47 protein-coding genes and 1 riboswitch are annotated in these 45,830 nt (G+C 24.2%); of the genes, 16 read left to right on the top strand and 31 right to left on the bottom strand.

The genetic code is table 11. The annotated features are described in order from the left end of the window. Positions 1–808: 808 nt before the first annotated feature. From GFJ41_RS15730 to GFJ41_RS15740, 3 genes are all read right to left on the bottom strand, one after another. Positions 809–1,636 carry an ATP-grasp domain-containing protein gene (locus tag GFJ41_RS15730; RefSeq protein ID WP_170075830.1) on the bottom strand — a complete coding sequence of 276 codons (828 nt, stop codon included), beginning with the start codon at positions 1,634–1,636 and terminating at the stop codon, positions 809–811. 434 nt (positions 1,637–2,070) lie between these two features. Continuing rightward, entirely contained in the window at positions 2,071–3,387 is a 1,317-nt protein-coding gene (locus GFJ41_RS15735; RefSeq protein ID WP_170075831.1) for a sensor histidine kinase, read from the bottom strand. Next, entirely contained in the window at positions 3,381–4,091 is a 711-nt protein-coding gene (locus tag GFJ41_RS15740; protein WP_170075832.1) for a LytR/AlgR family response regulator transcription factor, read from the bottom strand. The genes GFJ41_RS15735 and GFJ41_RS15740 overlap by 7 nt, the downstream gene beginning before the upstream one ends. A gap of 511 nt (positions 4,092–4,602) precedes the next feature. On the opposite strand from GFJ41_RS15740, the gene GFJ41_RS15745 reads away from it, so the two are divergent. The 3 genes from GFJ41_RS15745 to GFJ41_RS15755 all read left to right on the top strand — a co-directional run bounded on the left by GFJ41_RS15745 (position 4,603) and on the right by GFJ41_RS15755 (position 7,573). After that, positions 4,603–5,163 (top strand): hypothetical protein, encoded by a 561-nt coding sequence (locus GFJ41_RS15745; RefSeq protein WP_170075833.1) that lies wholly within the window; start codon positions 4,603–4,605, stop codon positions 5,161–5,163. Between the two features lie 1,135 nt (positions 5,164–6,298). Then, a complete protein-coding gene (locus GFJ41_RS15750; RefSeq protein WP_170075834.1) occupies positions 6,299–7,147 on the top strand; it encodes a ParA family protein in 849 nt (282 codons plus the stop codon). 72 nt (positions 7,148–7,219) lie between these two features. Continuing rightward, positions 7,220–7,573, top strand: coding sequence for a hypothetical protein (locus GFJ41_RS15755; protein ID WP_021430852.1), 354 nt, complete (start codon positions 7,220–7,222; stop codon positions 7,571–7,573). Between the two features lie 52 nt (positions 7,574–7,625). Here the strand turns inward: GFJ41_RS15755 and GFJ41_RS15760 are convergent, their stop codons facing one another. The 7 genes from GFJ41_RS15760 to GFJ41_RS15790 form a co-directional block, all read right to left on the bottom strand. Continuing rightward, the gene (locus tag GFJ41_RS15760) at positions 7,626–8,258 is read right to left on the bottom strand and encodes a DUF3267 domain-containing protein (RefSeq protein ID WP_170075835.1); all 633 of its coding nucleotides are present in this window, start codon (positions 8,256–8,258) and stop codon (positions 7,626–7,628) included. Between the two features lie 43 nt (positions 8,259–8,301). Beyond that, complete coding sequence (locus GFJ41_RS15765; protein WP_170075836.1) at positions 8,302–8,874, bottom strand: thioredoxin domain-containing protein; 573 nt, start codon at positions 8,872–8,874, stop codon at positions 8,302–8,304. After that, positions 8,867–9,151 (bottom strand): hypothetical protein, encoded by a 285-nt coding sequence (locus tag GFJ41_RS15770; RefSeq protein ID WP_170075837.1) that lies wholly within the window; start codon positions 9,149–9,151, stop codon positions 8,867–8,869. The genes GFJ41_RS15765 and GFJ41_RS15770 overlap by 8 nt, the downstream gene beginning before the upstream one ends. Continuing rightward, the gene (locus GFJ41_RS15775; protein WP_170075838.1) at positions 9,148–10,041 is read right to left on the bottom strand and encodes a PqqD family protein; all 894 of its coding nucleotides are present in this window, start codon (positions 10,039–10,041) and stop codon (positions 9,148–9,150) included. The genes GFJ41_RS15770 and GFJ41_RS15775 overlap by 4 nt, the downstream gene beginning before the upstream one ends. Before the next feature lie 45 nt (positions 10,042–10,086). Beyond that, entirely contained in the window at positions 10,087–11,550 is a 1,464-nt protein-coding gene (locus GFJ41_RS15780) for a hypothetical protein (protein WP_170075839.1), read from the bottom strand. Next, positions 11,507–12,262 carry an ABC transporter ATP-binding protein gene (locus GFJ41_RS15785; RefSeq protein ID WP_170075840.1) on the bottom strand — a complete coding sequence of 252 codons (756 nt, stop codon included), beginning with the start codon at positions 12,260–12,262 and terminating at the stop codon, positions 11,507–11,509. The genes GFJ41_RS15780 and GFJ41_RS15785 overlap by 44 nt, the downstream gene beginning before the upstream one ends. A gap of 122 nt (positions 12,263–12,384) precedes the next feature. Further along, entirely contained in the window at positions 12,385–12,603 is a 219-nt protein-coding gene (locus tag GFJ41_RS15790; RefSeq protein WP_021430845.1) for a hypothetical protein, read from the bottom strand. A gap of 847 nt (positions 12,604–13,450) precedes the next feature. On the opposite strand from GFJ41_RS15790, the gene GFJ41_RS15795 reads away from it, so the two are divergent. Together GFJ41_RS15795 and GFJ41_RS15800 are read left to right on the top strand one after the other, a co-directional pair. Continuing rightward, complete coding sequence (locus tag GFJ41_RS15795; protein ID WP_021430843.1) at positions 13,451–13,660, top strand: zinc ribbon domain-containing protein; 210 nt, start codon at positions 13,451–13,453, stop codon at positions 13,658–13,660. 748 nt (positions 13,661–14,408) lie between these two features. Further along, positions 14,409–15,515 (top strand): replication initiation protein, encoded by a 1,107-nt coding sequence (locus GFJ41_RS15800; RefSeq protein WP_170075841.1) that lies wholly within the window; start codon positions 14,409–14,411, stop codon positions 15,513–15,515. 308 nt (positions 15,516–15,823) lie between these two features. On the opposite strand, the gene GFJ41_RS15805 is transcribed toward GFJ41_RS15800, so the two are convergent. The 5 genes from GFJ41_RS15805 to GFJ41_RS15825 all read right to left on the bottom strand — a co-directional run bounded on the left by GFJ41_RS15805 (position 15,824) and on the right by GFJ41_RS15825 (position 17,957). Beyond that, the gene (locus GFJ41_RS15805; RefSeq protein WP_021430841.1) at positions 15,824–16,045 is read right to left on the bottom strand and encodes a helix-turn-helix domain-containing protein; all 222 of its coding nucleotides are present in this window, start codon (positions 16,043–16,045) and stop codon (positions 15,824–15,826) included. Between the two features lie 9 nt (positions 16,046–16,054). Then, the gene (locus GFJ41_RS15810) at positions 16,055–16,543 is read right to left on the bottom strand and encodes a DUF2975 domain-containing protein (RefSeq protein WP_170075842.1); all 489 of its coding nucleotides are present in this window, start codon (positions 16,541–16,543) and stop codon (positions 16,055–16,057) included. Between the two features lie 20 nt (positions 16,544–16,563). Beyond that, on the bottom strand, positions 16,564–17,040 hold the full coding sequence (locus GFJ41_RS19830) for a DUF2975 domain-containing protein (protein WP_170075843.1): 477 nt from the start codon (positions 17,038–17,040) through the stop codon (positions 16,564–16,566). Positions 17,041–17,067: 27 nt separating this feature from the next. Further along, the gene (locus GFJ41_RS15820; protein ID WP_170075844.1) at positions 17,068–17,283 is read right to left on the bottom strand and encodes a DUF3955 domain-containing protein; all 216 of its coding nucleotides are present in this window, start codon (positions 17,281–17,283) and stop codon (positions 17,068–17,070) included. 305 nt (positions 17,284–17,588) lie between these two features. Then, positions 17,589–17,957 carry a hypothetical protein gene (locus GFJ41_RS15825; RefSeq protein WP_052169335.1) on the bottom strand — a complete coding sequence of 123 codons (369 nt, stop codon included), beginning with the start codon at positions 17,955–17,957 and terminating at the stop codon, positions 17,589–17,591. Between the two features lie 284 nt (positions 17,958–18,241). Here GFJ41_RS15825 and GFJ41_RS15830 point away from each other — a divergent pair, with 284 nt between their 5' ends. Continuing rightward, complete coding sequence (locus tag GFJ41_RS15830; protein ID WP_170075845.1) at positions 18,242–18,619, top strand: hypothetical protein; 378 nt, start codon at positions 18,242–18,244, stop codon at positions 18,617–18,619. A gap of 60 nt (positions 18,620–18,679) precedes the next feature. Here the strand turns inward: GFJ41_RS15830 and GFJ41_RS15835 are convergent, their stop codons facing one another. From GFJ41_RS15835 to GFJ41_RS15865, 7 genes are all read right to left on the bottom strand, one after another. Further along, positions 18,680–18,940, bottom strand: coding sequence for a hypothetical protein (locus GFJ41_RS15835; RefSeq protein ID WP_035118958.1), 261 nt, complete (start codon positions 18,938–18,940; stop codon positions 18,680–18,682). A gap of 190 nt (positions 18,941–19,130) precedes the next feature. Next, positions 19,131–19,592, bottom strand: a complete 462-nt coding sequence (locus GFJ41_RS15840) for a MarR family winged helix-turn-helix transcriptional regulator (protein WP_170075846.1) — start codon at positions 19,590–19,592, stop codon at positions 19,131–19,133. 165 nt (positions 19,593–19,757) lie between these two features. Then, positions 19,758–21,389, bottom strand: a complete 1,632-nt coding sequence (locus tag GFJ41_RS15845; RefSeq protein WP_052169334.1) for an amidase family protein — start codon at positions 21,387–21,389, stop codon at positions 19,758–19,760. A gap of 387 nt (positions 21,390–21,776) precedes the next feature. Then, entirely contained in the window at positions 21,777–22,109 is a 333-nt protein-coding gene (locus GFJ41_RS15850) for a hypothetical protein (RefSeq protein WP_152333298.1), read from the bottom strand. A gap of 470 nt (positions 22,110–22,579) precedes the next feature. Beyond that, positions 22,580–23,698, bottom strand: coding sequence for a sensor histidine kinase (locus GFJ41_RS15855; protein WP_035118955.1), 1,119 nt, complete (start codon positions 23,696–23,698; stop codon positions 22,580–22,582). After that, a complete protein-coding gene (locus GFJ41_RS15860) occupies positions 23,688–24,377 on the bottom strand; it encodes a response regulator transcription factor (RefSeq protein WP_035118954.1) in 690 nt (229 codons plus the stop codon). The genes GFJ41_RS15855 and GFJ41_RS15860 overlap by 11 nt, the downstream gene beginning before the upstream one ends. Positions 24,378–24,401: 24 nt before the next feature. Then, positions 24,402–25,073 carry a M15 family metallopeptidase gene (locus GFJ41_RS15865; protein WP_035118953.1) on the bottom strand — a complete coding sequence of 224 codons (672 nt, stop codon included), beginning with the start codon at positions 25,071–25,073 and terminating at the stop codon, positions 24,402–24,404. Positions 25,074–25,895: 822 nt separating this feature from the next. On the opposite strand from GFJ41_RS15865, the gene GFJ41_RS15870 reads away from it, so the two are divergent. Then, on the top strand, positions 25,896–26,309 hold the full coding sequence (locus GFJ41_RS15870) for a universal stress protein (RefSeq protein WP_035118952.1): 414 nt from the start codon (positions 25,896–25,898) through the stop codon (positions 26,307–26,309). Positions 26,310–26,421: 112 nt separating this feature from the next. Here GFJ41_RS15870 and GFJ41_RS15875 read toward each other — a convergent pair whose 3' ends face one another. The 5 genes from GFJ41_RS15875 to GFJ41_RS18500 form a co-directional block, all read right to left on the bottom strand. Continuing rightward, the gene (locus GFJ41_RS15875; protein WP_206001578.1) at positions 26,422–27,807 is read right to left on the bottom strand and encodes a peptide MFS transporter; all 1,386 of its coding nucleotides are present in this window, start codon (positions 27,805–27,807) and stop codon (positions 26,422–26,424) included. A 397-nt stretch (positions 27,808–28,204) separates the two neighbouring features. After that, positions 28,205–28,474, bottom strand: a complete 270-nt coding sequence (locus GFJ41_RS15880; protein ID WP_021430612.1) for an AbrB/MazE/SpoVT family DNA-binding domain-containing protein — start codon at positions 28,472–28,474, stop codon at positions 28,205–28,207. Positions 28,475–29,129: 655 nt separating this feature from the next. Next, positions 29,130–31,097, bottom strand: coding sequence for a sensor histidine kinase (locus tag GFJ41_RS15885; RefSeq protein ID WP_170075847.1), 1,968 nt, complete (start codon positions 31,095–31,097; stop codon positions 29,130–29,132). A gap of 363 nt (positions 31,098–31,460) precedes the next feature. Then, positions 31,461–32,024, bottom strand: coding sequence for a hypothetical protein (locus GFJ41_RS15890; protein WP_168932729.1), 564 nt, complete (start codon positions 32,022–32,024; stop codon positions 31,461–31,463). A 297-nt stretch (positions 32,025–32,321) separates the two neighbouring features. Next, positions 32,322–32,726: a heavy metal-binding domain-containing protein gene (locus tag GFJ41_RS18500; protein ID WP_206001579.1), complete on the bottom strand. Its 405-nt coding sequence runs from the start codon at positions 32,724–32,726 to the stop codon at positions 32,322–32,324. 175 nt (positions 32,727–32,901) lie between these two features. Between GFJ41_RS18500 and GFJ41_RS15900 the strand changes: the two genes are divergently transcribed. Together GFJ41_RS15900 and GFJ41_RS15905 are read left to right on the top strand one after the other, a co-directional pair. Continuing rightward, positions 32,902–33,384, top strand: coding sequence for a flavodoxin family protein (locus GFJ41_RS15900; protein ID WP_170075848.1), 483 nt, complete (start codon positions 32,902–32,904; stop codon positions 33,382–33,384). Positions 33,385–33,584: 200 nt separating this feature from the next. After that, positions 33,585–33,848 (top strand): hypothetical protein, encoded by a 264-nt coding sequence (locus tag GFJ41_RS15905; RefSeq protein WP_170075849.1) that lies wholly within the window; start codon positions 33,585–33,587, stop codon positions 33,846–33,848. Between the two features lie 151 nt (positions 33,849–33,999). On the opposite strand, the gene GFJ41_RS15910 is transcribed toward GFJ41_RS15905, so the two are convergent. After that, positions 34,000–34,518 (bottom strand): GNAT family N-acetyltransferase, encoded by a 519-nt coding sequence (locus tag GFJ41_RS15910; RefSeq protein WP_170075850.1) that lies wholly within the window; start codon positions 34,516–34,518, stop codon positions 34,000–34,002. A 368-nt stretch (positions 34,519–34,886) separates the two neighbouring features. Then, the gene (locus tag GFJ41_RS15915) at positions 34,887–36,113 is read right to left on the bottom strand and encodes a chloride channel protein (RefSeq protein ID WP_021430604.1); all 1,227 of its coding nucleotides are present in this window, start codon (positions 36,111–36,113) and stop codon (positions 34,887–34,889) included. A gap of 57 nt (positions 36,114–36,170) precedes the next feature. Beyond that, positions 36,171–36,232: riboswitch (Fluoride riboswitch) on the bottom strand. Between the two features lie 133 nt (positions 36,233–36,365). Here GFJ41_RS15915 and GFJ41_RS15920 point away from each other — a divergent pair. Then, complete coding sequence (locus GFJ41_RS15920) at positions 36,366–36,659, top strand: hypothetical protein (protein WP_142730645.1); 294 nt, start codon at positions 36,366–36,368, stop codon at positions 36,657–36,659. Positions 36,660–36,701: 42 nt separating this feature from the next. Here GFJ41_RS15920 and GFJ41_RS15925 read toward each other — a convergent pair whose 3' ends face one another. After that, complete coding sequence (locus GFJ41_RS15925; RefSeq protein WP_170075851.1) at positions 36,702–37,322, bottom strand: flavodoxin family protein; 621 nt, start codon at positions 37,320–37,322, stop codon at positions 36,702–36,704. Positions 37,323–37,631: 309 nt separating this feature from the next. After that, the gene (locus GFJ41_RS15930; RefSeq protein ID WP_021430601.1) at positions 37,632–37,787 is read right to left on the bottom strand and encodes a hypothetical protein; all 156 of its coding nucleotides are present in this window, start codon (positions 37,785–37,787) and stop codon (positions 37,632–37,634) included. A 588-nt stretch (positions 37,788–38,375) separates the two neighbouring features. Between GFJ41_RS15930 and GFJ41_RS15935 the strand changes: the two genes are divergently transcribed. From GFJ41_RS15935 to GFJ41_RS15960, 6 genes are all read left to right on the top strand, one after another. Continuing rightward, positions 38,376–39,368 carry a leucine-rich repeat domain-containing protein gene (locus tag GFJ41_RS15935; protein ID WP_052169343.1) on the top strand — a complete coding sequence of 331 codons (993 nt, stop codon included), beginning with the start codon at positions 38,376–38,378 and terminating at the stop codon, positions 39,366–39,368. 157 nt (positions 39,369–39,525) lie between these two features. After that, entirely contained in the window at positions 39,526–40,080 is a 555-nt protein-coding gene (locus GFJ41_RS15940; protein ID WP_021430599.1) for a hypothetical protein, read from the top strand. Positions 40,081–40,499: 419 nt separating this feature from the next. After that, positions 40,500–41,864 (top strand): RNA polymerase sigma factor, encoded by a 1,365-nt coding sequence (locus GFJ41_RS15945; protein ID WP_035119058.1) that lies wholly within the window; start codon positions 40,500–40,502, stop codon positions 41,862–41,864. Positions 41,865–41,906: 42 nt separating this feature from the next. Next, on the top strand, positions 41,907–42,608 hold the full coding sequence (gene srtB / locus GFJ41_RS15950; protein WP_035119057.1) for a class B sortase: 702 nt from the start codon (positions 41,907–41,909) through the stop codon (positions 42,606–42,608). Positions 42,609–43,339: 731 nt separating this feature from the next. After that, positions 43,340–44,038, top strand: coding sequence for a ferric reductase-like transmembrane domain-containing protein (locus GFJ41_RS15955; RefSeq protein WP_170075852.1), 699 nt, complete (start codon positions 43,340–43,342; stop codon positions 44,036–44,038). Positions 44,039–44,771: 733 nt separating this feature from the next. Beyond that, entirely contained in the window at positions 44,772–45,077 is a 306-nt protein-coding gene (locus GFJ41_RS15960) for a helix-turn-helix domain-containing protein (RefSeq protein WP_170075853.1), read from the top strand. Positions 45,078–45,830: the final 753 nt, after the last annotated feature.

Raw genomic sequence — 45,830 nt, forward strand, 5'->3', positions numbered from 1 at the left:
TATGTCTTAAATTTTCAATTTACATTATTGATTTGCTATTTCTAATTCATTGCTTACTAGCCCTGCTCCTACTGCTAGTATAAATGGAACTATCATTAAACTCCCTATTATTGTTGTCATCTTATTATTCCTTCCTCATTTTTTATTCTAAATACTTTAATATTCTATTGTTGATTAGCTGCATCTAGCTCATTACTTAATAGTCCTGCCCCTACTGCTAATATAAATGGTGCCATCACTACGCTTCCTATTACTATCATGTATAATCTCTCCTTCATTTTTTATATTTATTCTATACACTTAAGTTCATTTTAAGGTTTATTGATTTGCTATTTCTAGTTCATTGCTTACTAGCCCTGCTCCTACTGCTAATATAAATGGAACTATCATTAAACTACCTATTACTATTGCCATCTTATTTTTCCTCCTTTATTTTTTAGATTATATTCTTATATTACATCTATACTCTTAACTTATCTTTATCTTAATCTTAAACATTTCTTAAATATTTTAAACGTCTATTGTTGGTTAGCTAATTCTAATTCACTACTTACTAGCCCCGCTCCTACTGCTAATATAAATGGAACTATCATTAAAACCCCTATTATTGTCATGTATAATTCCTCCTTTGTTTTATTCGTTAACTCTATTATACATTTACATCCTTAAAATAGCCTTGCATCAACCTTAAAGATTTCTTACATTTTTGATATATTAAATTTATTATTATAATAAGTCTAAAAACAACAAAAACAGATATATAAAAAGGAGCATCATTAATGATGCTCCTTTTTATATATCTGTTTTTTTAGTTACAGTTTAAAACATTTTCAATTGATTTTTTAAGTGATTCAATAAATTTATTTTGAAGTTGATTTGATAATTCTAATACAGATAGATACGGGTTTAAATCTTCTAATTCAACAAGTAAAAGATTGCCTTCTTCATCTCTGCATGCATCAATCCTCTGGATACCATGATCTATATTATTCCATTCAACAAACTTCATCGCAAACTCTAAGTCAGATGTAGTTGCATCATATTCTTTTAATTCCCATCTCTTGCTTTTGTCTGGTGCATAAAGAGCATATTGAAACTCTTTATCTATATAGTAAAAAGACACTTCATATTCAAAGTTTATCGCTGGCTGAATTAATGTATTAAAATCACCCTCTGGAACTTTTTCATATAATTCTTCTTTTGTTACAAATTCCATTCCTATTGAATCTGCCCCATCTTTTGGCTTTATAACATATTTATCTATTTTAGGTAGTTTATTAATATCGCTAATTGAATCTACAGTACTGATTACAGGATATCCTAAATTAGTTAATTCGATCAGATAGTCCTTTCCATTCATATCTCCCTTTCCATCAAATGAGTTATATGTCTTTAAATTATTTCTTTTTATTTTTTCTCTAAAGTCATTATACTCTTTTGGAAAATTTGCAACAGGACCTGCATTTCTAAATATAGTTAAGTCAAAATTGTCATTAAACTTATTCATATCTTTTGGATTACAAATAACTAGATTAAATTTATCTACTAATTTAGATGTTATAAAAAGGTCTTCTTCATAGTAATTTCTTCCGTTCGCTTTATAATATAAATCTGTTACGAATAATATTTTTTTCATAATAGCGCACTCCTTTTTAATACATTCTATCAGATTGAAAAATATTTACAAGAAATTTTTAAAATTCAGAATTTTCATTTCATAAATAATAGACACTTCTTATATTTTCACTTTTCACCCAAGTTCTTGTTTATTTTAAATTTAAAAGGTCAAAATAATTCCAATTTTTTTGACCTTTTAAACTTAAATAATGTATATGTTATAGTATTTTAAATATATACATCGTTTAATTCAATTATATTTTTTATATTTCTATTAATTTTAACTATTAATAAATAATCCACTTATAAAATAATATAATGTTGTATTTGAAAAATTAATAAATTAAGAGTTAAACTGTTTTTTTAATGGGTAATATAAACATAAGCACCTTCTAATTTAACATAATAAAAAAGCACACAAAATATAGACTCTATATTTTGTGTGCTTTTTTATTATGACCGTATAGGTATCATTATCTTCAAAATAAATTCAGTCTCAGAGAAATTCACAGCAACTTCTCCATCATACTTATCTACAGTTCTTTTTATACTTGCTAATCCTATACCATGTTCATATTTATTATATTTACTTGTTTGTATTCCCTTTTTGGTAAAGTTAATTTTATTTTGTTTAGTGTTTATAATTTTTATTATGCAAAACTGCTTAATATAGGTTACTTTTACCTCTATTTTCCTATCTATCACACAATCTATTAATTTACATGCCTCTATTGAGTTATCTAAAGCATTTCCAAATATGGAACATACATCTATATTACTTATAAATCCTAATTTCGAGAAATTTATATTCGATTCAAACTTAATATTATATTTATTACACTCATGTATCTTTTGGCTTAGAATTATATCTAAAGTCTCATTCCCTGTATGAGAGATACTATCGAACATTCTTATTTCAAAACTTAAGTTATCTATGTATTTAATAATATCTTCTTTACTATTGTAATTTTTTATACACATCATGTGGTTCTTTAAATCATGATATACATGCCTTAAACTACTATGGACCTCATATATATTTTCATAGTTTTTGTAATTCATTTGAGTCCTTTCATTTATAAGCTCTGTTTCAAGTTTAAGTCTATCAGATCTTCTAATCCTAGCTATAACTACTAGTAATGAAATAGTTGATAGCATTAAAAGCATTGTAATTAATATTAAAAATACAATATTTAATTTGATTAATATTCTATTTAAAAAATTATATCCAAAAACTAATAATAAACTTAATATATTGTAACTTATAGAAAGACCTATAAGAGCCATATCTTTTGGCTTAAACTCTAATGCCAATTTAAAGTATCTTAATAATACAAACTCTGTTAACAGCAATACTTTAGATAGTATAATTGCTTGAATTACATACTTTTTTTGATTTATTAGGTAATTTAGATTTAATATATTATTAATTGCAGCTATAGCACCAATTGATGCAGTCTCTACAACCATTACACTTATCCAAAACAATATAGTTACTATTACACATTTCACTAAAAATTCATCATATACTAGGTTATAGTATATAATTCCAAATATTATATATAATAAAATCCTAAAATTTCTAAATATATCTGATACACTTACCACCACTAAAATACAAATTAAAATACCTATATACTGGAAAAACTTTATGTTGCTAATCTTTCTAATACTTATTACATCTAGTGTACAAAAAAATATTATAAAATTCATAAATACTATTGAGATTTTAAATATATCTCTAGTGTCTATACCTACTTTATTTAACATACTATATCCCCTAGAGTATTGGTTATCGCTAGTTTTAATCCTTTCGTTCTGTACCTACTTACAGGTATTTTCATGTCATTTATAAATATATATTCACCATCCATAGATTCAATTTCTTTTAAATTAACTAAGAAACTATTGTGACATCTATAAAAACTGTATTCTTCTAATATTCCCTCGATTTTTCTCATGCTCATCCTTACACTATGAACTTTTTTATTTGTATAAATTAATAAATTAGGCCTTTGAGTTTCAATATACAGTATAGAATCTATTTTTATTCTATCTATATAGTTCTTTGTGTTAATTGTTAAATAATTGCTATTTCGTCTTTTTAATTCCTTTACACAGGGTATTATATGTTTATTTAATTTATCGAAATCTATAGGTTTTAATAAGTATCTATAAGCTCTTACTTCATATCCTTCTTGCATAAATTCAGAATACGAAGTCATAAATATAATTTCTACGTTACTATCAAATGTTCTAATCCTTCTAGCTGTATTCATACCATCGATGCTATCCATTTGTATATCTAAAATCAAGATATCTAAATTATTAGGGTAATTCTCTAGTAGCTCTTCTCCAGATGTAAATTCATGGATTTCGTAACTATGTGCATTTGATTTTAATATTTCTTCTAAATATTTTCTAATAATTGACCTATAATGCTTTTCATCATCGCATATGCCAAGTACAACCATTTAAAAATCCCCCTAACATATTTTTTGTCATTACATAATATCTTATATCGGTACCTTTTTCTAGTTTTTAAAGATAATTGTCTCAGTTTAGTTGTTTTTTATCTATTACAGTTAATTAACTTAACACAAAAAGAAGTATTCAATTTGAATACTTCTTTTGTTAAGTTAATTAAATTTATGTTTATAACCCTAAAACACAACTATTAAAAATCTAAATATACCCTTTTCTATTTAGATTTTAATTAACTTTTATATACTTTTATCGACACTATGAGTTTGAATTTGAATTGAGATACTTAGTTCATACTTTTATGTATGTACTTATTTACAAACTATATAAAAAGTATACGTCTTAAAAAAACTTTGTTCAATGCTTTGTTGCATACTAGACCTTAACTTATGCATTTTAGATATTTTTTAATTAAAAGCTAAATTTCAACTAAATACGCAATTTTTAAATAGTATAATAATATGGAGGACTAGTGTCCTCCATATTGTTGGGGGTGGTAACTTGGAAAATAAGAAGGATTGGAGCTATGATAAAAAAATAGATTATATAATTAGTCTCCAGGAAAAAGGGCTATCAAGAAAAGAAATTGCTGAAAAAATGAGTTATACAAGAGTTGATACTTTAGATAGATTCATGAAAAAATATGGATATCAAAAATTTGATGGTAAATTCATTTTAACCGTGGATAATATATATCCTAAACATAACTCAAACTCACTTATTTCAAGCAATTATGACCCATTTACAGTAAATTCAAATCAACTATTTAATAACTATGAAATTCAAGAAAAACTATTAAATATCGTTAAAAATTACGATAAGATAATTAGTCTTATAAATAACTTTGAATCTAAAGAGGACAGTTGTCCTATAGATGTAATCGAGGTAAAGACTGGCCTTCAAATAAATTTCAATAAATCTGAAGTTGTAAAAACTACAATCAGATTAGATAAAGATATATGGAATGATTTTTCTGATTTATGTAAAAATAAATATTCTCATTTAAATAAACATGACATTATAAGTAAAGCATTTTTAGAGTTTATAGATAAATATAATTAACTTTATTGATATCTAGCTTTTAAATGTAACAATAACTCCAACCTAATATAATCAAATGGTGACTGCATACATATATTAGTTGATAAAATAAGGAGGACAAACGTCCTCCTTATTTTATTTATAAGCCTATATTTATATATTCCGCTTATCATATCCCTTTATAATTATTTTAACATGACGATAATTATATTTAGAATCACTATTTCTTTAATATAACAATGAGGTGACCCCTATGAGAATCGAGTACAATGACAATAAGTCTATTTTAAAATTCAATTTTTTAAAGAACAAAGATTTAAAAAAGCAAAGTAACTTTTATTTTATTTTTGGAGTAATAATTTATATAATCTATACCATTAATACTTTTAAATCTTATACTATAATAGATGAAAGTTTTAAGGTGTTTTCCATTAGCTTATTTTTTAATTTTATATTAATGATATTAACTTTTATAATTTTTCATTTATTCTATTTTACAAAATATAATAGTGAATTTATACCTACAAATACTACTTTAATTATTACAGTAATTACTTTTCTTCCATCTGTAGCATTATTGTTTTTATCTATTTAAAAATTCACATTTGTAAAGTAATCAGCATATATTTAAAAGTAATTAAATATACATTTAATAGTGTATTTAATAATTATCTCTAATTTTGAAAGAGACTTGTTATCACGAAATAAGTCTCTTTTTTCTATACTTAAATAAAATTATCAACACTAAAACAATAAATAAAAAAATAAAAACGAGGTGTTAGTATAATGTTTCTACTCGACTTTATGGGCATAAGCTATTCAAATTGGCTCTGGATTGACTATGCTTTATTTGTATTTGCCATATTTATAATATTGAGTGTGATTTTCTATTTTGGTCATGGTTTCTGTATCATGTTCAAACAGAAAAAAGACGCGAAAAAACAAAATACAAAATCTAATTGATTTATCTAATTGATTTCAGACTGAATTCTATAATGGTATTAATATTTTATCTTTAAAGAGCTATATTTTTAGCTCTTTATTTTTAATTTTTATAAATATATTAAATTAGTATTTAAAAAGCATTTAATTAATGATAAAATATAGATTAAACTACTATTAAATGTATATTTAATATAAAAAAGGAGTAATAAAAGTGGCTAAAAATCAAACAATTTTAACACATATGAGCTTTAAGGGTGGTAGTTCCAAAACATGTTTAAATCTAAATTTTATACATCAATTTTGTACAAACTTTCCCAATAAAAAAGTATTGTTTATAGATGCTGATCCTCAATCAAATGCATCAGTATTTTTATTAGGAGAAGAAGTAATTCAATCCAATATATATACTTTAAAAGATGGGTTAGAGATCAATATTGAAATAGATAAGTTAATTATGAGATCTCCGCTAAGTAAATTTAAAAACTTAGATATTATAGCAAGTAATATAGATATGGTTACTCTTGAATTAGTTCTTAATACAAAAGCCGGTAAGGAATATACTTTATTGAATTACTTAACTGATGATAAGAATATAGATGTTTTTTCAGAATATGATTTAGTATTATTTGATTTAAATCCTGCTATATCTGTTTTAAATACAAATGTATTTATATGTTGTACAGATATTGTTCCTATAATAAACTACGGATGTTATAGTACTCTAACAGGTTATGATTTATTATTAAAAACCTATGGAGATATAAAGAAAGCTCTTAGAATAGATAAAGACGATATAAGAAAACCAGTTATCACTAAATTTGAAAAACAAGAAAACAACAAAATAAAAATGTGGTTAGAGTGTGCTACAGAAAAAGGAATTTTAGGAAATACATTTAAACAAACTATGAGAAAATCTGTTCACTATGAAAACTCAATATTATATAACGAGTCAATTAGTGAGTATGTAAAAGTTAAAGAAAGAAAAATAAAAACTGATATAGGAAATGAAATTTCCGACTTAATAAATGAATACATAGAAGAAGGTTTAATAGTTATTTAATGAAAATTTTTTAACTATTAAAAATACATTTAATTAACATTAAATATTTATTAAATATTAGGAGAGAAAGTTATGACTATTGAAAATCCAATGTTAAATAAGAAAAGCAGTTTATTAAACATAAAACAAAAAGTAGATGAAAAATCAACGGGCCAAGAATTTATTGAAAATAAAAATACTGATATTAATGTATTTGATTTAATAAATAAACCCAAATTAAAAGAAGAAAAAGTTATGATTGGAATTAAATTGAAAAAGGAAATCGCTGATAAGGTTAAATCTTTTTCTTATGAAAATAATATGACTGTTTCTCAAGTCTTAGAAGATATAGTCTGTAAGATGTTTGACTCAGTTGAGCTTAATGTAGACGCCTTAACTGCATATGAAGAGAAGTATAAGAAGAAATCAAAAAAAACTAAAAAATAGATTAATAAATTCATAAGAGGGAGGACAATTGTCCTCCCTTTTTATGGATTTATTAATCTAAATTAGATACTTTACTAATCTTGTAGAAAGTTTTTATTCCATTGTTTTTTATCTTGCTATTTCTTGGAGCTTGAAAAAACAATAGTATAAAAGATAATATATCTACTGATGCTCCTGCAGCATTAACAATTGCCAAAATTAAAATAATCATAGGGTTTACACCTAATAAGGTCATTATAATTGGCATTACAAATGACAATATTATAAATGGCATTATAGTTACTATCAAGTATCTATTTCTACTAATTATTTCTTCTGTATAAACAAAACCACCCCATAGTTTTACTGAAATAAATGTTGATTTAGAGTTTGCAAAGTTTGGAATACATACTAAATGAATAACTTCATGTAAAAATATATACACATATATGTATACTATATATATAAGTTTAATTGTAAAAACAAATTTCCCATCATAAAAAATTGAGTTTATAATTGTCAATAAGTCTTTATTTATAAGCTTAATAAAAAATATACATAAATAAATATTTATAATTGATATAGGTAATGATATTAGAGTTGCTGTAACTAAATTTCGAGGTTCTTTTAACATTTTCCAACCAGTACTAAGCATGTCCTTATTTAAATTAATATCTGTATCTGGTATTTTACTTATATACTTCATAAAAATTTCCTTTCATTTACATGTATGTGTATTCTATATAGCCTTATTTTACATCATTTATCATTTTATTGAACTCTTTTTCTGTAAATGATCCAACATGCTTTTCACCATTTAAATAAAATGTAGGTATAAAATCTATTCCAAGATCATCTCTTTCAGACAGAATATGTTTTTGCATCTCAACTCTATCTTTTTTAATAGCACCTAGTTTAAAAAACTCTTCAACATCTTTCACGTTTTTCATTTTACTCCATGTTTTATAATTATCCATTATATAATCTACCGTTTCTATTTTATCTAGGTTATCAATCCTGTTGAATATAACATCATCATACTTAAACTTTTCAAAATCAACATGCTTTACTACATAATATATTTCACCATTTTTAATTTTATCTCTTAATGTATCTCCTATATTTTCATGTAACTCGTAGCAGTCTATACATTGAAAACTCATATATTCTACCATTTTTATTTTGGCATTAGGGTCTCCATATGCTAGTCCATACTTTGTATCTATAGTTTCTTTACCTTTAGAGTATATTGAATATGCTGATATACAGATTGCAATAAAAGCAATAAATAAAACTAATTTAACTACTCTTTTCTTATCCATTTGCCCTCTTTCCTTTTTCATAGAAATTTTTACAAAACTTTGTTCTTGAAACTATCAATACTAATCCAATAAGTACTATATATAAAACTATGTATATTAAAACTAAGTTTGAACTTATGTTTAATTTGAAACTACTTTGTGCTACATCTAGCACAACGCCACCATTAAATAAGTTTACGCTTTTATTACTTATCAAGGAATATAATAAGTAAAAAACTATACTAAACGGTATAAGTATAAAATATGCAGAAGATATAATTCCTAATGTTTTTTTCATTTTATAGCTCCCTTCATTAGTTTTTTCATTAGAACTTTCCTAAGTATTCCTTTCCCATCTTGTGTAAAAGGTAATAAATTTATTGCATTAATTGCAAATCCTATTCCTAGAGTAAATATCATTATACTTTGTATTTTTATTGAAATTGCTATTATTGTTATTCCTAAAATACTTGGAATCAATGGGCCTAGCAAAATAGATAATAAACTAGATTCGGCATTTACCTTAACTATGCTTACCGTAAAGCTTCTTGCTAATATATATCCACGAAATTCTTGATTTTGAATTTTACTAACAGCTATATGAATCCATTCATGCATAACAAATCCACTTATAATTGAAAGTATAAAAACAATATAACAATCAATTGCATAATTTATCTTCTCATTAAACTCAGATGCTAAATTATGTTTAAATAAGTAAATAGTTGCAAATGTAATAACCCACATTACAAACAATTTTTTCGTTACTACATAAAGTAAAATAATCAAAGATCCAAATTTAGATTCAGAAACAGAGTATCTTTTCTTATACACATATTGAAATATGCTTATGTTTAAAAATAAAACTACTATTTTATTCCCTATTACCTTACTTTCAACTAAGTTTTTATCTTGTAAATTGCTTAATATATTTATTACATCTCTTTCTAATACAGTCTTTTCTACATTATACTTTTTAAGTAACTCTGCAACTATATCGTCTATAGTGTTTTTGCCATTAACTAACTTTAAAATTTCATAAGCAACCCCATTTAATGTAATGCTTTTATTTAAATCTTTATCAAAAATTAAATTTTCATTTAAATCTACGCTCTTCGGAATAATAAAAACTGTTTTTATTTTTAATAATGCTTTTATCTTTTCAATTAAAAATGTAAATAGATTCATCTAATCTCTCCTTTATAAATTAAAATGTGTTATTTAAATATAAATTTAATCTAATTTAGAATTTAACTTATAAAGCTTTGGTATCATCAACGTTATAGCTACTACAGATATTAAAATAAGTTGATATATATATGCACCACTAAATGTTAGTGATATTATAGAAATCAAAATACATATTGCCGCAAAAGATAAAAATACAATTATATTTGAAAATGGCTCTTTTTCTCTAACCGGAATTACAATACCATATGTGTAAATCACTATAACCCCCATTGCAGTGTACATTAATCCACTTTTAAATAATTCTATGTTTATGCCTAAATACGTAAATACGATAAGAAATAGTATCGTATACAGCAATATCCCAATAATAAGATTGCCTATTAGTTTTCCATAAGAAATTAACTTACTAGAAATAGGAACTATATTAGAGTAAATAGTGAAATTTCTATCTTCACCAAATGAGCTTAGTGCAAATATTGAACAAAAACTTGATAAAATTAAATTAGCAATTGTTTTGTCTATAGTATTTGGATCTAAAAAACCTACAGATATAATTATGCATATTAATACAAAGAAATTTGAAATATTAGTCTCACTTCGTACAATATGTTTAATTTCTTTTATTACAATCCATAACATTTTACCTTTGTATTTTGGTATATATTTAAAAAGCATTAAATTTCTATTATCAAGTTCAATCCCAGCAAATACAATCGTTATTAATATTCCTAAAATCAAAATTACTCCACTTAGAATCAGACAGACTTTTACATCTTTGTAGTTAAAGTATCCATATCCCAAACACATATCTATAACAGGTAATAAAATATTTACTATTGATATCCTATATGTATTACTTTTAACTAAAAGATTCTCTAAGTTAATTTTGCTAACTAAATAAATAAACGTATTTATTCCTAAAATAATTGAGGCTAATTCTCTGATAAACTTTTTATGTGATATAAAGTATAGTAATCTAATTATTAATAGATAAATAATATTTAATAAGAAATATGTCAATAATGATTGCAAGATTACAGATATTAAATATATAATAATAATTTTTATATCAACCTTGGATCCTATAAATGATGGTAGGTGAAAAAATGTTACATAGCATAGATTGGTAATAATTATAAAAAATAATTCTTGAATTGTTTGTGCACATATCTTCTCTATTTTTGTAAGAGGTAACCATTTTATCATTCTGCTATAATTGCTGCTATCATTATCTGAGTTGATTAGTATTATGTATATAACAAAAGTAATTAAAGTTACATTTAGCATACTTGATGAAACAAATGAAAAAAACATACTTTTATTTCCACTAATAATAGCATTAATCATAGGCGAAAATATCTTATACGAGATTACGGTTCCTAAAAGAATAAAAAATGGTACTACAATAGATATAAAAACAAAATATTTTTTAATTTTATTGTATAAACTATTTTTAATTCCCTTAAGCATTGTTGTTAAAATTAGAAATGATTTCTCCAATCTCATTTTTTCTGTCCTCCCCTATAGCAACTTTCATAAAAACTTCTTCTAAGTCTTCGCATTGAAATTCTTCTTTTAAAAGATGACTTGTGCCCTTTGCTACAGTATTACCTTTGTAAAGCATTATTACCTCATCCGATAATTCTTCAATTAAATTTAAATCATGTGAACATAATAATATACTTCCTGAGCTTATAAAACTCTTAAAAAGCTGTTTTGTTATTATAATTGATTCTATATCTAACCCTCGGAAAGGTTCATCTATAATTATTACTTCGCTTTCTAATGAGAAAGCAACTATTATCTGAAGTTTTTTCTTCATCCCATGTGAATATTCTTTTATCAAGATATCTAAAAAGTCTTGCATATTATATAGTTTGATTAATTTTTTTAATTTATCGTTTTTCTTTGTAGAGTATACTGATAAAATAAAATCTATATATTCTCTTCCCGTCAATGACTCTGGCAGTATCAATTCATCTGGGATATATCCAACTTTCTGTTTAAATTTTAGACTATCATTTTTATAATTTTCATATAATATTTTACCTGTATCACTTTTGATAGTCCCTAATATTAAATTAATTGTTGTAGTCTTTCCAGATCCATTAGGACCTACAAGTCCTAAAACTTTATTTTTATTTAAAGAAAAACTGAGATTTTTTATAGCAACAATTTTATTGTTATAAGTTTTTGTCAAGTTCTCTACATAAAGCATAGTTTACACATTCCTCCCAGTACTTAAATCAATTTACAGACTTAGGTGTCCTAAATTTAAATCTTTCTCTTTTGTTATAGTTTTAAATTCTTTAGTATAATTTTAATAAATTAAAGTCCTATCTATTTACACTCTATATTAACGTTAAGCCCATTTTCCCACTTAACTCCACCAGTGAAACTTCCTTTACCTTGAACTAAACACCAAACTGCAGCTCCTAAAACAACAGTAGCTCCTAATGCTAAAAGTACTGCTACGAAAACTAAAAACCATGCTTGTTCCTCAGTTATTTCAAAATTATCACACTCTATTACAGGTGCATTGTATTGTATTAATTCCATTTCCCAATCTCCTCCTATAATTTAAATAGAACACCTAAGTCAAAAGACATTGTTAGATATTTGACAACCTTGCCTTTGTATAAATTGTTACATATCAAAAAATCGTTTGCAATATCCAGCTCGAATAATGTCAAAATTTTTATATAATTTAATAAATTGAAATAAGTAAACGTATTTAGTTAATCTACTACATATGCTATGTAAGAATATTGGAATTTCATAATATTCACTTTCATGATGTAAGGATACTTTAAAAATAATTTTTTATATTTTATATATTAAAAATCAAATAAGTCTATTTTTATTGAAATTTGCGTAATTTTGTATTTTTTTGTCATTTTTTTCTCTATTAGCTAACTTTTTCTCTTTTCTAAAATTTAAAGTTCGGATGGAATTTAATAATATTTATTGTAAGTAGTTAATTCTAACCTATATGTTAAAACTTTTAAAAATACTTTATATTTAAAATGAAAAATTTATATTATTCTAAGTAGATGCTCATTTTAATCCAATTTTATTTGGTTTCACTCCATTTAAATTGATTTATTTTACTTAATATGTATAATAATTATCAATCTGATTTAACTACAAATATGTAAAGGAGTTCATCATGGTTTTAATATCTTTATTCCAAACCTTAAGCATTCTGTTATTAATTAATGTATTTGTAATTATATTTATATCAATTTTTAAGTTTTTAAAATCTAATAATCAAATCGATACTGAAATCAATAAATTAAAAGATAAGGAATAATATAAAGTTTTATATTGTAACTAATTTTAATTAGTTTTTTTTTATTTGTTATAGTAAAATTTTACTCAAATCAATATTAGGAGGATTTAAATTATGGAGAAAAAACAATATGTTTGCCCTAAATGTTCAAATACATCTTATGAAAGTGATCAATTTCAAGCTACAGGTGGAAACTTTGCAAAAATATTTGACATCCAAAATAAAAAATTTATAACTATAAGCTGTACTAAGTGTGGATACACTGAACTTTACAAAAGCAATACATCAGATGGATGGAATATTTTAGATTTTCTTATAGGTTAATATATCAAATTCAAATAAAAAAGGGATATTATATACTAATATCCCTTTTTTATTTGAATTTGATATTAAGGCTCTCATCCTATTTTATAAAAATTACAGTTTTTTCGATCTTTATCTTCCGTTTTTAGCTAAATTTTCTAAATTGCAATATATTTATCCATTTTGATGTACAAAAACTTTCTCATAGCCTCTGAGACGTTTTTATCGATATGTAAACTTTATTCTTTGATAGTTAATATTTTCTTAAAAAAGATTTTTATGCAAAGTTAAAAAATATATTGCTAATACGTATAATTAAATTAAGTATTAGGATAGAAATATAAATATGTCATATTGATAATATATTTTGATTTAAATAGATTAAATTAGAACAGAAAAGTATCTTTACTAGTCTTTACTATTATTTAAAATAATATTTAATAGTATTTATAGTATTTAAGCAGCAGTGAAAGCCTTGAAATTACTTATACTGAAGCAATTAAAAGTGTCAGCTTGATAATTAAAAGTGTCAACTTGATAATTAAAAGTGTCACTTTGATAACTTTTATGTGTCAACTTGATAATTAAAAGTGTCACTTTGATAATTAAAAGTGTCACTTTGATAACTTTAAAAGTGTCACTTTGATATCATATTAATATAGCAAAAAGTTAATACTGTTAAATTAAAGTGTCAAAATTGTAAAAGTGACACTTTAAAATTATACATATGATATACTAGTTTTAGTAGTTAATAGAATTGGGGGATATTATGAGTAATTTAACTGATATAGAAAATCCAAAAATACTTATGAAAAACAATGTGCTAATACAATCTAAATATAGTTTAACATTGAATGAAAATAGAATATTTTTGTTAATACTTTATAAACTTCAAAAAAACTATAATGGATCAATGCATTGTGATATTCATTATGATGAATTTAAAGAAATAATAAAAAGAACGAATGATAGAACTGTGAAAAAAATAAGTAGCTATTTAGAAGGTCTTATGAACAAAAGTATATTTTTCATTGAAAAAAAGAGAAATGATAAATTGATTTGGGGACAATACAATTTTATATCAGGATACCAGTTTGATGAAGAAACTCAGATTTTTAGAATCGAAAGCCCAAAAAAAATTTATACTTTACTAGATCAATACTTAAAGACAGGATATACTCCTGCAAACTTAGCTATACTATTTAGTTTAAAAAATTATAATGCTCAAAGATTATATGATTTAATAAGAGTTTGGTCAGGAACTAAACAAACTATAAATTATAAAATTGAGGATATAAAGATGTATTTAATGCTAGAAGATAGTTATCCTCAATATTCAAATTTTAAAAGACGTGTAATTTTACCAGCAATAAAAGAGTTAAATGAAAGTGGTTTTTTTGAAATAGATATAAAGGAAAATAAATCAGGAAGAAAAGTTGAATCAATAGATTTTATAGTAAAAGACTTAGATAAGAGAAAGTACTTCTCTAAAGATGATGTAATTGATCAAATTGGGGAGTCTAATATTTATGAACAATCAGGTATACCTGAACCATTTGAAGAAAATAAAATAAATTTAAAATTAGAGAAATCTATTTTAAATAGAGAATTTTTTATTCCAGATGAAACAGTTTTTACAAAAGGAACCTTAAGAAGTTTTAAAATGGATTTCGAAAATATAGACTTTAAAAATGATTATATGAAAAAAGCATTTGATGATGCGGTTATGATAACTCTAGATAAAGACGATGTTGAAACTATAAAAGCCGTATCATATAAATTCTTTAAGGGAACCTTAGATAATAAAATTTTGGAGTACAAGAAAGAGTGTGAAGAAGATTTAAAGCATAAAGAAGAAATGGATTTATTTTGGTAGTCTTAAAATATGTCAACTTGATAATTACAAAAAAGTTTAAATAATCAAATGTATATAGATATTAAACATTTCAATTATAGTAGAAATAGTAGACAAATAAATCAAAATGTGTCATATTGATAATTTTAAAAAATTATTATGTATCAAAACTTCAAGTTAAATGCTAAGTGATTGAAAATACTAATGTTTAACTATCTAAAATTATAATGATTTCAAAAAAGATTTATATAAAGGCAACACATTGATAATTAAAATTAAAAAGATACTGTTTTTTAATTAAAAAACAGTATCTTTTTGATTAACTATAGCTATTTACCATCTTCAATATCTTCAACATATTCTAAAATATCTCCTGGCTGGCAGTCCAATATTTTACAAATACTATTTAAAGTTGTAAACCTAACAGCTTTAGCTTTATTATTTTTTAATATGGAAAGATTAGCCATAGTGATTCCAAGCTTTTCAGAAAGTTCCGTTGAACTCATTTTTCTCTTTGCCATCATTACATCTAAGTTAACTATAATCGCCATAATATCTCCTTATATAGTCTTATCATTTTCTTCCTTTATTTCAATTGCCATAGTATATAACCTACCTAATACCAAACTTAAGAATCCTATAGCTAAAGAAATAAATGAAACTAAAATAGCTGGTATTATGTTAAGGGCATAAAGGTAAACATTAAATAAGTAACATAAAAATAATTGTACCACATTAAATATCAAAATTTCACTAAAAGCACATATTGCTATGGATTTTAGATGATAAGGAATTTGTCTTGAAAAAGGATTTTTTTTAGCTATCAAATTACATAATTTTTTTAATGATATTAATGCTATTAAATAAGGAATTGCACATATATATACTCCTAAAGATAAAATAATAGGTATATTTGAGCCAACTATACCTAGGCTGCTTTTAAAAAAAGCGGTAAGACCTAGTGGTAAGAATAGAAGTAGGCAGATTGTTAGTCCTATCCCTACCAAAACAATGTTATTTAGTATTTTTGAACTAATATTTTTTTCCATAATTATGACCTCGATTTTTTTTATTTGATGTTTTTTATTTTAATTATTTCGTAATTGATTTTATACAAAACAAAACTAAAAAGTCCTATAAATAAAGAAATAAATGAAATTAAAACAGTTGGAATTAGGTTAATCGAATATAAATAAATATCAAATAAATTACACAAAGATAATTGTACCATATTAAATACAAAAAATTCACTAAAAGCACATAAAGATATTGTTTTTAATAAATAAGTAGCTTCCTTTGAAAATGGATTTTTATTATCTATTAAACCACATAATTTTTTCAGTGTAATTAATGCTATTAAATAAGGAATTATGCATATATAAACTCCGGTTGAAACAAATAAAGATATATTTCCACCTACTAATCCCAAAGTATTTTTAAAAAAATAGTTGAACAATAAAGGTATAAGTAAAAACAATATTAGAGTTATAAATATACCTATTGAGACAATATTATTTAGAATTCTTGAGCTAAAATTTTTATTCATTATTTCATATCCTATTTTAAAAGATATCTATTGGCTAATATGTTTTTTCTTAAATAGAGATAGTATAACCCTAAAAATTAAAGCTAAAATTCCTATGAAAGAAAATAACCAGAATGTAGGTATTAAGAAAAATGGTTCTATAAGAGTTCCATCTGCGGCAACTTCAGATCCTATAATATTGAAAATTACTAAACATCCTAGTGCTATTAAAAATGGTATTGAATATAATATATTTTTTTTCATTGTAGATTCTCCTTTTAATTTGCTTTAATTAAATTATAACAGGTAATTATAATAAATCAATATTAAATTATTGTTTTTCGATAAAAAAATATTCTTTAGGAATATTTAGATATAAAATAAATAATGAAATTGCATAAAATATTATATAGAGTTTAATTAGATATTTATATGAATTAAGGTTAAATAATTTATAATTATAAATAAAAAAGGATCTAAAAGATTAAATAATAAAAATCTTTTAAATCCTTGGTAAAATGTATAAAAATAATATTAATTAATCCATTCAACTTATATTTTCTAAACAGTTAATCATAATAACCATTAATTACTTTAGAGATAGTACATATACTCCAATTAGAAATATTGCTTATTTCTCTATAAGTATACTTTTTCATATTGAATAAATTTTTTATATTGTCTATATCATTTTGTGATATTTTTTTACTTCTTGGCTTTAAATTTGGATTAAACTCTTTAAGTTGGTTTTTTAATTTGGATATTTCATTTACGGATTCTTTATAGTATTTTCTCCACTCATTAATAAGATTTTCTTGCTTTTCCATTTCAGATTTTAATTTAACAACTTCTTCTTCTAATTTTGAAATTTTAATTTCGAGTCTAGTTTTTTCAAATTGAAGTTTTTCAACTTGCTTTTTATTAGATAAACTAATCATAAAAAACCTCCGTTAATAAGCTACTTAACATTAACTGTAGTATATTCTAAAAAAAAATCAACTATTTTTTTTGAAAACCTAAATTTATTATTGTTAACAAGCTAAATAACAAATAGAAAATAAAAACTATTAAATTCCTAGTTGAAATAAATATTTGCAAATGTGAAGAGCTTTAAATATTCATGTGTAAACTAAAAAGCTGAATTGAATACATTATTAGTATGAATTTTTAGATATTAATTAAATTAACAAAAAAAGATTGAACAGAAGGGGTAGATTGACACATGGAGGAGAAACACAAAGAAGAGTACTTTAATATTATTAAGGAAATCTTGGGTACTGAATCTAACATAAGTAAATCCTTTGATGTATTACTAAATAAAATTATACTAAATGAATTTGATTCTATAGATGACTATAACTATAAATTAAATTTAATAAAAGATATTTTAAGATATCATAACGAAAGAACGTATTTATTACAAAAAATATTGCATGATTATTTAAATTTAATTACATTTTCAAATGAGTTTAAAGATTTAAAAATTAATGATAATACATCTAAAGATAATTACATTAATAAAAATAATTTAAATAAGGATTTAGAAGAATTAAAGATTGATGATGATTATGAAATAATAGATAGGTGTAAAGTAGATTAATACTTATAATTTTGTATATATACAATTTAATCATGCAATAAAAAAAGATTAAATATACATTTAATCTTTTTTATGGTTTCTTGTTTTTCGTTGAAATAATTTGTTATTTTTAAATGATATTTTTATAAATGCAAATATACATAAAATAGAAAGTAAAAAAAGTAGTATATACGAAAGTAAATTTTTTATACCAAATAATAAAATTATATTGATAATTAAAAAAGTTCCATAAAAAACATACTTATTTGCATCTTTATCATCTGTATGATTTAAACTTAGTGCCAATATAGACAATAAGATAAAAATCAAATTTGTTAGCATAATTATCACCTACAAAGTTATTTTTATTTAATAAACTACTTTAATATGTATAGTAATAAGTTATACCCGTATATATGTTTTTGTAGCAGAAAATTCATATATATGGACAATATATTAATACTTAATTATATTTAAACTTTTAATACTAGAGATAACATGAAGTATCTATTAAATTAATTTTAGTATTTAACTATTTTAGTGACTTTATATTTTCAATTATATGATCATGTATTTCAATCAATGAATCGATATCTTTAGAATCTAGACCATCAAGAGCTAGTAACATTGCTTTATAAGCATATGCATTATTTTGTGATTGTTGGTAAAGATAATCACCTTTTTCTGTAAGATTTAGTATAATCTTTCTTCTATCTATTGTTGATGATTTTCTTTCAACTATATTTTGTTCAACTAATTTATCTACTATTAAGCTTACGGAACTTTTTGAAAGCGACATTGACATTACCTCAGTAAGATTTTTTAGTGTTAAGTCTGAATTTGTAGCTAATGCATTTAAAATAGATAATTGTTGTATAGTCATCCCCAGTTCATGAGCATTTTTTTTTGTAAAATCACTAGTTTCTTTTATCACTGAATAGAATGATTGCAATACTTCTATTGCTTTTTTTAATTTAGCGTCATTATAATCCATGAGTGCCCTCCAAAAAAATATTTTATGTTTAAATAGTTTTATATTAAAATTATTTAAACATAAAAATTTATTGATGTCAATTTTTATATACTATAATTATAGTATATAAAAATCCATCAGAAAACATTAATATGAAGTCTGATGGATTTACTATTTAATATATAACTAGTACTTTAAATTAGGGTCTTTTCTATATTTAGTATTGTTTTCATATACATGAGCTATTTTTAATAATTTACCTTCTTCAAATTTAGATCCTACAAAAGTAATGCCTATTGGCTCTCCACTACTTTTATATCCAGCAGGAACAGTAAGAGCTGGATAACCTGCAGGTGCATATGCGGTTGCAGCTTGATTACTTAAAGATACTATTACATCTGCATTTTTTAATATACTATCTATTTCTTTACTAGCTATGTTTTTATTGGACTCAACTAAGTTTTTATATTCTTCATAAGTCATTTTATTTGATAGGGATTTTTCTAATAAATCTTGGCCATAAGGAGCTCTATTTTCTAAATCTTCTTTATTAATATCAATTATATCCTTTAAGCTATTTACCCCATTAACTTTAGCGATTTTTAGATATTTATCTATATCAAATTTAAACCCAGCCTCTAGTGCTTCACTCATTTTTATGTTATTAACTTCATCAGAGAATGAAACTATCTGAGTTTGAGTTCCCATACCTTTGAATTCTTTTTCTATTCTTTCTAAAATATCAGATTCATTGCTTCTAGCCACAAAAGGTTTAAGTATAGCTACTTTTAGACCTTTTATTGATTTTTCAGTTAAATAGTTACTATAATTTTCATCTAAGTTTTTAGAGGATATTGTATCTTTATCATTTGCATCATATCCATATATAGAACTAAGTATTAAAGCCGCATCATCAACATTTTTAGAGATTACACCAGCTGTATCTTGTGATTCAGCTATAGGGACTATTCTATCTCTACTAACCAATCCTATAGATGGCTTTATTCCTACAACAGAATTCTGACTAGATGGATATATTATAGATCCAGCTGTTTCAGTTCCTATTGATGCAACAGAAAACCCACTTGCAACAGATGATGCTGATCCAGAGCTAGACCCACCAACATCAAATTTACCATAAGGATTTTGTGTTTGGCCTCCTAAAGCTGAGTATCCATTAGATGATTTTGTAGTCATATAGTTTGCGAATTCGCTTAGATTAGTTTTACCTAGTATAATTGCTCCTTCAGATCTTAACTTTTTAACAATAAAAGAATCTTCATCTAAAATAGAGTCCTTTAAAGCGTAAGAACCTGCAGTAGTATGCATTTTATCTGAAGTACCTATATTTGCTTTTAAAGTTATTGGAATACCATATAACTTTCCAGATCTTGTTTCTTTATCTTTTTCTCTTGCAATTTTAATTACATCAGGATTTAATTCTATTATTGAATTTAGTTTATTTATATCATATTTTTCAATTCTTTTTAAATAATAAATAACTAATTCCTCACAAGTAAGCTTTTTAGAATCATATAGAGATTGAATATCTTTTATATTTGCATTTGATATCAAATTACCAATGTTTTTGAATTTTAAATCACTCATTTGATCTAATTCAGCTTTAAATTGATTTATATTAATATCATTTTTTGATTTAGTAACTTTTTTTTCATCATACTGCATTTTAACTTGTTTGCTAATGCTATTCTCAATAATAAATGAAGTGAATTTCACAATTATTTTTTGAAAATTAAAGGCTATAATAACAATGAATATAACAATTACTATTAATGAATATTTTAAAAAATTTTTCACGATTTCTCTCCTCATATTTATAATTTAAGACTAGTTAATTTTAATTAAATTATAAATTAGTATTTTCTTATTTTTTCATAAAAACTAGTAGTTATTTTTTTAGTGTTACCTCCTTGAGGAAATTCTATCATAGAAAAAAGGAATTAAATCTTAATGTTTTCTTTCTTTAAGTGTCTTTTTCGTAACATAGATTAGAAGATGTTAATATATATGAATTATTTTGATTTGATTATTAAAATGAGAATGTAAAATTTGTAATTAAGATTAAAATACAGATAATAAAAAAGGTGACCTAAAATTCAGATCACCTTTTTATTATCTTTAGTTTTGCAAAATTATAAATAATTAAATTAACCAATCGTAAATCGAAATATTAGTATTTGAGCATTAAAAAGTAAATAGTGCGATGGTTGATATTGTAGATAAAGCTCCTAGAATTAATCTCCTAGAATTAAATCCCTTTTTATATCTAATTAAATATAGAAATAAATTAAAAAATAATAAAATCATTAAAATTTCAAGAACAATTTTTTTTACAATAAAGTTAGTAGGCAAAGCTGTAACTGTTATAAATAGCTCAGATAAAGTAATTAAACTTAGAACTATAAAAATTGATTTTTTTCTTAGTACTTTTCCTTTTTTAAATAAAGTAAAAAATAAAGTTAATAGACCTGTTAGTATAAAAAATATACCTATGATTGTCATTAATAAAAATACCATAAATTCTCCCTTTTTAATTTTAAATATGCATGTAGAGTAGAAATAATACTATTAAACAGGTTATATTATTTAACGATAACATGACAAACTTAATAATTATACATTTTGATATAAAAATTAGTCTTATATTTACATACTATTTTTCATTATATAGAGACCGATAAAGTTATAATACGGCGATAATATCAATTATTATATAGTAAAGTTAATAAATTATTATTTTTGTAAATCATAGTTATATGGTTTTGATGCTTTAATAGATTACAAAGTTTTTAGAGCAGAACATAATTGAATAGTTAATTTTAAAAAGCTTATTAACATAAAATAGTTGGGTATATAGTTTTTAAATTTTAATGTAGGTATATTTAGTTCGAAGCAAAAAAAATATAGTAAATTATTTACTATATTTTTAAAATGGAAAATATATTTATGGAGAACTAAATACATTATTATATAAATAAAGATGCATTTTAGCCTAAATTTAGATGAACTTCAAATATTGTGCAATTATAGTCACTCGATACAGAAATACTACCATCATGCATTTCTATTATATTTTTAGTAATTGCTAATCCTAATCCAGATCCACCATCATTTCTATTTCTGGATTTTTCTACTCTATAAAACCTATCAAATATATATGGTAAATCAATTGCTGGTATAGGGTCTCCATAATTTATAATTTGTACTATTGCAAAATTATCTACTTTTTTAGTTGTTATATCGATGAATTTACCATTTTTTCCATATTTCATAGCATTAGTAATTAAATTTTCAAATGCCCTTACGAGTTTAACTGGATCTGCTTGAATTGTAAGTTTATCCTCTGAAAAATTTAGTCTACACTTTACATTTTCATTCTTTAGCATATATTCAAATTGAGATATAATTTGGCCCAATAGCTCCACTAGATTTATTTTTATTGTATTTAAAGGCATGGAATTATTCTGCATTTTAGTAAGATCAAATAAATCATTTATAAGTATGTTTAAAGTTTTTGCTTTTTCATAAGCAATACTTGTGTAGTATCTAAGTTGAATTTCATCTTTATATTTATCTTCTTCTATAAGGCTTAAATATCCAATTATAGAAGTTAAAGGAGTTCTTAGATCATGAGAAACATTAGTTATTAAATCTGTTTTAGTTTGTTGAGCTTTTCTTTCCTCGATAGTTATATTCCTTAATTGATCAATAATATTATTAATATTGGTAGCTAATTTTTTTATATTACCATTTGTATTTAACTTTATTTCACTATCTAAATTACCATTAGCCATTTTATCTACACTATCGATAAGAGCAATTATATTACTACTTCTTTTATAAGATAGTGCAAAGTATATAATTAATGAAAGTATTGAAAATAAGACAATATATATTAAATCACCAGTTAAAAGGCTTTTAATGTACATAAAATAGTCAACAGAGTTATTGATTAATTCATACTTTGATTTTCTATACAACGAGTCTGATATTAGGTAAGCTGAATATAAAAGGCCTCCGGATAACATGCAACTAATAATAAGGTTGAAAATTGGTTGAAACATATATTTTATGACAGGTAAACTTAATTTTATTTTATTTTTCAATTTTATAACCTACTCCCCACACAGTATGAATTACTTTTTGTCCATTAGTATATTTTTCAATTTTATCTCTTATTCTGCTCATATGAACCATAACTGTATTATTAGATTGGAAATAATCCTCTTTCCATACTTTTCTAAATATATCTTCAGAGCTGAGAACAGAGCCTCTATTGACTGCTAAAAGGTATAGTATATCAAATTCCCTAGATGTAAGAGGAACCTCTTCTTCGTTTATAGTAACTCTATGTTGGTTTTTATCTATTGTTAATGTATCTATATTAATAATATTATCTGAGCTTGAAGCATTGTTGAAATAATAAGCTCTTCTTAAAAGGGCTTTAACTCTAACAACTAACTCCAAAGAATTGAATGGTTTTGTAAGGTAATCATCAGCACCCGTCATTATTCCTTGTATCTTATCCATATCTTCTGATTTTGCACTAAGCATAAGTATCGGAATATTTAAATTTCTTCTAATTATACTGCAAACTTCCATACCATTTAGTTTAGGCATCATTACATCTAATATTATCAATTGTATACTTTCTTTCTCTAGTATATTAAGAGCATCTTCGCCATCGAAGGCTTTAACAACATTAAAGCCTTCGTTAGTAAGGCAGATTTCCAATAGATTTCTTATTTCATCATCATCATCTACAACAAGTATTTTACTTCTCAATTTAAGTTAAACCTCCTAATTAGATTATTTTTTTTCTAAAAATTCTTCAAGCGTTATTTGCTCATCATAAATTTTCTTAGCTACTTTTTCACCGACATACCTTATATGCCAGGGTTCATATGCTACACCTGTTATCTGTTGTTTACCTTCAGGGTATCTAAGTATAAAACCATATTTATGAGCATTTGTAGCTAGCCATTTGGCTTCATCAGTTGACTTAACAAACCACCTATCTTCATTAGTCACATCTATTGCTAGTCCTGTTTGATGTTCACTTTTACCCGGTTTTGCTACATATTTATCAGCCTCTTTTTTACCAACTGATTTTATTCTATTATAATACGTATCTTTCTGTAAGTCATAAGATCTATATGCTGACATTCCTAAGAAATTTATACCATCTTTTCTTGCATCTTTAAACAATTTTTCTATTGCTTTTGCACTATCTGGGGTAATAAACCTTTCTTCATTTGTAGCACTTGCATCAAAATGTATATTAGGGTTAACCAATTCTTTAGGTTTGTAGCTTGATTTTAATGAATTATTTTTATTAACTAGCATTAAATTAGACTCTACAGTTTCTAGATGATACTCTGATTCAGATGAATTTTTTAAAGCCACAGAATAAGAACTTATAAAAAATGTTGATAATGCTAGTACTCCTGATATTATTATTGCTTTTATTTTAGATTTCATATATATACTCTCCTTAAAAAATTTTATAGATTAATTTTAAAGGAGAGATATTAAGTGATTTATAAATAAATCTTAAGTTTTATTAAGAAGTAAATTTCAAGCTAGTATTAGGTTACGACTAAATTATCGGCATAAAACTTGTTGAAATGTATATTAATTTAATATTTAATTGAATAATTATCAGGTTAGAATAAGGTATATTTAAATATAAATAATAAAAATACCTAGATAAATCTAGGTATTTTTTTGTTTTTTTCTAAACTTTTGAATTTGTTAATTAAAAATAAATTGAAAATTATAGTTGAGGATACTAAAATGTCCATGATAATAGTAGAATTATCTACATGGTAGAAATACAATAAAACTAAAAATAATTTTTTGAAAAACAATATATTCATTTTACCTCCAAGTTTAATATCCCTAGAAATTTATTTGTTCTGTTCTAATAATAATAGTAGCAATTAATTTATTAAATGTATGTTAAATTAATTTAAAGTTATTAGGTTTACAAATTTAAATTTTTAACATGAATTTTAAGTATCTACAGTAGAATTTTAAAACTATTATTTATTACATATGATAAATTGCTTTTAAACTTAGTATACAACGTTAAAACAATTAAGAACTATAAGTCACACTAAGATTTAATAAGTATTAAATGATTATTTAATACTTATTAAATCTATTTAAACTGTTAGAATTGGAACTTTTGATAGCTAATTAAATTAGTAAATATGTATTTTTTTATATTAAAATTAATGAGTTAATTTGTTCAATTTAACATTTATATATGATAAAATTAAAATAAAAGGATGTGATTATATGCGAAGCATTTTAGTTCCTATTGATGGTAGTGATAGAAGTCAAAGATCCTTAGATTTTATATTAAATGAGTTTTCAAATGAAAAGGTTAAGATAACCTTGATGTGTGTAAATGATGTTGTTTTAACTAATTTAACAAATCCAATGATTATAGATATGAGAGTGAAAGAATCTGAAAAAGAAATAAAGAGTATGTTAGATCGTTTAAAAAGAAAGTTACAAGGTTATGAAGTAAAAACTTATTATACAATAGGTGATGCAGGTCAAGAGATTATAGAGAAGTCAATAGATGACAAGTTTGATTTAATTGTTATGACTAAATCAACTAAGAAAAACTTTATAGATTCAATAGGTTCTGTAACTTTATATGTAGTTAAAAAATCTAAGTGTACTGTAGTTATAGTTCCAGAATAAATTATTTTCATTACAGATATAAAAAAAGGAGCATTCAAATGCTCCTTTTTAATATATAAAAACAAGTTAAACTCTTATAATTACATATTTAATATTTCTGTAATATAAATAACTATGCATTTGCATTAAATTTCTCTAAAGCCATTAACTCTGTTAATTTCTTTCTCATTAGGATTAATAAAACTCCAAAAATACTTACTACAATAGTAATTAATACAAATATCTTAGTATATCCCATAGTTTCTGTGAAACCAGCAACTTTTCCTGAAATTAAGTTTGAGAAAAAGAAACTCATATACCATGCACCCATTGCAAGTGAACTATATTTTTGTGGAGCTAATTTATTAAACATTGCCATTCCAATAGGAGATATGCATAACTCCCCAACAGTTAATAAGAAATAAGCTAGAAGAATAAATAATATATTCATTTGCTTACTTCCATCAAATACTCCACCTAAAGTTTTTATACCTAATATTACTGTAATAAACGCTGCAGCTGTAAGAAGCATACCTAGACCCATTTTAGAAGGAATAGATAGGTCTCCGTGCTTTGATTTAGATAGTTTAATCCATATACTACCTAGTACAGGAGATAATACAACACATAATATTCCATTGAAAGATGTTAACCATGGAACTGGAATTACGAAACTTCCTAAATTTCTATTTACTAACTCATTTGATAATAATGTAAATGATGTTGATGTTTGATACCATGCAGTCCAAAATAAAACAACAAATATAAATAAAACACCCATTGCTTTTAATCTGTTTTTTTCAACTTGAGTAAGAGCATTATCTGCACTTTTTTTATTAGACTTGTTTTCTTTATCATAAACTGGATATTTACCTTTTTCACCTAACCATTTTGGAGATAGAACTATAAGTAAAAAGCAAACAATAAACATTGCTATAGCAGCCATTAAAAAAATATATTTATATCCATACGCTGCTATTTCTCCATCAGATGTTAATTTGGCAAACCATTTATCTGATATAAAACCAGCTATAATAGGGCCAAAGAAAGAACCTATATTTATAAACATATAAAAAATACTGTAAGCAGCATCTTTTTTTGATAACTCATCTTGATCATATAAAGTACCTACAAGAGAACTTATCTGCCCCTTAAAGAATGCTCCTGCTATTACGAGTACTATTAACCCAGACCATACACTTGCTATATTTGGCTTTGCAAAAAATAAAAGTATATATCCACATGCAGTAATAAAAGATCCTAGTATAAGTGACTTTTGTATTCCAAGCCACTTGTCTGATATATATCCCCCTATTAAAGAACCCATATAGTTTATTCCTTGATATAAACCTATAATTGCAGTTGCTTTTGCTACGCTTAAACCTAGCCCATTTTGACTAATATCTGCTGTAAAAAATAATATTAGTATAGACGATACTGCATAACCTGCATAACTTTGAAGAGCAATAGATATATTTGCTAGCCAAAGCCCCATTGGATGTTTTACCTTTTGATCCATAATTAAAAACCCCTCCCCATATTAATTAGTCTCTAATTATATAATATCACCATAGATAATAATATTTAATTATTTTTTTACATAATTTTACAATAAAATATATTAAAATATTTTTATATTTAGTATTTTTCATCAGAATATTTTCACATTTGTAAATTTGTGAGGTTTTAGAAAATGGACAGGTTAAATTAATAAAATAAGACAATATATGGAGTTAATTTTTATGAAATGATTTATTAAAAACGCATATATGTGCTATACATCAATTTACATAGTAATATTTTAATCAAAATAAGTTAATGTATAGCACAATTTATAAAATTAATATTTTAAGTTAATATATAAATTAATATCATATTTTTCATTGTATTAAAGTTTATAGAGAAGTAAGCTTAAATTATTTATTAAACTTCTCAACTATTTCATTTAAACATGACTTGCATATAGGTAACTCTTTATAATACTCTATATTTTCTTCACTAGAGCAAAAAGAACATGTAGTTATAGCTTTTTCAATTTTGATATAATCTTTAAATAGTTTTATACTAACAGGACTGTTCTTTTTTAAATTTAACTTATCTCTCATTTCTTTAGGTAAAACTACTCTTCCTAGGTCATCAATATTACGGTTAACGCCTACTGTTAAATCCTTCGAATTTTTCTTCATTGCATTCCTCCTTAAGTGAATTGTTTAAGTTTATTTTATTGGATATTCATGGAAAAGTAACTGTAAAAATTTGTCAAAATAGCTCGAAACATTGAATTCAAGCCAAAAACTTTTTTATTTACATTAAATCACATGAGTATGGAATGTATATAAATAAATTGTGAATTTTATTAGAATTTAAATAGTATATACTGTTTTACTATTGATTGATTTGATAATTCATTAGAATCTATCCAAATTTGACCGTTAAAAGTAATTTGGGAAAATTTTTGATTTTATATAAAATAATTGTATGTATTACAGTATTTTACTTGTTTTATAAATACTAAGTGGAGTTAAGCATAAAAAAGTTACACATTAACTGTTAGTATCGAGTTGGAATTTGAATCTAGTAAGGATTTAGAACAAGTATAAATAGATTAAAAAAAGATTAAATATATGTTTAATCTTTTTTTAATCTATTGTTTAATATAAAAAATGGAAGACAATTGTCCTCCATTTTTTACTCTTAAGAAAACTATATTTAAATAATGTTTGAAGATAATATGTGGAGCATAGCAATGCCAAAATTTTGGTTAAAGTAAAAATGATATTGTAAGTAATGGGAGAAGTCATTAGAGAGACAAGTGAAGCGAATTTTTTACTTAAATATATGTTAAGTTACAACTTCATATATATCAGAAAGCTCTAACTCAGCGTTATATGAATTTATATTATATATAGAAGGACAACAGTTTTCAATTATTACATTTGGTAAAAATATTGTAAATGAACTCCCTTTAGCTAAATCACTTTCAACAGTAATAACTCCATCATGAAGGTTCACTAAAGACTTAACAATACTTAATCCTATTCCGCTTCCTTCATTTGACCTAGTAAATGACTTATCTATTTGGACAAATTTATCAAAAATAACTTCTTGGTTTTCTTTAGATATACCAATTCCCTCATCTTTTACTACAATCTTAGTCCATTGATCATCTATGTTTAAATTTACTAAAATAGAAGACCCTTTATTAGAAAATTTAATTGAGTTTGATAGTAAATTTAATATAGAGCGCTCAATCATATAAGCATCACACTTTATAATATGCTCTTCTTCTTCAGTATCAAACTGTATAGTTATACCTTTCGATAAAGCATATTCAATTACAGATAAGGTTACGTCTTCTACAATAGACACTATGTTATAATTTTTAAACTTTACAGTAAGTGTACCCAGGTCTATTTCAGATAAATCCATGATATTATTTACTAGTCTTGTCATCCTCTGACAATTTGTACGTAATATTTTGCTATATTTGTTGTATATAGCATTAAAGTCTATAGTATTTTTCACACTAAAACTATCTAACAATTGTATGGATGAATAAAGTAAATTAATGGGAGTTTTTAATTCATGCGAAATATTAGCTATAAATTCAGTCTTTTCTTTATCATAAGTTTTAAGTTTTTTTACTTCTAGCTCTTTCTTAACTACATCTGATATATCTATATATGTAACTGCAATCTCTTTTTTACTACTTGCTGAATTAATTGTTTGAACACAGCAATCTAAAGTTACATTTCTATCTTCAATTTTTATGACACCTCTCCAACAATTATTTAAATTTAAGGACTTTATAATTTCATCATATTCATTTACTTTATAGATTTTATCTTTTAAAAGTAGCGTTAATTTATGAAGATCATTACCACATGAATAATAATCTCTAACTTTTTTATTAGCATATAATAAGTTTGAGTCTTCATCGAAAATCAGCATAAAACTATGTTTATCATTTTCTGATAAGTTATAAAATAAGTTTAAATTATTATTTAATACTTTCGTTCTGGACATATAAATAAACAATTCAATTAACGCTCCTATAATTACTATAAAAAAACAAATATACGTCAAAGATATAGACACTAGTTTAGTGTAAAATGTTAATCGAGTTGATATATGTATAGCGTAAATTGCTTTTATTGCAAGTATGAATACACTAGAACTTAGAACCACAAATATGGACTCTTTATCCTTTATTGATTTTAAAAAAAGAGCACATGAACAAACTGTATATGTGAAAGCTAAAAAAGTATTATAAATTAAAAAAGTATTTGATTTAAAGTCATTATTATATAGGAATAATCTTCTCTCAAAAGTACCTAAAATTAAAGTTAGAGATATTACAATAAATATTGAAAGTTTTTTATTATCAATTATTAGTTTACTAATTTTAGTATTAGGCAGGATTGCAAGTATAATTAGAGAAACTCTAATTAAGGATGAAGAGATTACTACATATAACGATGAATATAATTCCGTGTAGTAATAAGGTAGATAATCTATATGTCCGAATAAAATTCCTACTGACAACCCCACAAACATTAATAGAATTAAAAAAATACTTTCATTTTTTGTTCTATTGTAAGAAACTAAACAACTTCCTATTCCTAATAAGGAAATAAGAAAATTAAAGAACTTTATAAAATGCAATGTTGATTGTAGATAATTTGATTCAACATTTTCTTTAAAAAATACATTTGCAATAATAATAATAGATAATGTTAGCATGCTTAAAACAACATATACCAATAAATTATTTTTGTTGATTGTGTATTCTCTATCTATTATTTCCATTATAATACCTCCAACTTTTTATATAAATCCTAACATAAAAATATATTTTATTTTGTCGTTTTTTGTTTATATTTACGAAAAAATTTTATAATATATAAATTCAAAAATAATAAAAATACTATTAAATAAATTTAGAGATAGATAGTTATTATTGTGCATAGACTAAAGCTATGTATTTTCTAAATATAGCTTATTATTTTAAGGAAATATAAATTAAAAAACCATTAAAAATATATTTAAAAAAGATTTAATATATTTTTAATGGTTAGAAACTTAAAAAGTAATATTATAATAAGTACTAAAGTATTTCATTTAATAAAAAAGCTAAATGGAGGATACTTGTCCTCCATTTAGCTTTTTCTATTAAACATCTTGGATTATTTCATTATTATTTTTGTCAAAATACTTACAATTTACGTAAGAAGATTTTTTGCTTAATAAATCATTACTGACAACAATCATAGATGGACGATCTAGTTTAAATGATTCCTTACGCGTATATGTATCATTTATTGTAATTTCTACATGAGAAACTTTGGAACCATCAGATAATAAGACAAAAGCATTATTACTTTTAGAAGAACCGTTGTATGTATTATAATTAACTAAAAAATCTTCAACTCCAAGTGTTTCTTTTTTTTTCGTAGAGCATTTAACATCGCTTAAGATGTAGTTCCCTTTTTTATTTTTTTCACATATAACAACCCCATTATTATATTTGCTTAAAAATCCTACAATCTTAGAGTTTTGAATATAAGTATTATCTACAATGGATATATCTTCTTTATTTGGCGAATTTATTAATTTAGAGCCTATTAAGTATTGCTTAATAGATTCATCAGTATTGCCAGGTATTTTAGTATAAGTACATCCTGTAATAGTAAAACTTGAAATTATTAATAGTATAAAAATTATTTGTTTTTTCAATTACATCCCCCGTAAATTCAAATTTATCTATTTATTCACTCACTCCAACTAACATTTAATATCGGCATTATGAGTTAAAATTTAAGAAGTTGATTGATTTAATTTGTTATTTAAGTTAACAGATAATTTTTATAATAAAATATAATAACACTTGATTTTAAATATATATTATTATATTTCATCGTTGATTAAATCAGCTTTTACAATAGTTCCTTCAATAAAAACACCAAACATATTATCTCCAATATCCATATAACTTGACTTTACGCCAACAATTACATTTCCACCTAGTAAGGCTCATTTAAATCTTAATATATCAAAGACTTCTTGTTTTGCTTTAGCAAGGCTATTTTCATAACCACTAGCTCTACCACCTACTAAGTCAGTAATACTTGATATAAAGTCAGTAACAACCCCTGTTCCGATTATTACTTCTGAACTTTCTATTCCTAAGTACTCACTTATCTTATAGCCTTCTAATGAAGGTGTTGTTGATAGTATAATGTTTTTGCAAATTGATTTTGCTTTTTTACATTCTTCTTCATACTTATCTAGTTCTTCAGTTTTTCTTTGATTCTCAATTGCTAAAATTACTTCATTTTTACTCTCTTTACATTTGGGACATATATCATCACCCCAAAATCTACCAAGTACCTCGCCGCATTCATTACATTTTCTAGTTGATTTTTCTAAAAAAGCCATAATAATATCCCCCTCAAAACTTTGTATATAATACTAATTTTACAACAAATATATATATATTTATGTATCAAAAAATTTACACTTTTATTATTTAAAATAACTTAAATTTATATATCAAATAAATATAATGAATTTGTATCTGATATAATTATCCATATATAGGGAGGGTACGAATATGAAAAATTTAGTAGTTTATTATTCATTAGAGGGTAATACCAAATTAATAGCAGAATTTATCGCTAAAGAAATTGGTGCAGACATAATAGAATTGAAACCTAAAAAAGAATTTCCATCTTCAGGATTTAGAAAGTATGTATGGGGAGGTAAGAGTGTAATATTTAAGCAAAAACCAGAACTTATGAATAAGGAAATTGATATAAGTAAATATGATAATATATTTTTAGGTACTCCTGTATGGGCTGGAACTTATGCAGCTCCATTTAATACTTTTTTAGATATTAGTATTATAAATAATAAGCATATAGCTTTATTTGCTTGCCATGGCGGTGGTGGAAGTGAGAAGTGTTTCGCTAACTTCAAAAAAGAACTTTCAGAAAATACATTTATAGGGGATATCGAATTAGTAGATCCATTAAAAAAAGAAACTGATAGTTCATTAGACAAGGTTAATAAATGGCTTCAAACACTAAACATATAAAATATGCATTTAAAACTTTGATATATAGTTAGTTTTAGTCTGAGCAAAACTCTTAAAAGAATATACTTTATAAAATAATGGTAATTTATTTAATTTTAGTGCAAAAAATACAAATTTTACTACAATTTAAAACTTGTGTGACAATTTTGTGATACCATATATATTGAGGGGTTATAGAATTTTAGGGGGAGATGATATAATTGCTTTTTGAAGATTCCAGAGAAAATAAAGAACTTATTAAATATGGGGTGAATTTTTTCAAAAAACCTTTATATGTTAATATGGCTATTTCAGCTATTTTATGTTTTGAAAGTTCATGTTTTTTAATACTAAAGTTAGTGCATAAAGAAACTGATGATATATTATTTTCTGCATTTTACACAACTTTATTTTTAATTTACACAACATGGACATGGAGTTCGTTTGCATATGAAATAAAGGAAAAAAGACATAGACTATATTAAAAACTAAAATACAAAAATAAAAGGTATGTAAATTGAATATTATAATATTCAATTTACATACCTTTTATTTTACAAACATAAGCAAATTTCAATAAAAAATTAGTGGGAATTCAAATTGTATTTAATAGTAATATATACATGAGCTATTAAATCAATTAAAGTGTTCATAATCGATTTCAAGAGAATCATTAAGATAGGAGCTATTATTTAGTAGCCTCATACATATAAAAACAACAGGTTTTCCAAATGAAATATTTTCTTCTCTAGAAAATTCAATAAAACCTATTTTTTTATATAACTTGATAGCTCTCTTATTAAAATCAGCAACTCTTAGACAAATATCTCCTCTATATAAAAAGGTAGTCCTTCCGAAATGAATACATTCTTTTATGAAGTCTAACCCCAGTCCTTTACCAGTATCTTCAGGTCTTATCCCAAGTCCGATTTCCATAAAGTTTGATCTAAAGGTATACTCATATATGCCAAATAATTTATCATTAGAATCGAATACAGAAAAGTAAAAGCTATTATTATCTTCAAATATTTCATCAATAGTTTCTTTTACACCTTCTTCTGGGATATTATAAAACTCATAAGGATATTCATATTTCCAGTTTATATATGTGTAAACCTGAAGTTCATCCATTTCTAATATTTTTCTTTTATACATAATAACCTCCATTTTAAACACTCTATGAATGCTCATTTAAAATATATTAGACGTTAAATGTAATAACCCTAGAAAAATATATAAATTAATTTATATATTTTTAACTATTAAGAATTTAATATAAATATATTTTTATATAAAAATATATTTATATTATAGACATGTATATTTTATTATAGTATATTGTATACATAGACATCAAGAAACGACATATATTAACAATCAGTAGGAACGGACATATATAGAGGGGCTTTAAGTGCCCCTCATTAATCAAGTTAATAATACTATCCCCCCAATAATAGTATTAATAATAAAATACCCCCTTTTAAAGACTGTATCGGAAACAGTCTTTTTTTATTTGTAAGAAATTATCTATCTAGAAGACTACTATCTTGAGATGTATATATACCGCTTTTACCTGCAAATACATAACTTATTACACAAGCAATAAATATAAATCCAATATTAGCGGATCCAAATAATTCAATTCCCATTATAAAAGATGCTATAGGCGTTTTTGTAGCTCCTGCAAATACTCCTATCATTCCAAGGCCTGCTAAAAATTCAATAGGAAGGCCGATAATACTCGCAAGTAAGTTTCCTAAAGTTGCTCCTATTACAAATAATGGCGTAACCTCTCCACCTTGGAATCCTACAGCAAGCGTAAGTGATGTTAAAACAAGCTTTATTATAAATGCTCCTTTAGGGACAGGCTGGTTAAATGCATTACTTAATAAATCTAAACTTAACCCAAGATAAATTCTAGTTCCAAGAATTAAAACTATAATAATAATGATAATACCGCCTATAAAGCTTTTTAAAGATGTATTTGGTATCTTGGCAGCAAAAAACTTCTTTAAAGCATGAGTAAGCTCTGCAAAAAGTTTGCTAGTAAGCCCAAATAAAACAGCACATAATATAACTTTGAAAAATACATCAACACCAGTTAAAGATACTCCCATATTATAATGACTGTGCTGTACCTTTAAAGTTTCTGCTATAAAGTTGCCTATATAACTTGATATAAAACAAGGTATTATTGCTTCATATCGCATTTTACCAAGAGTTGAAACTTCAAGCCCAAATACAGTACCTGCAATAGGCGTTCCAAATACAACTCCAAAACCACTGCTTACACCACTGATTATAAGTATTGTATAATCCATACCTTTTAATTTTAGAAGGTCCCCTATTTTAGAAGATACGCTAGCTCCTATTTGTACTCCAGTACCTTCTCTACCAGCAGACCCACCAAATAAATGGGTTATAAATGTTCCCAAAAACACAAGTGGTGCCATTCTAAAAGGAATCCTTCCTTCACCCTCATTAATTCGTTCAATAATTAAATTATTTCCTTTTGATGAATCTTTACCGTATTTAGAATATAAATAACTTACAAAAGCTCCTCCTAGAGGTAACATGTATAATAACCATGAATTTGATTCTCTCGTACTCGTTGCCCATTGTAAGCTTTTTAAGAAAAATGATATAACAATCCCAACAGCAATCCCAGATATGGATGCTAGCAAAAACCATCTTAAAAATACAATAGATACTACTTCACTTTCTTTTATATGTTTTTTTAATTCATTCACAATTAATCCTCCTAGTCTATTTTCTGCAAAAAAACAGACTCCTACCCTTAAATATTTATAAGAGTAGGAGTCATTAGCATCTTATGCATTTAATGGCGAACTCCATCGCCGATTTAATTTACCAATTTATTATATTATAAAATAGCTAAAATTTCAATTAAGTTACAAAAATATACACATTGTTGATTTTATATTTTTAAAATAGTATGCTTTAGTAAACTAGGGGATTAAATTAAGGAAGGGGTTAAAGTTATGAGAGAAGTTATGATTATAAAAATGATTATAGGTATATTTTTTATTGTATATGGACTGATAGTATCAGCAATAGAACAGTATAAAAGAGTTCCGTTATTTTATAATTCTAAAGATCAAGTGAATGGAGTAATAAATGGTTTTGCATGCATAGTTGTAGGAATTGTTGTTTCTGCATATAATCTAAATCAAGGTATTATTATTGGAATTATAGCTTTTTCAATGTGGGGAATAGAAAAGCTTATAATATCCAAAATACTTAAAAACAAAGATGAAAAACTTTCTAATATATAAAAAAGCACTTCGCATTTTCGAAGTGCTTTTTTATTATAATTTTTATCTTATAAAATTTGTATGTACTCTATCTTCTAAATCTGGTTTTTCTATATTATTCTTTTTACCAATATCTATGCATTTTATTATCCAGGCCATATTTTTGCCTAAAACTCTCATTGTTTGTAATCCCTCTACATCTTTTTTTACTTCGTCTGAAGTGTTTCCATGGACCATATTCCAATATTGAGAACTAACAATTGGCATATTAGAGATAGTAAAGTACTTATTTAATTGATCAAATGTAGCAGTAGTTCCTGCTCTTCTCGCACTAACTACTGAAGCACCTGGCTTAAATGCCATGTGTTTTCCTCCGCTATAAAATACTCTATCTAAAAAAGATACTAATGATCCTGCTGCAGATGCATAATAAACAGGTGACCCAAATACAAATCCATCTGCATACTTTGCCTTTTCTACAAAATCATTAACTCCATCATTCATGAAGCACTTCCCTGTATTTTTACATGAACGACATCCTATACATCCTCCTATAGGTTTATTCCCTATGTGAAAAATTTCTGTATCTATTCCACTTGCTTCTAGTGCTTTTGAAACTTCTTCTAATGCTGTGTATGTACATCCATTTTTATTTGGACTTCCATTGACTAACAATACTTTCATACCTACACCATCCTAATCTAATTTAATTTTGAACATATTTACATCCTTAATAAAATTATATATCGCATATTTAACATAAAATCAATTAAATTTTAACTTTTTAATAAAAACTAAAGATAGTCTACCTAATCACTAGATAGACTATCTTCAGTTTTTTCAATTCATTTATATATTTAACTAAGCTAATCTATAAGATAGTTTTAAATTTATAAAACTATAACGATTAAAACTTAATAGAATACCCCATATTAATTTTAAATTAAAACTTTATTTACCTTATAAAAACTTAAACATTATCACTATCTGTACTTACTTTCTTCTTTTATCACCCTTACAATTAATTTCAAATAACTTTACAGCCTTTGATTGAGTCATTCTTGGATTTATAATGCATGTCATTAATGCTAAATAATTTCTGATTGTTAAATCATCATTGAATGAATAATGAGATAAACTTTTAGGCATCTAATCATCCTCTCCTTACAATTTTATAAATTTATACTACAATATACATCTATACACTTATTTAATGTAAGTTTAACATGTTTTTTTATTAAACTTACATGTCAATATTGTAAGAAAACTTTAATATTTTAATTTAAAACAAATTATATCTATGAAAAATCTGCTCTAAAAATAGTTAAACATAGTAACTCCATTGAATTTAGAGTTTCTAAATATAAATATCTTTATTTTTCACATTTCCTATATATGTAAAATATGAAATTAATTTCAAGTTAATTTATATTCTTAAATTTAAGAAGTATTTACTTTAATTTTTCAAATTAAATACCTCTACTTATACATACACTATATTCTATTTAAATAAATTTAATATGTTTTTTATATGAAATATGTATTAATTTTTTCTAATTAAAAATATTTCATATAAAAATATAAAAACTTTTTAAAAAAATTGAACCTTTTTGTTTTTATTTATCTCTTATATTGTAAATGCATAAAATCGAATTGTATTTTATAAAATAAAAAACATTAATTTTAAAAATAAATGTATCACTATATAAGATTTTTAATGACAAAAGGAGAATATACATGGAACAAGCAATTGTAAACTTAACTACTGATTTTAAGAAAAAAGAAAATACACTAATAAATAGACATGAAGTTATTAATATACCCGATTTTAACTTAAAGAAAGCTCTTAACGCAAAATTTAACTCCCCAGATGATGCCCCTATAACTAGAGTTCAATTAGAGAGTCTGCTAGCATTGAATTTAACTGGAGAGGGAATAAACAATCTTGAGGGCATTCAGTATTGTAAAAACTTGAGTTATCTTGGGTTATCAAAAAATGAGATTAGTGATTTAAGCCCTATATGCAATCTAAAAGAGCTCGTTACTCTAAATATAGATAAAAATAAAATCAATAATATAACTTATTTACAAAACTTAACTAACTTAACTTATTTGACTTTAAGTGAAAATTATATAACAAACTTAGAACCTTTAAAGGAATTAACAAACTTAAACTATTTAGATTTAAGTTCAAACCAAATAGAAAATTTAAGTCCTCTATCAAAATTGACCAATTTAGTTTGTCTTAGTTTAAATAATAATAGAATAAGAAACTTAAATACTTTAAATGGTCTAAATAACATTGGTCTTTTAGACCTACAAAACCAAGAAATTGTTTTAAATAATTATGAATTTAATTTCGATTCATCACCTATTGAAATTAACAATGTTATAAGAAGCATAGATGGATCATTTATACATATACTTGATAAGGATATTTCTAGTAATGGACTATATAATATCGATTCAAATACTATTCTATGGAATGATATATATGAAAATTTAGAATATCACTTTTCTATAAAAAAAATCATGAATTCTGAAAAAAGTGAGTTTAGTGGTAAAGTGGTTCTTCCGTATAAATATATATCTACACCAATAGATAAAATACATGATAAATGTAAAGACAACAACTCTGTAACTAAGGGAGATTCTTTCAAAAAAGATTTCTCTTTAATCAATATGTTAAAAAAAATCTTTACTTTTACAGGTGTAGCTATAAACGATTAAAGATAATACTATTTAACTCAATTAACCTGTATACGTGTTGGTACATATAAAAGCGATTAGGATTTATTCCTTTTTGCTTATTTTAACTATTAAAACTTTTTAATTTTTAGTTATTATTCAATTTTATTTAGTTAGTTTTATAGGAGGATTTAAAAATATGAAAATTATCGATGCATACATAACCCTAGCTTTAGAATGTAGCGATTTAGAAAACTTAACATTTTTAGAAAATGGAGAAAGTCGATTAATTGAAAAAATACCTGCAATAGATGGTTCTTACCCATCTATTGCAGTAATAAATTTTAGCAGAAGACATACTGCTCATTTAACAAACAGCAAGTTAAATCAGCAAGTTTTATTTGTGGAAGGAACTTATCAGGTTTTAAAGAATAAAAGTGGTACTCCATTTTTAAATATTAAAGCTGTTAAAACTGTTTTGAAAAATAAAAAACAAGTTGTTGATATAACAAATATTAGACACAAAATATATAATGATTTTGAAGAAAATGACCTAACTTCATTGAAAGAAAAATATTTACATAGTTGTGCTGAAGAAGAAATTAAAAATTTAAAAGAAGTTATAGAAAAAAGAGATTTACTTAAACTACAATATCAGTTGAAATTTCAAGAAACGCAAAAGTTAAAGCATGAAAAGAAAATATTAATGTTGAAACAAAATGTAGGTCAAACACCTTTAAGTAATGGAAGTTAAATAAAAGAGTTAATGATTAACTCTTTTATTTATTTTGAAAACTATTTTAAATAGCAATCATAAAGTAAATCATATCATCATAAGGAGACTATTATAAAATGAAATTTTTAAAGTTTGTATTATTATTATTTTTAATATTTACGGTATACTTAAATACAGCTTTGCTAAAGCATTGTTTTAAAAAAATTTTTAAATATTAAAACTAACTAGGTTGTGAACTTTTTAAACTTTTCATAACCTTTTATTATTTTTTGTTAAAACCTTGATATATCTTATAAACTCCAAATAATCCCTCTTTTAATATCTGAATTTTTACTCATTAAATATTTTATCTAAAGTTTTACTTTCATTTCTATAATTATGGTATTATGTTTAATATTAATTAGATTTTAAATTAATATTAGGAGGACATTTGATAATTGAGTAGCTTAAAGTATTTAAAAATAAGTAAACTTGTATCTAAATGTAAAAATGGAGACTCTCAAGCTTTTTCAGATTTATATTCTTTAACTTATCAAAAGGTGTATTTCCTATCTTTAAATATTTTAAAAGATAAGTCTATGGCAGAAGACGCCGTACAAGAAGTATTTTTGATTGTTCTAAAGTCACTTGATAAGTTAGAATCTCCTAAATTATTTATAGCATGGATAAATAAAATTACATACAATTATTGCATTAAAGAGCTTTCCAAGGTAAGAAAATTTGGAGAGGTTCATTCGGATTATGTTTTGCCTACTCTAAGCGATACTTCAAAAGATGTTGACCCTATTGAGTCATATATTCTAAAAGAAAGTAATTGCGAATTGATGAATTTAATTAATAAGCTTTCATCTATACATTCAACAATACTGATTTTAAAATACTTCGATGATCTAAAAGTTTCAGAGATTGCATATGTTTTAAACATTTCTGAAGGTACTGTAAAAAGTAGGCTAAGTAATGCAAAGAAAAATTTATATAAGTTATATTCTGAAGAAAGAAAAGATAATAGAAAAATTTATGGATTTATGCTATTTGGATTCTTTAAAAAGGCATCTAATGAAAACTTACTGAATTTAAATTCCTCAAAAAATATTTTGGGAAATGTATTATATAAGTCTCATTTTAATATAGGTAAAAGTTTTAAATTCAAAATTAACCATAAACAAGGTATGTCGAAAACTATGGCAGTTTCACTAACTACATCAATAGTGGTATCTACTTCTGTTCTAGGTATTTATGAAATAACCAAATATGATTTTTCAAATGCAGGTAATTTATCTTCTAAAGCTAATTTATTAGATACTATAAATATATCAATAAGTGATACATCTAAAATTACAAATAATCCAGTTTTAGTAGATATTCAAGTAAAGGATAAGTCTCTAGTAAATGATTTGTATATTAAACTTGGTAATTCTGAAAAACTCTTGGGTAACTATGTAAATCAATCTACTTATAGATTTAAAATCACTAAAAATGGGGATTATAAGGTATTTATAAACTTTAAACAACACTCTCCTATAATTAAGGAATTTAAAATTAATTGTATAGATACAGAATCTCCAAATATTATAAACTACACATATGATAGTGATAAAATTATAATTAGCTTAAAGGATTCTAATAGTGGAATAGATTTTAATAAGATTTATTTAAAAGATTCTAATGAAAAAATTTTAAACATCCAGTCAATAGACAAAGATAAAGGTATTGTTGTTGTAAAAATAAGTAATTTACCTTTATACTTAACTATATATGATATTGTTGGAAATAAAGCTGTATATAATATAAAAAAGATATAGATTTCAAAATATATAAACTTAATGTATAAGGATAATTTAAAAATGAAAAAAATACGATGGATAATAAACTTACTACTTTTAATTATACTGTTGTTTAGTTCTTATAAAATAATAAACAAATTTGTACAGTATAATAAAGCTGATAAAGTATATGATAAAATTTACAAAATAAAAGAATCACAACAAGATAACAATGATAATTCAGTAGACTTATCTTATCTTAATAAAGACTATAGAGGGTGGTTAGATGTAGATGGTACAAATATTCACTATCCAATAGTTCAATCAAGTAATAATGAATTCTATTTAAATAAAGATATGGATAAAAATTATCTAGAGTCAGGATCTATCTTCCTAGATTACCAAAATGATAAATTTAATGATTGCAATACAGTACTTTATGGACATAGTATGAGGAATGGAACTATGTTTGGCCAACTAAAAAAATTTAAAGATGAAGATTTTTTTAATAAATATAAAACTATATCTATATCTAAAACTGATGGTACTATCTTAAACTATACAATATTTTCTGCTTATGTAACTGATTCTAGCAATGTTTACAATAAAACTTCCTTTGCTTCTAATGTAGATTTTAATAATTTTTTAAGTAAAATAAAAAAAGATTCTTTATTTAAATCTTCAATAAATGTTGATTTAAACGATAAGATATTAACGTTATCTACATGTAGTTATGAATTTGATAATGCTCGCATGGTTGTTCATGCAAAACTTAATAAATAAAGTTTATTTTAGACATTTAAATATCATGCTTTTTACTCTAATTAGTGTATTAACTACCAAAATTCATATTTAAATACGATTTTGAATCATGCTAAAAATAGACTTATTTATAATATCCGTATTAGAAATAAAGGCAGTATAAAAACTAAATACTTACTTACATGAGGTTATAATATGAACATACATTTACATATTTTTATCACTACAATAAACATTTTAGTTTCAATGTTTATATTTTCTTTATATTTATATTTTAAAAAAGTAGCAATAATCTCCTTTCTAACAATTGTAGTAATTACAGAACTAATATATCTAAATCTATAATTTTAATTTTTTTAACAACTATATATATATAACTTTTATTTACCCAACCATACAATTATGTTTATAATTCTTGAATCAAATCTATTATTAGTTATTGCATATGGACTCAAAAAGTTAATCTCTTTATATCATATCAACAAGTTAGCTAAAGTTCAGTATTTTTACTTTAGCTAACTTGTTTTTTCAATTATATATTACAATTATTCTAATTTAAATATCTAAAACCACAATTTATTAATCTTAATTAGAAATTCTAATACACTTCTTTTTTTATTACTTTGACTATATTTTTTATTATTGAAACTAAATAATTAGATTTTTTACAAAAATTTGTTGACCTAGTTAAAATTTTAGTATACAATCTTATTGAAATTAATTATCATTATAGAATGAAAAGGAGAATCAAAATGCTATTGATTTACTCTCTGATATTTACAATAGTAGTATCATTATTTTGTACGTCTAGTATTAAAAAGCATTCAAACTTATACTACATAATTGCTTTAACGATGGCTTTACTAACTAGCTACATAAATCTTTACGGAGAAACATATAATATAGAGCTACAAGGACTTCTACTAGCATCTTATAAATCATCAATGAAAGGTATTTTATCTGTAGCTTTCTTTATTATCGTAATGTTTACAGGGGCTCTTGATAGAAAGTATGTTTTAACTAAAAAACTATTAAGTATAAGAGCTCAATTAGCTATACTAGGATCTATACTTATACTTCCACATGGCTTAATATATACATATTTTATTTTTGGAGATTTTGTTAAATCACTTACGCTTCCTGGATTATCTATGATTCATCTGACTATAGGTTTAGTTGCATTTTTAGTTATGATTCCATTGTTTATTACTTCATTTAAATTTGTTAGAATCAAAATTAAGTATGTTAAATGGAAAAAAATACAAAGATGGTCGTACTTATTTTATGGGTTAACTTATTTACATGTAGCTCTTATTCTTTTAAATAAAGATACTGTAGATATATTAAAAATTGTTATTTACTCTACAATTTTTATAGTTTATACAATACTTAGAATCATGAAATGCTTTAATGAAAAGAAAGTTAAATCAATGAAAGTATCAAGTATTTAGTTGAAGTTTTTAACCACCTTTGCATACAAAAAAGGATGTCTTTTTTAGATATCCTTTTTTTATACTTATTACAGGCAAATTGATAAGATTCTTGCAACCTGTGTAACTTATTTGGATTGGAGGACAAATGTCCTCCAATATTTATCATTCAAATTAAATCTATTTTAGATTTTACTATACAATTAAATAATTATTTAATATATATTTAATAATTATTTAATTTTTTTATGTCTATTGTTTTGTATTTGATTTAAATACTTTCCAATAGTTTTTACTTTGTCGGACAAGTGTCATCCATCGTTAAATGAGTATCAATTCCGATACATTTGTTTCAATCCTGTAACATATATTGATTTTAAAAATCAGCGTGCTATACTATAAAAATTAAGAGGGTTAAAAATACAGGTGTTTGTGATATAATCACATTTGATTATTTTTTATGTTATTAAGAATACCTTCATAGGTAATAGGTTTTTACATATCATTCTTAAAACAGTTAAATAAAATATATATTAATAATATAGAAAATAAGTTTATATGGTATATGTCTTTATATAATTAGACTTATACCATTTTTTTTATTAAAATACTTCAAATAGCCTCTAACACCTAGTATATGAATTGACTTATAATATATCTGGGGGGATTCAATTAGATATAAACCTCAATAAATATCTAATTGATTTAAAGTTATACAAATTTTAATACATAGAATAATTTGGAGGAAATTAAAATGGCAAATGGGAGTTTTAAGGGTCTATATACGTTTCAACAAGTAGCAGATATTTATGGTTTAGATAATTCAACGTTACGAAAACAAGTATCAAATGGAAAACTAATCGACAATGTTGAGGTGAAAAAATTCGGTAAAACTTGGTTAATAACAGAACAATCTATGATAAAACACTTTGGTGTTGATGAATTTAATTTGTATATTGGTAAAATTACTTTGGACGATTTAGATGAAGTGAAACATAAAAAAATTAAAAAGAAAATGGATAAAAAGTCTGAGTTAAATGAACTTAAAATAGGTATTTAAAAAGTATAAATATAATCTTTTTCATTATACAATTTTTCCATAATGAAAAAGATTATATTTATTTTTTTAACTCATTAAACTTATAGGTATTATAAAAAGAAATAGTTATATTTGAATCGATTTGAATTATGATTTATCTGAATCTAGATTAATAGATTTGAAATACAATGAATTTGTGTTGGATTTGCATATATAGTCATATAAATTTTTATTAAAAAATCTAATTTAAAGTATTAATTTTTCTGTTTACTAGACGTATATCTAATGTACGTAAACAATTATACTTTTATATAATTTAAATAGAATCAATTAAAACCCTATATTTTTATTGATTGAGTTATATAAAACCTAATTATGTTTTGTTTTAATTTTTTATACTTAATACAAGTAGAATTATATTTTACCCTCATTGTATTAAATTATTAAGATTTGTCCTAATTAGCCTTCTACACACTAACCTATATAAACGGTGGCGTATGAAGGTTAATTTGCTTATATATTATTTTTTAATATTGAATTATATATTAAGACTTGTTCTAGTCAACTTCTCTATAATGAACATCTATTATTTGATCATTTTCTAAAAAAGCATCTTCATTATTCCTTTTGTTTTTAACAATGTATATTACAATTCCTATTATTAATAACAATGTCATGATAATTCCTCCATTTTTATTATGTCTTAAATTTTCAATTTACATTATTGATTTGCTATTTCTAATTCATTGCTTACTAGCCCTGCTCCTACTGCTA

Source organism: Paraclostridium dentum, assembly GCF_012922555.1.
Classification (GTDB): Bacteria; Bacillota; Clostridia; order Peptostreptococcales; family Peptostreptococcaceae; genus Paraclostridium; species Paraclostridium dentum.

What these genes read in the sequence shown, in the direction of transcription:
- GFJ41_RS15800 (WP_170075841.1), top strand. Translation starts at nt 14,409, where the DNA reads ATGAGTAATTTAACTGATATAGAAAATCCAAAAATACTTATGAAAAAC.
- GFJ41_RS15840 (WP_170075846.1), bottom strand. Translation starts at nt 19,592, where the DNA reads ATGGATTATAATGACGCTAAATTAAAAAAAGCAATAGAAGTATTGCAA.
- GFJ41_RS15870 (WP_035118952.1), top strand. Translation starts at nt 25,896, where the DNA reads ATGCGAAGCATTTTAGTTCCTATTGATGGTAGTGATAGAAGTCAAAGA.
- GFJ41_RS15925 (WP_170075851.1), bottom strand. Translation starts at nt 37,322, where the DNA reads ATGAAAGTATTGTTAGTCAATGGAAGTCCAAATAAAAATGGATGTACA.
- GFJ41_RS15920 (WP_142730645.1), top strand. Translation starts at nt 36,366, where the DNA reads ATGAGAGAAGTTATGATTATAAAAATGATTATAGGTATATTTTTTATT.
- GFJ41_RS15850 (WP_152333298.1), bottom strand. Translation starts at nt 22,109, where the DNA reads ATGGTATTTTTATTAATGACAATCATAGGTATATTTTTTATACTAACA.
- GFJ41_RS15780 (WP_170075839.1), bottom strand. Translation starts at nt 11,550, where the DNA reads ATGAGATTGGAGAAATCATTTCTAATTTTAACAACAATGCTTAAGGGA.
- GFJ41_RS15805 (WP_021430841.1), bottom strand. Translation starts at nt 16,045, where the DNA reads ATGGCGATTATAGTTAACTTAGATGTAATGATGGCAAAGAGAAAAATG.
- GFJ41_RS15910 (WP_170075850.1), bottom strand. Translation starts at nt 34,518, where the DNA reads ATGTATAAAAGAAAAATATTAGAAATGGATGAACTTCAGGTTTACACA.
- GFJ41_RS15955 (WP_170075852.1), top strand. Translation starts at nt 43,340, where the DNA reads ATGCTATTGATTTACTCTCTGATATTTACAATAGTAGTATCATTATTT.
- GFJ41_RS15940 (WP_021430599.1), top strand. Translation starts at nt 39,526, where the DNA reads ATGAAAATTATCGATGCATACATAACCCTAGCTTTAGAATGTAGCGAT.
- GFJ41_RS15765 (WP_170075836.1), bottom strand. Translation starts at nt 8,874, where the DNA reads ATGGATAAGAAAAGAGTAGTTAAATTAGTTTTATTTATTGCTTTTATT.
- GFJ41_RS18500 (WP_206001579.1), bottom strand. Translation starts at nt 32,726, where the DNA reads ATGGCTTTTTTAGAAAAATCAACTAGAAAATGTAATGAATGCGGCGAG.
- GFJ41_RS15830 (WP_170075845.1), top strand. Translation starts at nt 18,242, where the DNA reads ATGGAGGAGAAACACAAAGAAGAGTACTTTAATATTATTAAGGAAATC.
- GFJ41_RS15820 (WP_170075844.1), bottom strand. Translation starts at nt 17,283, where the DNA reads ATGAAAAAAAATATATTATATTCAATACCATTTTTAATAGCACTAGGA.
- GFJ41_RS15900 (WP_170075848.1), top strand. Translation starts at nt 32,902, where the DNA reads ATGAAAAATTTAGTAGTTTATTATTCATTAGAGGGTAATACCAAATTA.
- srtB (WP_035119057.1), top strand. Translation starts at nt 41,907, where the DNA reads ATGAAAAAAATACGATGGATAATAAACTTACTACTTTTAATTATACTG.
- GFJ41_RS15735 (WP_170075831.1), bottom strand. Translation starts at nt 3,387, where the DNA reads ATGTTAAATAAAGTAGGTATAGACACTAGAGATATATTTAAAATCTCA.
- GFJ41_RS15825 (WP_052169335.1), bottom strand. Translation starts at nt 17,957, where the DNA reads ATGATTAGTTTATCTAATAAAAAGCAAGTTGAAAAACTTCAATTTGAA.
- GFJ41_RS15785 (WP_170075840.1), bottom strand. Translation starts at nt 12,262, where the DNA reads ATGCTTTATGTAGAGAACTTGACAAAAACTTATAACAATAAAATTGTT.
- GFJ41_RS15760 (WP_170075835.1), bottom strand. Translation starts at nt 8,258, where the DNA reads ATGAAGTATATAAGTAAAATACCAGATACAGATATTAATTTAAATAAG.
- GFJ41_RS15810 (WP_170075842.1), bottom strand. Translation starts at nt 16,543, where the DNA reads ATGGAAAAAAATATTAGTTCAAAAATACTAAATAACATTGTTTTGGTA.
- GFJ41_RS15770 (WP_170075837.1), bottom strand. Translation starts at nt 9,151, where the DNA reads ATGAAAAAAACATTAGGAATTATATCTTCTGCATATTTTATACTTATA.
- GFJ41_RS15885 (WP_170075847.1), bottom strand. Translation starts at nt 31,097, where the DNA reads ATGGAAATAATAGATAGAGAATACACAATCAACAAAAATAATTTATTG.
- GFJ41_RS15880 (WP_021430612.1), bottom strand. Translation starts at nt 28,474, where the DNA reads ATGAAGAAAAATTCGAAGGATTTAACAGTAGGCGTTAACCGTAATATT.
- GFJ41_RS15730 (WP_170075830.1), bottom strand. Translation starts at nt 1,636, where the DNA reads ATGAAAAAAATATTATTCGTAACAGATTTATATTATAAAGCGAACGGA.
- GFJ41_RS15930 (WP_021430601.1), bottom strand. Translation starts at nt 37,787, where the DNA reads ATGCCTAAAAGTTTATCTCATTATTCATTCAATGATGATTTAACAATC.
- GFJ41_RS15935 (WP_052169343.1), top strand. Translation starts at nt 38,376, where the DNA reads ATGGAACAAGCAATTGTAAACTTAACTACTGATTTTAAGAAAAAAGAA.
- GFJ41_RS15875 (WP_206001578.1), bottom strand. Translation starts at nt 27,807, where the DNA reads ATGGATCAAAAGGTAAAACATCCAATGGGGCTTTGGCTAGCAAATATA.
- GFJ41_RS15865 (WP_035118953.1), bottom strand. Translation starts at nt 25,073, where the DNA reads ATGAAATCTAAAATAAAAGCAATAATAATATCAGGAGTACTAGCATTA.
- GFJ41_RS15790 (WP_021430845.1), bottom strand. Translation starts at nt 12,603, where the DNA reads ATGGAATTAATACAATACAATGCACCTGTAATAGAGTGTGATAATTTT.
- GFJ41_RS15835 (WP_035118958.1), bottom strand. Translation starts at nt 18,940, where the DNA reads ATGCTAACAAATTTGATTTTTATCTTATTGTCTATATTGGCACTAAGT.
- GFJ41_RS15755 (WP_021430852.1), top strand. Translation starts at nt 7,220, where the DNA reads ATGACTATTGAAAATCCAATGTTAAATAAGAAAAGCAGTTTATTAAAC.
- GFJ41_RS15960 (WP_170075853.1), top strand. Translation starts at nt 44,772, where the DNA reads ATGGCAAATGGGAGTTTTAAGGGTCTATATACGTTTCAACAAGTAGCA.
- GFJ41_RS15775 (WP_170075838.1), bottom strand. Translation starts at nt 10,041, where the DNA reads ATGAATCTATTTACATTTTTAATTGAAAAGATAAAAGCATTATTAAAA.
- GFJ41_RS19830 (WP_170075843.1), bottom strand. Translation starts at nt 17,040, where the DNA reads ATGAATAAAAATTTTAGCTCAAGAATTCTAAATAATATTGTCTCAATA.
- GFJ41_RS15795 (WP_021430843.1), top strand. Translation starts at nt 13,451, where the DNA reads ATGGAGAAAAAACAATATGTTTGCCCTAAATGTTCAAATACATCTTAT.
- GFJ41_RS15740 (WP_170075832.1), bottom strand. Translation starts at nt 4,091, where the DNA reads ATGGTTGTACTTGGCATATGCGATGATGAAAAGCATTATAGGTCAATT.